This is a genomic window from Pseudoalteromonas sp. S327 (assembly GCF_005886415.1).
GTDB lineage: Bacteria > Pseudomonadota > Gammaproteobacteria > Enterobacterales > Alteromonadaceae > Pseudoalteromonas > Pseudoalteromonas atlantica.
Map to the genome: position 1 here is coordinate 1 of NZ_PNDP01000095.1, position 46,898 is coordinate 46,898.

General features: G+C 38.0%; 43 protein-coding genes. 8 read left to right on the forward strand and 35 right to left on the reverse strand.

Annotated features, from left to right (window positions below; all coding sequences use genetic code 11):
• Nucleotides 1-10: 10 nt before the first annotated feature.
• On the reverse strand, nt 11-718 hold the full coding sequence (locus CWB60_RS19955) for a GntR family transcriptional regulator (protein ID WP_064385586.1): 708 nt from the start codon (nt 716-718) through the stop codon (nt 11-13).
• Nucleotides 719-982: 264 nt separating this feature from the next.
• Here CWB60_RS19955 and rsmF point away from each other — a divergent pair, with 264 nt between their 5' ends.
• A complete protein-coding gene (rsmF, locus tag CWB60_RS19960) occupies nt 983-2,434 on the forward strand; it encodes a 16S rRNA (cytosine(1407)-C(5))-methyltransferase RsmF (protein ID WP_138577708.1) in 1,452 nt (483 codons plus the stop codon).
• A 463-nt stretch (nt 2,435-2,897) separates the two neighbouring features.
• Entirely contained in the window at nt 2,898-3,986 is a 1,089-nt protein-coding gene (locus CWB60_RS19965; RefSeq protein WP_138577710.1) for an acyltransferase family protein, read from the forward strand.
• Between the two features lie 102 nt (nt 3,987-4,088).
• Here CWB60_RS19965 and CWB60_RS19970 read toward each other — a convergent pair whose 3' ends face one another.
• From CWB60_RS19970 to galU, 18 genes are all read right to left on the reverse strand, one after another.
• Nucleotides 4,089-4,784: a VpsP family polysaccharide biosynthesis protein gene (locus CWB60_RS19970; RefSeq protein WP_138577712.1), complete on the reverse strand. Its 696-nt coding sequence runs from the start codon at nt 4,782-4,784 to the stop codon at nt 4,089-4,091.
• Nucleotides 4,777-5,505, reverse strand: coding sequence for a tyrosine-protein phosphatase (locus CWB60_RS19975; protein ID WP_138577714.1), 729 nt, complete (start codon nt 5,503-5,505; stop codon nt 4,777-4,779). Before CWB60_RS19975 ends, CWB60_RS19970 begins: the two co-directional genes overlap by 8 nt.
• Before the next feature lie 13 nt (nt 5,506-5,518).
• Complete coding sequence (locus tag CWB60_RS19980) at nt 5,519-7,732, reverse strand: GumC family protein (protein ID WP_096739742.1); 2,214 nt, start codon at nt 7,730-7,732, stop codon at nt 5,519-5,521.
• A gap of 23 nt (nt 7,733-7,755) precedes the next feature.
• Nucleotides 7,756-8,274: a polysaccharide biosynthesis/export family protein gene (locus tag CWB60_RS19985; protein WP_138577716.1), complete on the reverse strand. Its 519-nt coding sequence runs from the start codon at nt 8,272-8,274 to the stop codon at nt 7,756-7,758.
• The gene (locus CWB60_RS19990) at nt 8,271-9,488 is read right to left on the reverse strand and encodes an outer membrane beta-barrel protein (RefSeq protein ID WP_138577718.1); all 1,218 of its coding nucleotides are present in this window, start codon (nt 9,486-9,488) and stop codon (nt 8,271-8,273) included. Before CWB60_RS19990 ends, CWB60_RS19985 begins: the two co-directional genes overlap by 4 nt.
• Nucleotides 9,472-10,875 carry an undecaprenyl-phosphate glucose phosphotransferase gene (locus CWB60_RS19995; protein WP_138577720.1) on the reverse strand — a complete coding sequence of 468 codons (1,404 nt, stop codon included), beginning with the start codon at nt 10,873-10,875 and terminating at the stop codon, nt 9,472-9,474. The genes CWB60_RS19990 and CWB60_RS19995 overlap by 17 nt, the downstream gene beginning before the upstream one ends.
• Before the next feature lie 294 nt (nt 10,876-11,169).
• On the reverse strand, nt 11,170-12,162 hold the full coding sequence (locus CWB60_RS20000) for a glycosyltransferase family A protein (RefSeq protein ID WP_171036171.1): 993 nt from the start codon (nt 12,160-12,162) through the stop codon (nt 11,170-11,172).
• Between the two features lie 51 nt (nt 12,163-12,213).
• Nucleotides 12,214-13,095, reverse strand: coding sequence for a polysaccharide pyruvyl transferase family protein (locus CWB60_RS20005; protein WP_138577724.1), 882 nt, complete (start codon nt 13,093-13,095; stop codon nt 12,214-12,216).
• Between the two features lies 1 nt (nt 13,096).
• Nucleotides 13,097-14,572: an oligosaccharide flippase family protein gene (locus CWB60_RS20010; protein ID WP_138577726.1), complete on the reverse strand. Its 1,476-nt coding sequence runs from the start codon at nt 14,570-14,572 to the stop codon at nt 13,097-13,099.
• Nucleotides 14,569-15,525, reverse strand: coding sequence for a glycosyltransferase family 2 protein (locus CWB60_RS20015; protein WP_171036172.1), 957 nt, complete (start codon nt 15,523-15,525; stop codon nt 14,569-14,571). Before CWB60_RS20015 ends, CWB60_RS20010 begins: the two co-directional genes overlap by 4 nt.
• A 50-nt stretch (nt 15,526-15,575) precedes the next feature.
• Nucleotides 15,576-16,745 carry a glycosyltransferase gene (locus CWB60_RS20020; RefSeq protein ID WP_138577730.1) on the reverse strand — a complete coding sequence of 390 codons (1,170 nt, stop codon included), beginning with the start codon at nt 16,743-16,745 and terminating at the stop codon, nt 15,576-15,578.
• A 69-nt stretch (nt 16,746-16,814) separates the two neighbouring features.
• Nucleotides 16,815-17,636 carry a glycoside hydrolase family 16 protein gene (locus CWB60_RS20025; RefSeq protein WP_138577732.1) on the reverse strand — a complete coding sequence of 274 codons (822 nt, stop codon included), beginning with the start codon at nt 17,634-17,636 and terminating at the stop codon, nt 16,815-16,817.
• Nucleotides 17,633-18,544, reverse strand: coding sequence for a glycosyltransferase family 2 protein (locus CWB60_RS20030; RefSeq protein ID WP_138577734.1), 912 nt, complete (start codon nt 18,542-18,544; stop codon nt 17,633-17,635). Before CWB60_RS20030 ends, CWB60_RS20025 begins: the two co-directional genes overlap by 4 nt.
• Before the next feature lie 18 nt (nt 18,545-18,562).
• Nucleotides 18,563-19,477: a glycosyltransferase family 2 protein gene (locus CWB60_RS20035; RefSeq protein WP_004587718.1), complete on the reverse strand. Its 915-nt coding sequence runs from the start codon at nt 19,475-19,477 to the stop codon at nt 18,563-18,565.
• Nucleotides 19,478-19,528: 51 nt separating this feature from the next.
• The gene (locus CWB60_RS20040) at nt 19,529-20,422 is read right to left on the reverse strand and encodes a glycosyltransferase family 2 protein (protein WP_138577736.1); all 894 of its coding nucleotides are present in this window, start codon (nt 20,420-20,422) and stop codon (nt 19,529-19,531) included.
• A 12-nt stretch (nt 20,423-20,434) separates the two neighbouring features.
• Nucleotides 20,435-21,412, reverse strand: a complete 978-nt coding sequence (locus CWB60_RS20045) for an NAD-dependent epimerase/dehydratase family protein (protein WP_138577738.1) — start codon at nt 21,410-21,412, stop codon at nt 20,435-20,437.
• Nucleotides 21,405-22,610: an O-antigen ligase family protein gene (locus CWB60_RS20050; protein ID WP_138577740.1), complete on the reverse strand. Its 1,206-nt coding sequence runs from the start codon at nt 22,608-22,610 to the stop codon at nt 21,405-21,407. Before CWB60_RS20050 ends, CWB60_RS20045 begins: the two co-directional genes overlap by 8 nt.
• A gap of 49 nt (nt 22,611-22,659) precedes the next feature.
• On the reverse strand, nt 22,660-23,547 hold the full coding sequence (galU, locus tag CWB60_RS20055; protein WP_138577742.1) for a UTP--glucose-1-phosphate uridylyltransferase GalU: 888 nt from the start codon (nt 23,545-23,547) through the stop codon (nt 22,660-22,662).
• A 341-nt stretch (nt 23,548-23,888) separates the two neighbouring features.
• On the opposite strand from galU, the gene CWB60_RS20060 reads away from it, so the two are divergent.
• The 4 genes from CWB60_RS20060 to CWB60_RS20075 all read left to right on the forward strand — a co-directional run bounded on the left by CWB60_RS20060 (nt 23,889) and on the right by CWB60_RS20075 (nt 28,498).
• Nucleotides 23,889-24,488, forward strand: coding sequence for a transglutaminase-like cysteine peptidase (locus tag CWB60_RS20060; RefSeq protein WP_417655637.1), 600 nt, complete (start codon nt 23,889-23,891; stop codon nt 24,486-24,488).
• A 25-nt stretch (nt 24,489-24,513) separates the two neighbouring features.
• A complete protein-coding gene (locus CWB60_RS20065; protein WP_138577746.1) occupies nt 24,514-26,517 on the forward strand; it encodes a bifunctional diguanylate cyclase/phosphodiesterase in 2,004 nt (667 codons plus the stop codon).
• Nucleotides 26,518-26,539: 22 nt separating this feature from the next.
• Entirely contained in the window at nt 26,540-27,094 is a 555-nt protein-coding gene (locus CWB60_RS20070) for a hypothetical protein (protein WP_138577748.1), read from the forward strand.
• Between the two features lie 96 nt (nt 27,095-27,190).
• Complete coding sequence (locus tag CWB60_RS20075) at nt 27,191-28,498, forward strand: O-antigen ligase family protein (protein WP_138577750.1); 1,308 nt, start codon at nt 27,191-27,193, stop codon at nt 28,496-28,498.
• Between the two features lie 281 nt (nt 28,499-28,779).
• Here CWB60_RS20075 and CWB60_RS20080 read toward each other — a convergent pair whose 3' ends face one another.
• From CWB60_RS20080 to yceD, 14 genes are all read right to left on the reverse strand, one after another.
• Nucleotides 28,780-30,639, reverse strand: a complete 1,860-nt coding sequence (locus CWB60_RS20080) for an alkaline phosphatase D family protein (protein ID WP_138579954.1) — start codon at nt 30,637-30,639, stop codon at nt 28,780-28,782.
• Nucleotides 30,640-30,642: 3 nt separating this feature from the next.
• Nucleotides 30,643-31,422 carry a TatD family hydrolase gene (locus CWB60_RS20085; protein WP_029773701.1) on the reverse strand — a complete coding sequence of 260 codons (780 nt, stop codon included), beginning with the start codon at nt 31,420-31,422 and terminating at the stop codon, nt 30,643-30,645.
• A 371-nt stretch (nt 31,423-31,793) separates the two neighbouring features.
• The gene (locus CWB60_RS20090; protein ID WP_004587696.1) at nt 31,794-32,120 is read right to left on the reverse strand and encodes a PilZ domain-containing protein; all 327 of its coding nucleotides are present in this window, start codon (nt 32,118-32,120) and stop codon (nt 31,794-31,796) included.
• An 11-nt stretch (nt 32,121-32,131) separates the two neighbouring features.
• The gene (locus CWB60_RS20095; protein ID WP_138579955.1) at nt 32,132-33,046 is read right to left on the reverse strand and encodes a DNA polymerase III subunit; all 915 of its coding nucleotides are present in this window, start codon (nt 33,044-33,046) and stop codon (nt 32,132-32,134) included.
• Nucleotide 33,047: 1 nt separating this feature from the next.
• A complete protein-coding gene (gene tmk, locus CWB60_RS20100) occupies nt 33,048-33,674 on the reverse strand; it encodes a dTMP kinase (protein ID WP_138579956.1) in 627 nt (208 codons plus the stop codon).
• A gap of 7 nt (nt 33,675-33,681) precedes the next feature.
• Nucleotides 33,682-34,668 (reverse strand): endolytic transglycosylase MltG, encoded by a 987-nt coding sequence (gene mltG, locus CWB60_RS20105; RefSeq protein ID WP_138579957.1) that lies wholly within the window; start codon nt 34,666-34,668, stop codon nt 33,682-33,684.
• Nucleotides 34,662-35,465, reverse strand: coding sequence for an aminodeoxychorismate lyase (pabC, locus tag CWB60_RS20110; RefSeq protein ID WP_138579958.1), 804 nt, complete (start codon nt 35,463-35,465; stop codon nt 34,662-34,664). The genes mltG and pabC overlap by 7 nt, the downstream gene beginning before the upstream one ends.
• 73 nt (nt 35,466-35,538) lie before the next feature.
• Nucleotides 35,539-36,777 carry a beta-ketoacyl-ACP synthase II gene (fabF, locus tag CWB60_RS20115; RefSeq protein WP_004587691.1) on the reverse strand — a complete coding sequence of 413 codons (1,239 nt, stop codon included), beginning with the start codon at nt 36,775-36,777 and terminating at the stop codon, nt 35,539-35,541.
• 272 nt (nt 36,778-37,049) lie between these two features.
• Nucleotides 37,050-37,286: an acyl carrier protein gene (gene acpP, locus CWB60_RS20120; protein WP_004587690.1), complete on the reverse strand. Its 237-nt coding sequence runs from the start codon at nt 37,284-37,286 to the stop codon at nt 37,050-37,052.
• 250 nt (nt 37,287-37,536) lie between these two features.
• The gene (gene fabG / locus CWB60_RS20125; RefSeq protein WP_004587689.1) at nt 37,537-38,283 is read right to left on the reverse strand and encodes a 3-oxoacyl-ACP reductase FabG; all 747 of its coding nucleotides are present in this window, start codon (nt 38,281-38,283) and stop codon (nt 37,537-37,539) included.
• Nucleotides 38,284-38,294: 11 nt separating this feature from the next.
• Nucleotides 38,295-39,221: an ACP S-malonyltransferase gene (gene fabD / locus CWB60_RS20130; RefSeq protein ID WP_138579959.1), complete on the reverse strand. Its 927-nt coding sequence runs from the start codon at nt 39,219-39,221 to the stop codon at nt 38,295-38,297.
• Between the two features lie 53 nt (nt 39,222-39,274).
• Nucleotides 39,275-40,312, reverse strand: coding sequence for a phosphate acyltransferase PlsX (gene plsX / locus CWB60_RS20135; RefSeq protein ID WP_004587687.1), 1,038 nt, complete (start codon nt 40,310-40,312; stop codon nt 39,275-39,277).
• Nucleotides 40,313-40,323: 11 nt separating this feature from the next.
• On the reverse strand, nt 40,324-40,494 hold the full coding sequence (gene rpmF, locus CWB60_RS20140; RefSeq protein WP_004587686.1) for a 50S ribosomal protein L32: 171 nt from the start codon (nt 40,492-40,494) through the stop codon (nt 40,324-40,326).
• A 10-nt stretch (nt 40,495-40,504) separates the two neighbouring features.
• Entirely contained in the window at nt 40,505-41,029 is a 525-nt protein-coding gene (yceD, locus tag CWB60_RS20145) for a 23S rRNA accumulation protein YceD (protein ID WP_004587685.1), read from the reverse strand.
• A 131-nt stretch (nt 41,030-41,160) separates the two neighbouring features.
• On the opposite strand from yceD, the gene CWB60_RS20150 reads away from it, so the two are divergent.
• On the forward strand, nt 41,161-41,754 hold the full coding sequence (locus CWB60_RS20150; RefSeq protein WP_126006622.1) for a Maf family protein: 594 nt from the start codon (nt 41,161-41,163) through the stop codon (nt 41,752-41,754).
• On the opposite strand, the gene CWB60_RS20155 is transcribed toward CWB60_RS20150, so the two are convergent.
• Both CWB60_RS20155 and rluC read right to left on the reverse strand, forming a co-directional pair.
• The gene (locus tag CWB60_RS20155) at nt 41,751-42,410 is read right to left on the reverse strand and encodes an HAD-IA family hydrolase (RefSeq protein ID WP_138579960.1); all 660 of its coding nucleotides are present in this window, start codon (nt 42,408-42,410) and stop codon (nt 41,751-41,753) included. The genes CWB60_RS20150 and CWB60_RS20155 overlap by 4 nt on opposite strands.
• Nucleotides 42,410-43,369, reverse strand: coding sequence for a 23S rRNA pseudouridine(955/2504/2580) synthase RluC (gene rluC / locus CWB60_RS20160; protein ID WP_054982356.1), 960 nt, complete (start codon nt 43,367-43,369; stop codon nt 42,410-42,412). Before rluC ends, CWB60_RS20155 begins: the two co-directional genes overlap by 1 nt.
• A 756-nt stretch (nt 43,370-44,125) precedes the next feature.
• Between rluC and rne the strand changes: the two genes are divergently transcribed.
• Nucleotides 44,126-46,898: ribonuclease E (rne, locus tag CWB60_RS20165; protein ID WP_138628020.1), on the forward strand; the 2,773-nt coding region annotated here is incomplete at its 3' end.

The following is a 46,898-nucleotide window of genomic DNA, read 5'->3' on the forward strand; positions in this document are numbered from 1 at the left end:
CTTTTAGCTTTTAGCTTTTAGCAGAAAGTGTTGTTTTTTTATTCAACAAATCAAATTTGGTTTGAATATTTGCTTGCGATGCACTGATGTGTCGTTTCATCAGCATTTCAGCAAGTTCACCATCGTGGTTTTCTATCGCGTTAATAATGGCTAAGTGCTCGTCAAACGCTTTTGATACGCGCGGCCCTACCATGCCCATTTGTACACGGTACATACGTATTAATTGGTAAAGCTCGTTACATAACAAATGGATTAAATGGGCGTTTTTGCTGCCTTTAATAATGCGATAGTGAAAGTCTAAATCGCCCGCTTCTTGATAGTACGACTCCCCCTCTTTAACGCGCTGTGTTTGCAAATGTTGGTTAAGTAATTGCTTTAAGCCTTTAACTTCGTCAGCAGCCATATTGTCGGCAGCTAGCCTACATGCTAAGCCTTCAAGCGAGCTGCGTACTTGGTATACTTCAATTAAACGCTCTGCGGTTAGCGCCACTACTCGGCAACCTACATTGGCTTTACGCTCCACTAAGTAACAGCTTTCTAAGCGATTAAGCGCTTCTCTAAGCGTCGCACGGCTTACACCGTAGCGCTTTGCAAGCTCAGGCTCCGATATTTTGCTACCCTGCTGTATGCTGCCTTCTACTATTTCACGGCGCATATCAACAAACACTTGATCAGATGCTGTAGTAATAGGTGTATCGTTTAAAAAAGGTTGCGTCATGGCTTTATAAATAAATTGTCGACAATTGATGGGTTAACTATGTGCTTAATAAAAAAACATGTCAACCCCACCTAAGGTAAAAATGAGTAAAAAACACACTTATTGTCGACACTGTTAATCTAAAGTCGTATAAAATTGCTTTAACATTAAACTAAAAACACAATATGTCGACACACTAATAAATTATAAAGCCGCTATTTAACACTGAAATAGTGCGTTAAAAGTGCTAATATCGCGCTTTATTTTTAATGTACGAGCCAACGCGTGAACGCCAACACTTTTATTCCTGAGCATTTTATTGACGACGTAAAAACCTATTTACCTGCGCACCTCAATTTAGACGACTTTATAAACGCGTGCCGTCGCCCTCTCAGAAAATCTATTCGTGTAAATACATTAAAAATTAGCGTTGCCGAATTTAAACACCGTGCAGAGAAAAAAAACTGGCAACTTACACCAATACCTTGGTGTAGTGAGGGTTTTTGGCTAGAACGCCCAAGCGATGAAGAACAAAACTTAGCATTAGGCAATACCGACTTACATTTAAGCGGCGCCATGTACGTACAAGAGGCAAGCTCAATGCTGCCGCCTATGGCACTAAAACAAAGTATTGAAAGCTCAGATTTACAAGATAGTTACGTACTTGATATGGCATCAGCGCCTGGCTCTAAAACTTCGCAACTTGCCGCAATAATGAATAACCAAGGCGTACTTGTTGCCAACGAGCTTTCGTCATCACGCTTAAAAGTACTTAGCGCTACGCTTAAGCGTATGGGCGTTGGTAACTGTGCGCTTTCGCATTTTGATGGCGTCATATTTGGTAATTATATGTTTGAATGCTTTGATAGCATTTTGCTTGATGCACCCTGCTCTGGTGAAGGTACCGTACGTAAAGATGCCGACGCACTTAAAAACTGGTCAATAGAATCAAATATAGAAATTGCTCAAGTTCAAAAAGATTTAATCAAAAGCGCTTTTTACGCATTAAAACCAGGCGGTACATTGGTGTATTCAACCTGTACGCTTACCCCGCTCGAAAACCAACAAGTATGCGACTATCTACTGAATGAATTTGGCGACTATATTGAGCCGCAATCGCTAAGTGATTTATTTAAAGGGGCAGAAAAAGCCACAACCGCCGAGGGCTATTTACATGTGTGGCCGCAAACATTCGACAGTGAAGGCTTTTTTATCGCTAAGTATAAAAAACTCGCAAGCTGCAATAACCCAACCCAAAGCGTGAAAAAAGGTGCGTTTCCGTTTAACGAGTTTGATAAAAAACAAACCAGTTCTTTTATGAGCGAGCTTAAAAAACAGTTTGGCTTAAATGCGCTTCCAGGTAAGTTAATGCAGCGCGATAAAGAACTGTGGTTATTTCCTGATGGGTTTGAAGCCGTTCAAAACAAAATAAAATACGCACGTTTAGGTATTCAACTAGGTATTATTCATAAAAACGGCGTAAGACTAACTCACGAGTTTGCTACCGTTTTTGGTAATGAATGCAAAAGCAATACGTATGCTTTAACAAACGAGCAAGCAAACGACTACTTTAATGGTAAAGATATACGCCTAGAAGACGTTACAAAAGCCAGCGGCGAAGTAGTACTAACCTTATGTGGCTGCCCGATAGGACTAGGTAAATGGCAAAAGAATAGGATCAAAAACTCTTTGCCACGCGATCTTGTGCAAAATACCCAGTTAATAAGCTGGGCATAAAACACTCAACACAAAGGGTAACCTGTGCACAATATTATTAAGTCTTTGTTATCATTTGCGGTTAATAAACAAACAAAATTTAGAGTTTTGCAAATTAGTTAACTACAATTACAGGTACTTTCTTCTTCTCCCTAAGAATTGCGAAAGTGTATTTAGTTAGCGCAAGGCTCAACTAAGAGCCATTTGTAGCCCAGAGCTGATGACAATGGCTCTGGGCGTTTTCTCAAGAGTGGTTTACTTAGTTTAATATTAATCATAGGCCCTCTTGATTGATTCAACCTAACCTACTCCCCTCAAGAAGTTAACCCGACCTTAAGTAAACATTGTTAAGTATTGACTTATAATTTAGAAATATTTTCAATATGCTTAGAGATAAGTTTTATATAATCTTTTTAAAATTAGTTATATAGTAACTTTAAATAGGGTTTTATTCCGTAGGCGGATCACTTTAAAGGACTAAGTTTTGAAAAAAAGATTTGAAGCACTTGATTCATTTAGGGGCATTTGTGCAATCTCAGTCGTGATTTTTCACATGCACTTTGTTAACTCAATAACTGAATTGGATTTTTTTAGAGGTAGTGCAATATTTGTAGAGTTCTTTTTTATTTTAAGTGGCTTTGTTTTGGCACATAGCTACGGCGAAAAGAAAGATCTAAATTTTAACGCATTCATTAAAGCCCGTTTTTTTCGCATATATCCACTACATATATTTATGTTAGCTATATTTATCCTTCTAGAGCTTGGGAAGTTATTTGCCTATAAACTAGGAGGAATTTCATTTAATAATTTACCTTTTACAAATGACACATCAGTTGAACAAATTCTCCCTAACCTACTATTGATACACTCTTGGACTCCTTTTAGTGACCCTCTAAGCTTTAACTACCCATCATGGAGTATAAGTATAGAATTCTATAGTTATGTTTTGCTCTTTTTTACTATAGCCTTTTTTAAAACCAGTAAGTCCATTGTTTGGTTCTGTATATCAGCTATCGCTTTCAGCCTTATATATTTTAAATCGGATATATTAGTAGAGAGTGTTTTGAAAGGGTTATCTTGCTTTTTTGGTGGTACTGTAATTTATTTACTTTTCAAAAAATCTTCACATTTTAAATTCCCCCCTGCATTAGCTACAGTAATAGAACTATTACTCTTATTTCTGATAGTCCAAGTCGTGATTGTTAACTTTAAATATAAATCCTTAATTGCTCCAATACTATTCTTATTAACTGTATTATTTTTTGCATATGAAGCAGGCTTACTATCAAAATTTTTAAAACTTAATGCTTTTCAAACTATAGGCAAGCTATCTTACTCAATATATATGACCCATGCGGCAATATTATTCATTTTGACTTCGATAGGTATAATTATTCAAAAAATAACAGGGATAAATGTAGCGCCAACTATAAGCTCACAACGGTACTTAGACTTAGGAGGAGCGGAAGTTAACAATGTATTTATTTTACTTACATTGGCTGTAATTATTTATATTTCGAAAATAACTTACAATACCATAGAAAAAAAAGGCCTAGCTTTAAATAAAAAGTAATTTTTTATAATACAAAACAATAGCTTAGACACAGCTCTATATGATTTTAGAAATTAATAACTCTTGTTAAAATTGATAAGCTTATCTTGAAATTATTAGTACTCATTTACAATACATTCCAAATGTGGAACTTTTTTTCACAGATTTGAATTCACTTCCAAACTGTAGTGACATGCACAATAATGTTACTTTATTAATTTGGTTCGCAATTTCAAAAAGTTGTTCGAGCTTCTCATCATATTGCGCAGCTAAATTTAACTCATTCATATATTGAGCTTTGAAATTAGGAGGAAGTTGAGGCCAATTAATTAATGCTATCTGAATGATGCCTGATCTTACTTCAAACTTATAAGGGCCCGTTTTTTTAGCTTGATCTATATACCTTAATACTCGCTGAGAAAGCCCTTCTTGACTACTGACTACTTTTGCAAGTTCAATCCACGTTTCAGACCAAGCTTGTCTATTTTGAAGTGAAGTTAAAAGCGCGTGTTCAATATCATTGAAAGAATATGACATATCCTCACTTTTCATATCCTTTAAAGTCAATCCAAGCATTTTTACATAAGCGCTGAGGTGCCAATAATGTGCCTGAGTAGGCTCAAGCTTTAAAGCTAAGTTAATTGCATCATCAGCAAACTTTAGCTCTGCAGGAGTCATTAATGCTTTAGACTGCTTTAGAGTATTGACAGCCTTAAAATACCACACATTAGCACGCATGCTATTTACGCTCTCAATGCTAATAACAAGTATTATAATACCAAGGAGAAAAATATTAACTAACTGCTTGGTCTTAGCCATTAAACAACGTGCTCGTTAAGTGTTTTGGATTATTTACGAATAAATCTTCCGCTTTGTCCTCACCCAATAATTGTTTCACTATTTTTTTTGCATTGCTTAATATGGGTGGACGTCTTTTGATTGAGTGTGCATCGGATGCTATATACCGTACTAAGTTATTTTCGAGCATATTAATACTAATCGCTTTTGCACTTTCGCCCCAGGCCCCCTCTAAACTTGAAGCGGTTAACTGAAAGTCGCATCCTAATTGATTTAATCGTTCAATATAAAAGGGGTTTGCTTGAATCTCTCTATTGCGCTCTGGGTGAGGAATAATGACTTTAATACCTTGCTTTGCAAGCCAATTAATGAACTTATCATAACCTTGCGGTACATGTGAGTGAGGTAGTTCCAATAATATATAATTATCAGAACCAAGAGAGCCAATAAACGGTAGCTTATTTGATAAAACCAATGCCATTAGCTCAATATCAAGCCTAACCTCTGCAGCAACTGCCAGCTGCATTTTGATACCTGCTGCCAAAGCCCCTGCCTTTAATTTTGCAATATCAGTATAAAGGTGGGAAACCGAATTATCAAAACGCCCAATATGAATATGCGGTGTGGCCACCATGTGCGTTATGCCGTCATCTTGAGCCACTTTCAAAAGAGCTAAAGACTCTTGTAAATCTTTAGCGCCGTCATCTAGACCAGGCAAAATATGTGAATGGATATCAAACATACGCGATCACCTACTAAGAACTTGATTGAGCTGGCTTTTGCGAATAATCGTAATAATCGTAATACCCATGGCTGTGCTCATCTTTTCTTTTACTAATATCAACTTGGTTTAATACTATTCCAGCAACATGGGCCTTAGCTTCAAATAAACGCTCAACCCCAGCCTTAATTGGTTTGATGCGTGTAACATCAGATTTAACAACGTAAATAACAGAGTCAGAACTTTTAGCAATTACTAAAGCATCACTTACCGCTTGTGTTGGTGGAGTATCAATTATTATGTGGTCATATTTTGTTTTTAATACCTCAAGCACTTCATTAAAACGTTGGCTAGATAAAAGCTCAAGCGGATTAGCTGGAATTTGTCCGCTCGGCATAATAGCCACACCAGACTGCCCATCTACATGTACGCACTCGCTAAAATGCTCTGTACCTACTATTAAGTTACTCAAGCCGGGGTGGAATACAGGGATATCAAAGCGCTTCGCGATACTTGGTTTACGTAAATCCGCATCAATTAATAACACTTTACCCATCTGCGCTAATGACATTGCTAAATTAGCTGAGGTCGTCGTTTTACCTTCACCGGGAGTGCTTGACGTGATTGCAATTACTTTAAGTTCACGATCAAGCTGAGTTAACAGTAAGCTTGTACGAAAAGTACGAACTGATTCAGCAAAAAGTCTGTATTTTTCATCTAAATATGCATGAATAGGAAAAGTACTTTTCCTAGGTGTTTTCACATGAGGTAGTAAGCCTAACATGCGCTGAGCAATTTTATCTTCTACATCACTTTTTGTTTTTACAGTATCGTTTAACGCATCAAATACAAAACTCATTACAGCAGCAAAACAAAAGCTACCAACAAAAGATAAAATAATAATTAATTTTTTATTCGGTTTTGATGGACTGTTCGGAGCGTATGCTTTATCTGTAAAGCGAGCGGCAGCCGAGCTAAAATCGCTTGTAACTTCAGTTTCTTTCGAACGAGATAAAAACGTGTTAAATATATTGCGGTTAGTCTCTACCTCACGTTTTAATTGATTATATTTTGTTTCTTTACGAGTGATGTCTTGGTATTCAGCGCGTATTTTTATCAAATCACGCTCAAGTGCGCTTACTGTACGCGTTATACGATTGAGTTCCTTTTCAATACCAGTAACAAGCCCTTTAATTTGCTTATTGAGGTTACTCTTAACGGTAGCAAGTTCTGCTTTTGCGGAGATTATTTTAGGGTGCTTTGGCCCATACACTTCACCTAATTCACTTAGCTTTCTCTCAACAATAACAACGTCTCGTTTTACATTTTGTATGACTTGGTGCGAAGTAATTTCGGGCATACTTCCTAATAACTCTAAATTATTATTGCCATATTCACTAATTACTCGATTGATACTTTGTAAATTATTTTTTTCATTACGAGCAACTATTAATTGCTGTGATATTTGTTCTAGCTCTTGTGTTGCAAGCCCAGCTATACCTTCAATATCCACTAGCTCTTGCTGCTCACGGTAAGCTTGCAGACGTACTTCAGAGTCATCTAACTGAATACGTAATTGAGATAATCGGGTGTTCAACCAACTGGAAGCCTGCTGTGTGATTCCCATTTTAGCTCGCATTTGACTATCTATATACACTTGCCCAACAGTATTGGCCACCAGCGCTGCTAACTTAGGGTCGCTCGATTCAAAGCTGACACGTACCAATTGTGTATTTCGAATTGGAGATACTGACAAGCGTGATTTAAAAGCCCCTAATAAGCTTAGCATTTCACGTTCGGCTTGCTCATCAGACGAGTAAATAGTGGCTTCTTTTTTATTAATGGGTAAATATGGTTTTAACTCTTGTTTTATTAGTGTCTTTAATTGATTGAAAGCGCTAGGCTTAGCTATAAAGTCTGGATGGCTTTTTAACTCAAGCTTGCGGATAACTTCGCGAGCGATACTATCTGACTTTATTACTTCAAATTGTGTGAGGTAGTATTCTTTTTGATTAGAGTCGAGTCCATATATTTCTTCAAAGCTAACTGCCTTAGCTTGTTCAGCCTCAATAAGTAGCGTAGCTGTTGCAATATATTTTGGTACTAAAGTGAAAGTTATCATGATCGTGAGCAAAGTAATCACACTAGCAAAACTCATAATGCGCCATTTTGCACGCATAACTACTTTTAAATAGGAGCCTAAATCAATAATATCTTCATTATTATTTTTTTCATTTATTTCGTTCATTCATTACTGCCTTGTAAACTGCTTTAAAACAAGCGTTGTTCTATTTTAATTGTATCGCCCGCTGCAATTTGGCTGTTTAAATTTCCCTTTTGTTGCTGCTGTTTTGTTTGCTCTTTAAATATAAAAATTTTATCGACAGATGCTCGCTCAGTTAAGCCGCCAGCAAGTGCTATAGCTTGATTCACAGTCATAGCAGGTTGATAAGGGTAAGCACCAGGATTTTTAACTTCACCATGAATATAGAAGGGTCTGTACTGAATTACTTGTACATAAACATTGGGGTTAACTAGATAATTTGGGCGTAAACCTTTAGCAATTACATGTTCAACCTCTGAGGTATTAAGTCCTGAAAGCGTTACTTTTCCTAAAAACGGATAATTAACCTCCCCGCTATTGCCAAGGAGTGCTGTCACCGTTAAGTCAGGTTCGCCGAATACCTTAATTTCTACTTTATCACCAGCACCTAAGACATAATTTTTGTCACTTTGGGCAAAGCAAACATTACAAACTAGAGATAGTACTAAAAAAAAAACAAACTTCATTTATTAGCCTTTAATGCAAATGTAAAATTAATTCCTACAGTTACTCTGTCATATTCAATTAAATATTGACTAGAGTTTTTATCAACAAAGTCTACGTATGTGGAAACCATACCAAATTTATTTGCCATATAACTTATACCCAAGCGAAGATTTTTAGTTTTATCTTCTCGGCCAATGTTTCCTGTATACTGTTCATTCATATAACTAACTCTAGCAAGTGAGCTTAGTTTATTGCTCCAATCATGACTCCAGTCCACACCATATAGACTTTCTTTAATATAATCCCCTTGCACAAGAGGATCCTTTGCTGAACGACTGGTTCTTAATTGCAGCGTAGAATAACTAAGCGGTTTCCAACTGACAGAAGCCTCCCAGCTTAAACCACTAAAACTCTCACGCTCATTAGCTTCAAAGTCTTTATTCTGATAACCTAACTTGAATGTTCCTGAAGTTATTGCTGAAGCGTCCCACTGTATGCCTCCAAGAATTTTCAGGTCGTTGCTATCTCTCGTTACACCACTACTGGCTAATACGTCATAACGATAGTTTTCTTGTTTAGCCTCTATAAACATTCGAGTAGCTGCTTGAGTATTATAATAACCAGTAATACCAACTAAATATTTATCGTAGTCGCGATATTGTGAGAGCTCTCTAAAATTTTGATATTCTTTACTGAAATACCCCCCCTCAAATGCAATTAACGCTTTGGCGCTTTGCGCACCATATTCGTAACGAGCAGAAGCATTTTTCAATTGATACTTTACTAACTCATCAATATCATCACCAAGACCTTCTGTTAAACCACGACCCCTCTTTTCATATAGCCAATCTATATTACCTTTCATATCAAGACGCTGTTTACTGGTAAACTCTTTATGGATAGCTGTTCCAATATTTACTTGAGTATAATTATCGAGCGAATCTTTATTATGTAATGCGCTATGCGTGCCAATATCTAATTTATAGCTATCAGGTCCGTCTTCAATTGCAGCTTTTAAATTTGGATCAAAAGTCCAAATTAGGCGTGACTTTTCATCTTCTGGCGTACTGAAAAAGTTATTATTACTGCTGAAGCCGGTCTGAATGGTCGGTGTTATTTTGACTCCACTTTCAGTTATAATACTACCATGTGAAAAGCTAGCAATTGCTGGCAAAGCTAAAAACAGGTTGAAAAAGGTAACTACAAATAAAAGTGTTTTAATATGCATTTGCATTTTTGAACCCTTTAAAAATTGTCATAAAAATAATTTTTATATCTAACCAAAGCGACCAATGTTTAATATAGTGCAGGTCAAATTCAACACGTTTTTCCATTTTATTTAGGGTATCAGTTTCGCCTCGCCAGCCATTTATTTGTGCCCAACCTGTAATACCAGGCTTAGCTTTGTGACGTAACATATAAAACTCTACTTTTTTACGATATTCCTCATTATGCGCAACAGCGTGAGGCCGAGGCCCCACGATAGACATATCGCCTTTTAATACATTTATAAATTGGGGAAGCTCATCTAAACTAGTACGACGTAAAAAGCTGCCCAGTGGCGTGATACGAGCATCATTTTTTTTAGCTTGAGTAACCACATCACTGTTTTCTGTAACACTCATAGAGCGAAACTTCCATACCTTTATCTTTCTGCCATCGAGGCCATAGCGATCTTGTTTAAAAATAACAGGTCCTTGAGATGTTAGTTTTACTGCTAGTGCTAGAGCAATTAGCAAAGGAGAAATAAGCATCAAAATCAACACCGCAACTACTATGTCTTCAGTACGCTTGATAAACTCTCGTGCTCCTATAAAGGGAGATTCAAACACACTTAGTGTATCAAGCTCTCCAACATGTTCAATTCGCGCGTGTATCAAGTTAGAAACTAAAAAATCTGGAATAATATGTACATCAACCGTAGTGTCGCCCAACTGTAACAATATATCAGCAATTCGCTTATCTGCTTTCATTGGTAGTGCAATATATAAAACACCTATATCTCCATTGCGGGCAGCACTTACAGCATCTTGCACTTTCCCTGACACTTCGTATTTAATCGAGTTCTCAAATAAACGTTCTGGTTTTCGGTCGTCGTAAAAGCCTAAGAACCTGAATCCTAATTCATCATTTTTGTTGATCTCATTATATAGGTGAACGGCTGACTCAGTAGCCCCAACAATTGCAACGTTACGTAAATTGATCCCTAACTTTCTCCTATTTCTTTTAAATAAATATGCTGCCAGCCGCCAACCATACATAAATGTTACACTTAGAAGAAACCATAACCCGAGGCCTATTCTAGAAAGCGAGTCGGAGAATTTAAATATAAAAGAAACTAAAAGTAGAAATAAGAATGAGATAAATAAAGCCCCACAAGCACACATTACCATGGTTCTAAACTTCCCTGCACGCCATGACCTGTATGCAGATAAAATTTCAGCGAAATATAAAAAACTCAATGCTACTGTCAATGCAGTAACCATGTATATAGGAGTAAGGTCAATTCCGTAGAATAAAACAGAGAATTGAAAAGCAATAAATAATGCAAAAATGTCGAATAATCGATAAAAATTAGCATCTGAAGAGCCAGTTGGTTTAAATGTCCTTGAAGATGTCATACTATTAATCCTTATAGATATCTTGAAGTGAGAATGCTTACAAAAGCGTAAATTATGTTATATGAGTATATTCAAAGATTCAATAATACAATCCAGTTATACGTGAATTAAAATAATAAATCAGCATACATACAAAATAAAAATAAATATAAACTAAGCTAAACAAAGTTAAACAAATCTTTCATTCAAAATTCTATTTAGCTTAAAATAAACTAATATTTATAAACGTTTTACAAACAAAACTTCTTCACCTTACCCAGAGCCTGCCACCATATTATATTAAAAATCACATTTTCATTTTAATATAAAGTTAAATAACCTTAGGGGTAATAAAATTAAGGTAGCTGGACTCGTCCTAAATATTTTAATCAACAACCCTTTATTTAAACCTTTACCAGTAATTACATGCTTTACTAATAAATATGAATATTGTTCTTCAAGTCGAGAAACATTAGATTTAACAATTTTTTTCTGGTTACAATTTAAATTAAAGTGCGTATAGATTTTTCTATAAAATAAAGCTTCGTATCCGATCCTGCTTGCAGCTTCTTTCTTTGACCAGTCAAATGAATCAAAAAATATGTTCACTCCTCTACCACAATAAACACCTTTTTTAAAAGAAAATACAACCTTATTAGAGCTATTTACCAGCTGTAACCAAAGAAAATAATCCTCTCCTGCACTAAGTAATGACTCATCAAAACGGTGATCTTTGAGGTTATCAAATTTATACACTACACTTGAAGTTTGGCTTATATAATATTTTAGAAACAAGCTAAAACAATCCTCACCACTGAGTATTGCAAGCTCTTTTTCTTTATGAATATTGTATTCTTTGCAAGCTCTATCAAAATCATTAAAACAGCCAACTTCTTTAAATAAAGAATGCTCGGAGTCAAAGCGACTATGATCTGAAAAATAAAAATCAGCATTGTCTGCACACAATGCTTTGATTGCAGTCTCTATATGAAAGTCTAACCAACAATCATCTGAATCTAAAAATGAAACCACTGATATATTCTGTTCACTTAGATAATCAAGGGCTAGGTTCCTAGCCGCAGCAGGACCTTGGTTATGTTGCTCGATAACCTTTAGAGTACAGTTTTGAGGTAATATTAACTCATTAACTTCACTTAGTGCTTTAATAGGTGAACCATCATCTACGATAGTAATTATGAATTTTACACCGACAACTTTTTGCTTAAAAATTGAATTCAGCGCATTGAATAAAAGTCCATTTTCTTTTTGATAAAAAGGAATAACAACTCCTACATTTACTATATCCATTATATATTCCTTTATATTACAGCCCATATGAATTCTATTTTAATACTAATTTTATATTATTAAATCACAATACTGTGATAACTTACTCAAAGCCATATCAGCTTTTAACTCAAATATTTTATCATCACTTAACTGGCCACCCGTTTTAGCTAACTTCAACAATTTATCGCTGGCATTATCAATGTAATATTTGTCTGTAAAACTCAAAACTTTAGCGAATTGTCTACTTCGTTTACCAGCCCCTAGCTTACCGGTCATTTGAGACCATGTGTCCTTGATAGATGAACTTGGCATTTGGCTAAACTCTAAATTTATATCCAGTGATTCAGCCCAGTCGAACCATTTATTATGGTGTATCGGAAGTATTGGCTTTAGTGCAACCCAAGGTACCCTTAATGTGTCAGCTAAAATAGTCCCATGCATTGCTTCAGTAATAAGTAATTCAGTTTTGTCTATTTCACTTAAGGAAAATAAAACATCAGGGTTTGTAGGATCTATAAAATTTATGCCCGCATGTGTACAAACTTCCTGCCAATTTCCACGGGTTATGCTTTCATAATGCGGCATAAAACTAACCTTATACTTTTTACTCTGTTTAGGTAGCTGCATAAAGTGCGTTAATATTGCGGCATCGGTAATTGCTAAAGAAGGGTTTATATTTAAAGCTGCAGCAGTCCTTGGCCCTCTTACAAACGCAATATCCCAACTGCTATCATGGACGTCTGGTTTTGGGGTATAACCACCATAACCTGAGCCCATCACTATTTTTTTTGGTTTCTTAGGTAAGTAATCCCACAAAATAGAGCCAATACCTAAAAATAGCTTTGAGTCGTCTTCATCAAAAAAGCTAGGTGAAACTAGCGAATCCCACATATATTTATTTAGCTCATCACCGAAGTTAGGTACGTGACCTGAAAAATAGGTTAATTTCACTTCAAATTTCCTTATAATTTTGTTTATGTGCTAATTTTAAAATAATTTTGTTTTTTGGAAAAATACTTAAGGCGCTTGACGTCAGTTTACCTCCGTCAAAGAGGTACATTAATGTGAAATAGATAACTATAAAGAATAACCCTTCTATAACTATTTCTAAAATTGTTGTCCCTAAATAAAAGATGTTACTTAAACTTAGTGTTAGTAATATACTTATGACAGCACAGATAACAGGTGATGTAAGACTTGTAAGATATTCACTAATAGTTATATTTAATAATTTACAAGAACGCGCCATTGATGCACTGCAATAGGTTAACTTTCCAAGTATCAAAGCGGCTAAAAAGTAATTAAGCCCCCAAAATAAACTTATTGTGGTTAACGGCACTATGATTAAAGATAACTTTAGCTGTAATTTAAACCACCATTTAGCATTGTTGGTTAATAAAATAATATTTTTCTGTGGGATACCTAATATCACAATCATGTAAACGATACAAAACGCTTTAAATATTAATACAGATTCAATCCATTTCTCTGTAAATAAGACAACAAAAATATCAGTTGAATATGCAAGTAAAAAAATAAAAACAGGATATAGAAGCAAAACTGAAAAATAAACAGAGTTTAAAAAACCTTTTTTAAGGTTGCCATTCTGTGCTTGCGTTTTCGCCAATATGGGGAAGCTAACTTCTGAGACTGTACCAATAAAAACCTCATTCATTATAGTAGATAACCTTTTTGCCACACTGTAAAAACCAAGCTGTCTATTACCTAATATACTACCAATAATTAGTGACTCATAATGACTTAAAGCAAAAGTAAGGCCATTTGTTAAAGTGGTATATATAGCAAATGAATTAAGCTTAATAATACAATTAAACTTGAATATAAATTTCACTTTATCTCTGGTTGGAATGTACACTACTAAAAAGTTGAAAATGGACAGCACCACCTGTGACCAAATTAATGCCCATATACCATAATCTAAAACAAGTAATGTTATTATTATAGTAGCTGATAAAACTCCTGAAAAAAATGTTCTTAAAGCTAAATGTGCATACTTTTGTTCCTTCAAAAGCACTATATTTAATGTAGCATAAAGCCCATCAAAAATTAGTTTTAGGCAAAATATTGATAAAGCGATATTGAATATTTCTGTCTGGAAGTCGAAGAATGAAACTAAACAAAAAGCGAGTATTAGTAGCACCAATATTATTGAAACAAAAAAGTGGAGCCAAAAAATACTACTAATCGTTAAGGTATCATCTATTTGGTATTTTATTATCGATTCACGCCAGCCAACAGGCATAAAACTACTAGATATATAAATAATTGACAGTGAGAATGCGATTAGACCGAAATCTTCTGGAGCTAAAATACGTGCTGAATACGTAAATACAGCAAAATTAATTATTGGCGGAAAAAACTTACTGACAAATAGCCAAAGAATTCCATAAGATTTATTTATGCTCACTTATTTAATCTTCTTTTAACTACGCGAATGAAAAACTGAGTCCTTAAATTTTTTAAAATAAAAATAAAAGCTGAAAAGGAATTAGTAATAGATTTAATTGTTGTTTTATAGCGCTTATTTTTTATAGATGAATAAAAGCAAATCCATTGAATTTTCATATTAATACTTTTAGCGTGACGTAGTAGTAACTTTCTTTCTTGGCTCGATAAACTTTTTATTTTTGCAAGTGCGTAGTCACAATCTCTTAAATGAATTAAATCAGTTTTACTATGGTTGCCAGAGAGGGAATTTTCTCTAACAAGAGCTACATAGCCAGATGCTTCAATTAACTTCAGTTTTGCGCCCAAAATTAAGCAGCGGCAATAGAACTCATAATCTTCACCAAGACGCATATTTTCTTGGTAGCTTAAATTGTATTTTTCTAAAAACTGACGCTTTATGATTGGTTTTATAAACCCGAGCTCTTTTCTAAACTCACCTTTTTTAGTAATGTTTGATTCAATAAAATCTGATAAAGATATTATTGCCGGAAAGTCCTGCCTGTCTCCAAGCATCTTTGTTTTACGTGCTAGCGGGTCAGTTTCATTTATACGAAACTTATCATCAGCAATTAAGTCTTCGCCTTCACTATAAGCTAATAGTTTTTCATAACGACCAGTTTCAATGTAATCATCAGAATCTAACACAGTAACCCATTTTGAAGTCGCCCTAGAAAGGGCAATATTACGTGCCTTCCCGGGACCACTATTCACTTCAGTAGAAAAGATACTTACTTTAGAGAACTTAGCATTTAAACAGGTTAAAACTTGCATTGTGTTATCTGTAGAGCAATCATCAACAACTATCACTTGGTTAACAAATTTATCATTGACTACTGATTCTACTGCTCTAGTAATTGTTTTTTCTGCATTATAAGCAGCAATAATAACTGCTATAGTATCGTTCTCAGACAAAATATATCCCTATTGTTAACTTTTACACTGTTAGCCTTTACAACGTATATTCACCTTGTAGAATTTGCTTTTTTCCAAGTAACCGTTTTTTTACCTGTAATTGACTGTAATATACCAATACCCGCAGCAATATTCGCCATAGTAAAGTATTCTGCAATGACAGCTATTTTTGAAACAACAGGCACTTTAGGAAATTTTTCAAACCAAGATAATACAGCCATTATATAAAACGAGACTTGCGCTATTAAGATTACTTTAAATAAATAACCACTCTCAAAAATCGCTAAATACACATTAGAAACTAATGCCAACACCATAAATAATAAACTATACCAACGTAATACTTTATGTGAGTAAAGCTTCCATAAATTAAAAAGCGACAAAGTATTTAAACATTCTGATCGTAAATGCTTATAGCTATTATAAGAGCGATTACTAATTCTGATTTTTCTCGGGAATTCTTCTGCGGTACTTTCAGCACCTTTTTCATAAGCAACTATAGTATCATCAAACTTTAGCTTATAACCCTGATTGATAACGCCCATAGACGAGCAGAAGTCATCAAGCACATGCACTGGAAGCTCTCTTAATAAGCTTGTTCTTATAGAAAAAATAGAACCATCTGCACCCATCATTGAGCCAGATAAAGACTCTGATTTTTTAATCATTTCTTCGTATTTCCAATACAAGCCATTACTTTGTGCTGCTCCTTCAAGATCATCGTTTGTATAAATTAATTGACCTGCAACCCCACCTACTTCGTCGTCTTTATAGCACTTTGAAATTTGCAATAATGCATCTTTTTTCAAATAAACATTAGCGTCGGAAAAAACTAAAAAATCACATTCAACACCAGCTAAAGCTTTATTGATTGCGTTAGTTTTCCCCAAGCCATCACTTACTTCAAATAATTCGACTCTTCCAGGATATTTATCTACATAACTTTTGGTTATTGAAACAGTTTGATCTGTTGACGTATCTGATATTACTAGTACTTTATAGCTCGCTTTATCGTAATCTAAAGCCAAGTGGTTTTCGATTTTTTTGCTGATCACTGATTCTTCGTTATGAGCTGGTACGACAATAACGATACTCTTATCATTAGCTGTAAATGTGGTATTTACATACTCTTTTTTAACAGCACCAAAAATGTATATGATTAAAGGAAAAAAAACATATATATATAATAAAATAAATACCGAAATAAAAAATATCACCATCACTCATTACCATCCATTGCTTTGCTTTTATATAAAAGCATCAAAGTTAAAACTTTATCAATTACATTCCTACTGATAAACCCTGACATAATCTATTAAAAACTGCTGAGGAAATATAGAATCATCAATTCCATGTTTTCCTCCCCAAGAACCACCAATTGCTAAGTTAATTATTAAATACATCGGCTCATCAAAAGGCCATGATTCGGTATTATCATCTTCTTTTTCATAACTAAAAACTAGCTTATCATCAATAAAAAACTTAATAACATTAGAATATTTTTCAACAGCATATATATGATATTCAGATAAGAGATTTTTTAATGTAAACCCCTTATTTATCGCTTTTTTATTCTGGTGATTTCTTATCTTAGTATGCAGAGCTATATGCACTTTATCTTTTTGGTAACCAACATATTCCATCATGTCTATTTCGCCTTTAGCTGGCCAGCCTTTGCCTTGCTTATCGACTCCAAGTAGCCATATTGCAGGCCAAACTCCAATGCCATGGGGTAATTTAGCACGTACTTCAATTTTTGCATTCGTCCATGAATGCAAATTACGTGTAGTTAAACTAGCAGATGTATACATAGGTTTTGGAGAGTCAAATAATTCATCCCATAGACTAGTTTCTACACTCTCCAACTTCCTTGCCTCAATTATTAAAATTCCATCTTTAACTCTTGCGTTATGAAGGTTGTTTGCTACATACAACTGTTTTTCACCATTTCGTACATAGCCTTGTTCGTACCCCCACTTTTCATTAGCAGGTAGGCCATCGCTGTTAAACTCATCACTCCACACTAACTGATTGTACTCTTGTGCATAGAGTGGCCAAGAGAAAGCCTGTAAGCAAAAGAAGTAAAATAAGTAAAATAAGTGTATTTTCACGCGTAGCTCCTAACATTACCACCGGAGAAGAGCCCATAAAAAAAACCAACACCGTGGGATAAGTCACATAAACTATCTAAACATGTATGCTTCGAACTAATAAAGTATGGCAAAAATGAAAGTAAACCTTTTGCCAAATAAGCAGCCCCTTTAAAGCAGCAAGTAAAAAGTGCTCCTAAGAAAGTCTTATTACAGCTTTCAATTTTAAAGCCTGTAGCACCCATTCTAAAGCAGCGACGTAAAGCCCATTTAGTTGTTAAGCGTTCAATAACGATATGTTCTTGAACTATTGCATTATTAACCCACTTAATTTTGCCACCACATGCTGTTAACCTCAAAAAGAGCTCTTTATCTTCTCCACCGTGAATAAGCGACTCGTTGAAGCTAATATTCAGTTTTTTAAGTGTATTAACATTAATCAAGATATTATTGGTAGCAGCCCATTTCACCATCACACCATCCCTTAATTTACGCTCGTGGTACAAACGGGCTAAGTTAAAATATTTATGAGTGCCTTTGGGAAATATGGCTTTTTGGGGGCCTGCAACTACATCATAGCCCTTCGCTTTATCACACAGTAAGTTCAGCCAGTTTTTATCTGCATAAGCATCGTCATCAATAAATGCCAAGTAGTCGTACTGGTTATTTTGTGCATAATTTAGTGCATTATTCCTTGCAAACGGTATCCCTTGTTTAGTTTCTAAAACGTGTATTAGATTAATTTTTTTATTGTTAGTAAACTTACTCACGCTGCTATTAACTACTTGAGTCAATTCGGAATTATTTTCAACAATTAATATACTTAGCTCTATGCTGCTAATGTAGCTTTGTTCAAGGATACTTAAAATACATTGCTCGAAAGTCGCGCTTCTACTTCCTGTTGTTAACACGGCTACTAATACTCTCAAATTACTCTCCCTGTTTTCTTAACTTAATAAGCGTTTACGTATTGGTAACCATAGCAGCCTGCAAGCTGTTGGGTTTATAACTGCAATAGAAAGTGATTTTAAAATCTTTTTACGCTTTATTGATTTTACAAGCAAAATATAAGCTTTAGTGTTTGATAAGTTTCTATTTCTTATTTTAAGAGCTGCATTTTCACTTTTATTAAGTTCATACATCTCTACAAATTTTCTATCGCCCCACTGAAACCTTGAAATATGCCCTTCCGTTAACTGGCCAGAAATGGAGTCGCCTCTAATGGTGTATACATACCCGAAAAAGTCTAAAACTTTTGCTACTGCATTAGCCGCTAAACACGATGCTAAAAAGTAGTAATCCTCACCAATTCGAACTTCAGGCCAGTATTCCACTTTTGTTTTTACTAAAAACGATTTTAAAAAAAGAGGCTTTACGTAACCTGTGGTTTTTTTACCCATGAAATCTGCATTCCCGCTTATAAATTCTGCTAAGGATAAGTTGCCTGTTTTGAGTTCATCATTAGTGTAAAAGGGAGATAGCGCCTGCTCTCCCTCACGGCACATATAAAAATTATCTATAAGAATATCTGTAGCATCATCTTCAGAATTAAGCATTTCGCTCAATCTATTAGGTAAGAAATAATCATCAGAGTCTAAAATTGCGATCCACTTACCTTTTGCAGCTTCAAATCCAATATTACGTGCATAACCTGGCCCCCCATTGCTATTCGATTTGATTAACCTAACCCGCTCATCGCGATAATTCTCAACAACCTCACAGGTGTTATCGCTTGAAAAATCATCAACAACGATAACCTCAAGAGAAACCTTTTGTTGAAGCGCCGAATCTATTGCTTTGCTAATAAATTTTTCTGAATTCCAAGCAGCAATAACAACTGATACTTTTAAATCAGCTTTCATCTAGTAACCTATTGCAGTTATCCATTGAATACATACTCCCTTTATCACTATCTAATACTGAATTATTTCTTTTTTACCAAACAGTTTTGCAAGCACCCCAACATGAAGCGTGCCTCTAAGGAGCCAATGATATTTTTTGTTTTTACCTAGTATTGAAAGTAGGCACATTAGTATACAAAATGAAAATTTACAGCTAGCTAAAGTGCTGTATTTTATTTTATCTAGTACACTGATATTTTTAGTTATTAGACGTGCGCCGCATGTTTGTCCAAACCTGAACTTCCTTTTTAATAACCACATCAGGTTGGCACGTTCAGGCGGTACATCTTCAGTAACCAATGCATCTTTTGCGAATGCAAAGCATCCACCATTAGAATAAACATAAGAAAAAAAGCTACTATCTTCTCCGCCTGATTTACCTAAAGCAAGATCAAACCTCAACCCCTTACAAGCTTGGTGCTTTAAGTTAATCAGAGCATTTGCTGTCGAAGTTGTTTTTATTACCCCTTTAACAAAAACTGGTTGTTGAGAATGAAAATCACATATTTTCATCCAGCTAGGCGCACTGTCGTCATATATCGCTTTAACAGGTCCACATACTACCGCTACTTTTTCCTGCTGCGCTTTTTTATATAAGTTTGAGAGCCAATTAATGGAAGCCACTTCATCATCATCTATACATGCCAACCAATTACTATCTGCATTGTCTAAACACGCATTTCTTGCAATAGAGATATTTTGAGAAGGGGCATGGATATAAATTAAGCGCAACCCAAACTCTTCTGCCCACCCCTCTATTTTAGCTCTTGCTTTATCGGTCTTATCATTATCGGCTATAAGCACTTTTAGCGTTATTTCTCTTGGCAAGCATTGCTTTGAGATAGAATATAGAGTCTCTTTAAGGCTATCTCGTTTATAAGTACAAATTGCCACGCAAATATCCATAGAGAGATCCTATTAATTAAACTTTCCATCTGTAGAGGATGACCACTTGCTTAAAGCGACCTCTACACCACCATCGAACTTTTTACCTTTAGATACTAACCACCCAGGGTAAACGTCTGTTGATTTAACTAACTTCATTACCCGCTCGGGGTGAATTCCAATGTTAAACGCATTAAATAAACGCAAAGTTTTAGCCACCCCGAGCACAATAAATTTTGGTAGCATTACTGTTTTTACGTCTGAAAAGTGGTTAGCCTGAAAAATATCTATTATATCTTCAAGTGTATAACCTTGATGGTATGCTCCATTAAATGTTATTAATGTCTGTCTTTGATCTTCAGCAAAGCTAATGGCTTCAATTAAATCATCTACATAAATGCATGCTTTTATTGTATTTTTCCTGCCCGGATAAATAAAAAAACCCTTACTAAGTAAAGTCGCTAGGCGCGTAAAGTTTCCCCCTTCTCCAGGCCCAAAGACTACTGCAGGCCGCACTATCACTAACTTATTAATTGCAGAGTTTTTATTAAGCCATTCTTTATGAACTTTCTCTGCTATCATTTTCGAGTATCCGTAAGATGATGTAGGCTGTAATTCGGTTTCTTCTGTTTTTTGATCTTCGCCCGGACCATAAACTGAAATTGAGCTAGTAAAAATTATATTTTTGATACCCGCTCTTTCAGCATACTTACATACTTCAAGTGCGCCACAGATGTTTGTTTCATAGTATTCATGATGTTCATGGCCAGGTGTCGTGTGGATAGCCGCAAAGTTATAAATTTTATCGATGTTATTGAATAGCTCTAATGATGATAAGTCCCTCACATCAGCTACAATATAATTCACCCCTTTGCGTGGGGATTTTGGCTCTTTTATGTCCACAGAGATAATAGTTGTACAACCTTGTATAAGAAGCTTATCAATAAGGTGTGTGCCTATAAAACCTGAGCCACCAAATATAATTACACCTTTAGGTATTTCTTTATTCATAACGCTCATCTTCCTTTAAATAAACCCAAGATACACACATAAAAAAATGAATAACTGTGAACTGCTCAAACCAAACAGCTTCTAAAAAAGTTTGTAAAAACATATAGCTTAAAATTAATATTGCAAAAAAATGTGAACTCCCATAAGCGATGTTATGTAAATCAAATATCCTACTTATAAATAGCTTTATTAAATATAGGTAAAGAAACAAACCAACTAGGCCAAGTTCAACGCCCATATCTACATACATATTATGGAAATTAAACCCTGCTCCAGAGGGGACATGGTGGAGTGCCCATATATCTTCGGCTATATTATTTCCAACATAAAATAAACTCTGGAAACCCACTCCAAGTAATGGATTTTCCTGTATAAGTGATATCCCTCTTGCCCATAAGTGTGTGCGACCTGTTAAAGTTGGATCTTTACCAATGCTATACATAAGTTCATTAAAACTGCCATTGATAAGTGAATAGACTAAAAGGAACATACCGGTTAAAAAAACTAACAAGATACTCCAGTTCAGTTTTCCTCTAGTGAACTTATTTAAAGCTAAATTTTGGTAATAAATAATTACAATACAAATTAATATACTACCTAATACAAACACCATTGCGCCCAATGACTTAGCTTTAATTAAAACTAAAGTCGAAGTAATTAATAGCACAACCCCTAATATACGACTGGACCTATCAATCATTTTATTGAGCGATAAGGTAAGTGCTAATGTAATGCACATAGAAGTATTTGCAGCTAAATAGTTTTTACTTCCAAAAATACCAATTAAACTTATTTCACCTGTCATACCATTTAGAGCAGTGCGAGATGAAACTAAACTCATCACCATAGCAATTAACATAATAAACGCGCCAGCCCTTAAAAATAAGTTAAGCCCCAAGCGACTAGCTATGACAACTGCGAAAATTGTAGTGAGTAAAAGCTGTATATTTGCCCGCAATGCCGTTGCTGGAATATCTGACCAAATAACAGATAATAAGCATAAAGCTGGTATTAAAAACAACTCCCAATTTTTTTTACATACTCTCAGGGTAAAGTTGATGGCTGATGCAGCATAAGCAGTCCCAGCTATTAAAAAAGTTAAAGCCGCAAACGCGCCAAACATCGTATTAAATAACAATGCACCAACAGCTAGGGCCCCCCAAAATGAGGCGTATAAATGATCTTTTTTTATAAACATAAAAACTTAAAATGATGAACTCGCTATGTAGCTTTTTACTCATTACATTTTATAAGAGTGCTTTCACTTCCTTTGTAAATGCTTCTCCCAATTGGCTTGATTTCATCGCATATTCAACGTTTACCAACATATAACCTAACTTAGAACCACAGTCGTGTGACTTCCCTTTTAGATGATAAGCCTCTAATGTTTCTAAGTGACGAAGTTGAAGTAGTGCGTCTGTTAGCTGTATTTCTCCACCTGCTCCGGGTGGTGTGTATTCAAGTAAATCCCAAATTATTTCTGACACGACATAGCGCCCAGTAATCGCTAGATTACTTGGTGCTTGATCATTATTTGGTTTTTCAATCATGTTTTTTATAACTGAATTCTCGCCGGCTTTTATTTTTTTACCCGCTAAATCAACCACTCCATATTGGTGAACTTGCTCTTGCGGTACAGGCTCTACCATAACTTGGTTATGGCCTGTTTTATCAAAGCGGTCGATCATTTGGCTTAAGTTGTCAGTTTTTGGATTAGATTTATATTTATCAATAATTACATCGGGGAGCATCACTGCAAAGGGGCTATTTCCTACGATTGGGCGCGCAGCAAGCACGGCATGGCCTAACCCTAAAGGGGCAGATTGACGAACAGAAATTACCGTTACATCTTTTGGTACTATTGAGCGTACTTCCTCTAAAAGACTACGCTTCACACGTGCTTCTAGAGTGGCTTCAAGCTCAAAACTCGTATCAAAGTGATTTTCAATTGAATTTTTGGAGGCGTGGGTGACTAAAACGATTTCTTTTATACCGGCAGCAACTGCCTCATTTACCACATATTGAATGAGTGGTTTGTCTACCAAGGGGAGCATTTCCTTAGGAATAGCTTTAGTGGCTGGTAGCATACGTGTACCAAGGCCAGCAACAGGTAGAACAGCTTTTAAAACTTTCACATTAATTCCTTTTATCTTATATAGAACAAAAAAAGATCTCGCAAAGCAAAGCCCATTAACGTTCTCACATACCCTATGTGTCTTACAGTATACACGCCCAAACAATCTACTCAACCAAAAAAACATCCTTTTTAACTGTTTTTTTGTTAAATTTATGTTGCACCAAATTAAACTTTTACGCACTAAATTAGTGCTTCCAATACTTTTATACTATCTACCTTTTTAATGTTAATGCAACTATACTAAAGCTCATTTTTAAAGGAATGCTTCAAAAGGGAATAGTAGTGCGCTTCATTTTTTGTGTTTTATTCGTATCATCTTTTATTGTGCACTCCCAAGATATGCTTACGAATTTGCGTAATAACGATATAATTTCATTTGCCCAGCAACAGTATGGTAGCCAAGGACACGCACGTATTAAAAGCTGGTTAAGTTTTATAGATGAAGCTATCAACAAAAATGAATGGAAAAAAATACATCTTGTGAATGACTTTTTTAATGAAAAGATTAAATACAAGTCTGATCAAGCTCTTTGGCAGAAAGCTGATTATTGGGCAACACCACTTGAAAGCCTTGGCACTGGCATGGGTGATTGTGAAGACTATGTAATTGCGAAATACTTTACGTTACTCGCTTTAGGTATTCCTGAAGATAAAATTCGGTTAATGTATGTTCGTCATAAGGAGCTTAACCAACCCCATATGGTTTTAATTTATATTGAGCAGCCAAAGCAAATTCCTTATGTGCTAGGAAACTTCAATACAAAATTACTACCAGCAACTCAACGTACCGACTTAACGCCAATATACAGCTTTAATGGCCAAGGTTTATGGTTAGCTAAATCGAAGGGGTTAGGTAACAAAGTAAAAAACAGCCGTGGTGTATCTGCTTTGAATACAATGCTAGAGCGAATTGAACAAGGTGAGCTTGCTCCCATATAGAATAACGTTAAAGGAACTATTAGTTATGTCGTCTTTTTTTAAAAATGGCTTGAGTTTAAAAACGCAAGTTTATGGATTGATTATAGTCATTTCATTAATTTCTTTTTGTGTTCGGGTAGTTACCGATGTAGATACCACTCGCCAGTATTTGCAAACCCAAATGGGCAGCCACGCTCAAGACACCGCTACAAGTTTAGGGCTTTCTATTTCCCCCTACCTTGAAGAAGACAGCATAATGATTGCTCAAACAATGGCAACGGCCATTTTTGATTCGGGTTATTATAAGCAAATAAAATTTACTAATGCCCAGAACGAAGTGGTTTTTGAACTTGTAAACCCCAAACGTGTTGAATCGGTACCTAATTGGTTTAAAGGTGCCGTTGAGCTTAATGCACCAAGTCGGCATTCGGAGTTGAATAATGGCTGGGTCATGGCGGGCACGCTTGAAGTAACAAGCCATGTTGGGCAATCGTATCTAACCCTTTGGGAACATACTAAACGCAGCTTTTATGGGTCGTTTTTGTTATTAATAGCGTCACTGGCTGTTGCATTTTTAATACTACGCGCGGTGTTTAAACCACTAAAAGCTGTAGAAAACCAAGCCCACTTAGTTACACGTAAACGCTTTACACTCAACGATGAAATACCTGTTGCCCGCGAGCTGCGCACCGTTACAAAAGCTATTAATAATATGGTTATGAACCTGCAAAGTACGTTTGACTCACTTACTAAGCAAACACAAGCCCTTACCGAAGAAGTATATATAGACCCTTTAACTGGTTTAGGTAACCGAAAGTCATTTGATAACCATTTTAACTCGGTAGTTGATTCTATTAGCGATGAAACTCCCATTACCGCAATGATGATTACCCTGCCCTCGCTTGCAAACATCAATAAAACAGTAAGTTATCAAGACGGTGATGAGCACGTAAACGAAGTGGCAAACATACTCAAAACCAGGTTTAGCGAGCTTACTAATGCAAAAGTGTTTAGGTTAAATGGCAGTACCTTTATTGCCCTTGCGCCCTACGATAGTGATTTTTTAAATAGAACTCGCCTTGAAATTATTGATGCATTTAGCCAGCAAAAAAATAGTTTGCATGTTAGTGGCTTTGCTAACTTTGCGTTAGTAAGTGTAGAAAAAGGAATGCCTGTAGGTCGCGTATTATCAGCGTTAGACACGGGCTGTACAATTGGTGACACAAACAATAATAAAATAGATAAAGACACTTTATTTAGTGTTAATCAGTGGCGCACACTTATTCAGTCAATTTTAGCATCTGGTGAAGTGAGTTTTTCAGTGCAACCTGTAAAACGTGCTAACTCACAAAATAAGCAATGCTATTTTGAGGTATTTGCTCACTTTATTCATGAAAACGAGAAAGTGAGTAACGGGCATTTGTTTGCTATGGCAGAAAAACTCAACTTAACTGAAGAGCTTGATAAAAAAATAATTCGTAATTTTGTTAATGTTAAAGAGCAATATCCAAACGATGTATTTGCACTCAACTTGAGTAAGGCATCTTTGTATTCAACTGATTTTATTGAATGGCTAACGCTTTATTCACACACAAAGCCTGTTATAAAAACTAACTTGTTATTTGAACTACACGAGATCAGCTTACTTTATAATGTTCATATTGCCTCGCAACATATAGACATAATAAAAGACATAGGCATTAATGTATGTATTGAGCATTTTGGTACTAGCCTCACCTCCTTTAAATACTTACAAGGCTTAGATATTGAGTATGTAAAAATAGACGGTAGTTACATACAAGACTTACTAGATAACAGCCAAAGCCAATTTTTTATTCAAACAGTTAATAATATTTGTCATGGTTTTGGTATAAAGGTGGTAGCTTGTTTAATTGAAAAACCTGAAACATTACATACACTTGAAAACCTAGGGTGTGACGGTATACAAGGTAACTTAATTATACCACCGTCAAAAGTTATAGAAACTAAATGTAGTGGTATGAATAAACAGTTTACTTTTTGTACCAATACGCTAAGGTTCTGTAATTAGTAACCTCTAAAAGAGGCTCAAAATGAGATCACTTATACTTGCTAGCTTGATTGTTGGCGCTTCGAGCTTTGTAACACTTCCAGTTTATGCTCAAGCAGACAACGATGTAGTTGTGCAAACTGGTAACCTAGATACTTTAATTAGTATTTTGAACAACGCCACAGCAGAAACTCCATCGGATGAGTTGCAACAAAACTTAGTAACTGCAATTGAGCAACTTTGCCAAAATACCGGACCAATTGATTTAGATTCTCCTATCGCTAATGGAACGTGTTCTGCTGAGCAGCTTGATATAATTATGAATGCAGTTATTGCAGCCATTGGCGCAGATAGCCCGTTTATTTCTGATTTTTTAGCGGCCTTAGTTACTGCAGGCGTTAATAGCGATGCAGTAACGCTTGCTGCAATAACAGCTGGAGTTGATGCAACTATTGCGTCAGAAGCAACAGCAGCTGGTCCTACAGAGCCTACCGCCCCAGCAGCTGGCCCTGTAATTGTAACCTTGCCTACAACAACCGTTCCTCAAGGCGCAGGTGGTACCGGTGGTGACGCTGGTATTTCTGAAGTTGGCAACTAAATTATAATTAGTTTTATAATACAAACGCAGCCTAATGGCTGCGTTTTTACTTTAAACACTATTGCTTAACTATTAGCTCGTTTTTTTGAGAAAGCTGTGAATCGTTTTATATTTTTTTTGCTGTGTGCAATTGTTTTTTTGCTGCCCCTTCCTTTAGGTAGCTACCGACCCTGGGCCATTATGGCAATGGGTATTTTAATTTGTAAAACCTTTGTTTTTCACCTGATTAATAGCGCTGTAAATAACCAAACGTTGTACCCTCCTCGCTATTCTTTACCCATTATTTCTGCTTTATTATTAGTATGCGCTATGTGTACTTTGCAATTTTTTACTCTGAGTTTAGACCCCTTTCAAACAAAACAAATGCTGTTAAAAACGAGCTTTATGGTTTGCTTTTGTTGGCTTATATTTATTTATTGCAATAATAGTGAGCGTATAAAAAAGCTTATTTATACCATTATTGCAGCGGGTGTTTTTCAGGCTTTGTATGCAACTTACCTGAATCTCTCACCTGATATTCTCAGCCCTATTTTTGGATATAGGCACACGCAACGCGCCATAGGTACGTTTACTTACTCTAACTTTTTAGCTAACTATTTAGCGCTATGTTTATGTTTGGGTATTGGTGTATTAGTGAGTGAATTAAAGCGAGGTAATCATGCAAGTGACCTTACATTTAAACAAACTTTGCGCGCCTGGACAGAAATACTATTAAGCTCAAAAATAATTTTGCGTATATCGTTAATTATTATAATTATTGCGCTAATTTTAACGCGCAGTCGAATGGGTAATTCAGCCTTTTTTATAGCACTGATGGCTGTTAGCTTGTTGGCTTTGTTTGTTTACAATAAAAAACCTAAAGCGTTTAAGTTACTTATTATTAGTTTTTTTATAATTGATTTGATCATTATTGGTGCAATATTTGATGTAGAAAAAGTAAAGCAACGTATAAGCGAAACCAGTATTCAATCTGAAACACGTGATGAAGTAGTTCGTGATTCAATCCCGTTAATACTCGACAAGCCTTTATTGGGTTCAGGTGGCGGTACGTTTTATACGGCCTTCCCTGCGTATCAATCTGAGCCGTACTCTGGCTATTACGATAATGCTCATAACGACTATATTCAATTTGCTGTAGAGCTAGGCATACCCGTAACATCAGCTTTAGGGGCGCTTATTTTATATTGCTTATGGTTATGTATTCAGACAATGAGAAAACGCAAAACAGCATTATTTCAGGGCGTGGCTTTTGGGTGTGCTATCGCTATTGTAGATATGCTGTTGCATTCTTCGGTAGATTATTCGCTCCAAGCAGGCGCTAACTCAATGTTGTTTATGGCTATATTATGTTTGGCGATTTTAAGTAATAAAATAGTTGTTAAGCGAGGGCGTGATTTTAAATAGCTATTCTTAAAAATATTTGCACAAAGAGGTTTAGAGACGCTCCGCTTTAGAGTAGTGATAAATAAAATGCCAGGATTGGTTATGTCTTTTCATTTACTCCTCATTCGCTTCTCTTTGTGCAATTGAACTTAGTTATTTTTCACAAAGAGGTTTTGAGACGCTCCACTGTAGAGCAGTGATAAATAAGATGTCTGGATTGGTTGTGTCTTCTCATTTACTCCTCATTCGCTTCTCTTTGTGCAATTAAGGTTTTTACTTCACTCAACAAATTTTTCGCGGCTTTACTGCTCTTCTAAATCAAACTCGGTGGTGTGGCCGTCGCCGTGGATTAGTTGATAACGCGCTAAATCTCCTTGCTCCAGTGTAATTAAGCTAATGGCAGAGTCGCTTACTAGGTACTTTTGGCCTTCACCTTTGGTTTGGTGTTTATCTACTTCCATGTGCCAGCGTTTGGTGAAAAAGTTAAGCGGGCTTTTGGGGCCGTACAATATTGAGTCGAGCTTATCGAGTACATTAATTAGCTTACGCGGAAATTCGTTTTTAATACCGCTGGCGGTGAGCTGCCATATTCGGTTTGGGTGATCGCCAAAACGCTTTTGCACCGAAAAACAAAAAGAATAATGCACATCACCCGATAAAATAAGCGTTTCATTGGGTGTGTCTGTACGCCTAAAGGTATCAAGCAGTTTTTTGGCCGAGCCTTCGTGTGCCATCCAGTTTTCTACATCAACCATAAGCGGCTGCCCGCACATATTAAACGCCGCCTGTATTGCTTCTATTGATTTAACGCCAAACACAGGCGCTGGCGATACAATAATTACTTTGCTGTGGCTCAGTAGGCTTTCTTCAAGCTCTGTTAAGCGCTCCCAATCAAGTAAGCCTGAGGGTTCATTGAAGTTACTTTCGTTACGCCAGCGGTGTGTACGGGTATCAAGCACAACTACTTTAGGCGTGGTGGTAAGTTCATAATGCCAATAGTTAAATTCGTTCAGAGGCTTATCAAAGGCTTTAAACTGCCAACTATTGTTGGCGCTACGGCTTTGTTTAAAATCATTTATAAGCGCGCCGGTTTTATGTAGCGCGTCGTTGCCCAGCCCTTGAAATAGCCAATAACTTATCAGCCCATTATTAATGATGCGTTTACTACTTGGGTTTTGATTTATAGCTTGCTCCCACCCTGCTGTTAGGTTCCAATCATCGGTAACATCGTGATCGTCAAACATCATCAAGGTAGATACATTAGCAAATAAACGCTCTACGCTATTTAAGCCTTTTGCGTAGTCAATTAACGCCTTTTTTTCGGCGTTAAAAATGGTGTTATTTTTTTCATTGCCTTGTGAGTAATGGCTATTTTTAATATCAACGCATTGCCACGCGGCGGCACTAAAGTTAAGTAAATACAGCGCTATAAATTCTTCAAAGTGAATTAAGTGATTATGCGCTTTTACGCTAGAAAAATGAGGCTCGTCTTTTTTTAGCCAGTACCCAACGCCCAATTTTGAACGTTTTTGCCATGGCGTTTTTGGTAAGTAATGATGGCGGTTAAAAAGCTGCTCATTTATATCTGCTGGTAAATTGAGCTCAAGCGGTTGCTCTTTATAAAGTCCTAATGCATCTATTAGCTGATGAATAGCCAGTAGCATAGGGCCGGCTACATCATCGGCGTAAACTTGGTCTCCGCTAAGCAGTAAAAGCTGTGCGCCCTGCAGTTTATTACTGCGCTGGGTGTTTTGCCATTCACTTGCTGATACTAAGCTGTCTTTTGCGGGGTGATGGGCGTTGCGACACGAGCCATGTAAAATATGCGTAAGCTTATTGGCAATTGCAAACGAAGGCGCCGTTTGCCCTTCAAAGCACCAAGGAGCTAAGTCAATTTTTTGCTCGTTAATATGCAGTGTATACGCTAATAATGTGTCGAGCGGAAACTGGCTATCAACGGGTTTTATAATTATAAAATGTAGGTAAAGGTATTTACCTAATGCAATGCTTTGCTGCTCGCTGTAGCTTTGTTGGTTTTCAAGTGTGATTTGGCAGTTGCCAGGGCGTGAAGTAGCAAACTGTATACATATACCACTTTGCTCAGCTCGGCGCACTATAGGCCCCATTAGTAAAAGTGGGAGTTGCGCCGATTGAGTAGTCATGTGTTAGCCTTTTGCTGCTAATTTAAAAAGTGAATAAAAGTTATCAGTCGTTGCTTTTGCAAGCTCGTTAAAGCTAATACCTTTAAGCTCACTAATATAGTAGGCAACATCTTCTACATACGCAGGCTGATTTGTTTTTCCACGGTACGGCACAGGTGCTAAATAAGGCGAGTCTGTTTCGATGAGTAATCTATCGAGTGGGATTTGTTTTACAACTTCTTTAAGCTCTACGGCATTTTTAAAGGTAACAATGCCTGAAATAGAGATATAAAACCCCATATCAATCGCTTTTTTGGCCATATCCCAATCTTCGGTAAAACAGTGCAGTACGCCACCGCAGTTTTCTGCTTTGTGCTCACGCATTAAGTTAATGGTATCGGCTCTGGCATCACGGGTATGAATAATCAGTGGCTTTTGTAGTTCGTTTGCTACTTCAATATGGCCAACAAAACTGGCTTGTTGTACTGCGTGCGTGTCTTTTGAATAGTAGTAATCTAGGCCTGTTTCGCCAATCGCGACTACTTTTTCATGCGATGCTAAATCAATGAGTTGCTGTTTATTAAGGGCATCTTTTTGATCAAGCGGATGCACGCCACACGATGCCGATACATCGTCGTAATGTTTAATTTTTTCAAGCATGCTTGGGAATTGATCAAGCGTTACACTTACACATAAAAAGTGCTCTACTTGCTTTGCGCGGGCGTTGTCGAGTACTTGATCTAGGTTTAAATCTAGTTTGTCAAAATCAAGACGATCTAAATGGCAATGAGAATCTACAATCACTATACGGCCTGTATGGTTTTGGGTGTTAAATTATACTAACCTGCAAAAATACTTAGTTATACCAATTTGCAATAATACCTAATCATTTTGCGGAGCTAAACGTGTCGCTACCTGCGCTAAAAAACTCTCATTTACAACTGCATGTATGCAGAAGGTAGAGCAATGCAGGAGCAATTGCCGTGCACAACTAAATAGCGAATTTTTTACCTAGCTATCAACACGTTTTTCCAGCCTTAAAGTAAATCACTTAAGTAAGCGAATGGGTATTAAACGAATTGATATAAGCAAGTTAGTATTGCAAGTTAACGAGAGCTAAGCGCTCGCTAACCAGCTGCTTTATGCATATCACTATTAAGCAAATGCGTTTAAAACTACATGGTATATGTAGGATTACCAGAGTTTAACATAGTGCCTAATAGCTTTTCGATTTTAGCGTTTAAATTTGTTTTATCATCTAAAAAGCTAATGCCTATACCTGGTGGGTTAGAGCTTTGTGCGCCTTGTGGTGTTATCCAGGCAACTTTACCCGTTACCACGTCATCTTCTAGCGCATCAGGTAAAGTCACTCTAAGCGCTAAAGAGTAGCCGATTTCGTAACGCATATTGGTACGTACAAATAGGCCGCCCTTTTTTAAATAAGGCATGTAGCAGCGATAAAGTTCGTCAAGGTTATCTACATCAACTAAAAGCTCTTGCATATGTATTCCTATTAAATGTTACGCAGGGCATGCGCTAAACGCGACACTGCTAGAGGTAAATTAAGCCCGAGTACCTCTGTGCTATTTTGTAAAAATTCATTCAACGCTTGCTGAGCACTTTGGTAGTCGTCAAAACTTAAACCCATTATAAGCTGCTGTTTTAATTGCTCGCTTAAAAATAATGTAAAAATGCGTATTAGCTCAGGTTGTTTGTTTATAATATTTACAAGCGGACTAAAATTATGGCTTTGTTTAAACTCAGTTGCAAATTTATATAAAGTATCAATGTGTTGCAGCTGCTCTTGCGCTTGCCACTGTTTAATTAAAAGTGGTTGCGTATAAAATAAAGGCAGCCACACATAGTCACTAATATTTAAATCGGCTAACCAGGTTTTAGCCGCTTCAGAGCTTGCGACTTTTATGTCTGTTTTAGCACAGCGGCTTAAAATGGTGGCAGGTAACTGCGCAGTGTGGCTTGTGGTTAAAATTATAAAACGGCTATTACTGGGCTCTTCTAAGGTTTTTAATAACGCGTTTGCTGCTGCCGTGGTCATTTTTTCGCAGTTTTCAATAATGGCCACTTTATTGCCATTTTGTGCAGCGGAGTGGTTCATAAAATCGCTTATCGCGCGAATATCGTCAACACCAATGCTTTGCCCTTCAACTTGCGTTAGCCGTTTATCAGGGTGGTTACCCGCAAGTGTTAATGAGCAACTTTTGCACTGCCCGCACGGGGCTAACTTGCTACCTTCGCTTTGCATATGGGTATTAATATTTTGACATAATAAGCTATTAGCTAATTGCTCGCTTAGCTCAAACTTACCAACGCCTTTGGGCCCGCATAACAACTGTGCATGATGAAAACGCTGCGCTTTATAACTTTGCGCAAGCTGTTGCTCTACGTTATTAAGCCATGGCAATGCCATGTTATTTTAACCCTTCAAAAAAAGTGCGTAGTACATTGGTTATATCGCGGTGTACTTTATCAATACTTTGGTTGGCATCTACGGTTTTTATAGAGCTATCGTCATTTGCCAGCTCAACATAACGTATGCGCGTGCGCTGAAAAAACTCAATGGCTTCTTGCTCAATTCTATCAAGCTCTCCACGGCCTTTAGCACGCTCAAGGCCTATTACGGGGTCTATGTCTAGGTATATGGTTAAATCAGGTTTTAACCCTTTTAATACCATAGACGACAAAGACGATAAGGTATTAGCGCTAATGCCGCGCCCGCCACCTTGATACGCTTGAGATGATAAATCGTGGCGATCTGCTAATACCCACTGCCCTTTATCAAGCGCCGGATTAATTACATTATGCATAAGCTGCGAGCGAGCTGCGTACATAATAAGTAGTTCGGTTTCAAAGGCTATGTCTTCTTCATGCTCGGCTTTTACTAAAGTACGTAAAGACTCGGCAAGCGGTGTACCACCTGGCTCGCGTACGTTAATAAAGTCTATTTGTTTTTTATTTAAAAAGTCTTGGCATAACGAAATAGCCGTTGATTTACCTGCGCCTTCAAGGCCTTCAATAACAATAAATTTTGGTTTCATATAAAGTTTAATTCGTTTTATTTAATATATACGTTTTAACTGCCGCGTTGTGTTGCTTTAACGTGGTTGAAAATTGATGACTGCCATCGCCCTTCGCCACAAAATAAACATACTGTGTTTTAGGCGGATTAAGCGCTGCTAAAATAGCCGCTTTTGAGGGCATGGCAATGGGTGTTGGCGGCAGCCCTTTAATGCGATACGTATTATAGGGAGTGTAATCGCGTAAATCTTTTCGTTTAATGTCACCGTCAAAACTCTCTCCTAGGCCATATATTACGGTGGGATCGGTTTGTAGGCGCATATTTGCGTTTAATCTATTTATAAATACGGCGGCTATTAACGGGCGCTCACTGGCAAGGCCTGTTTCTTTTTCGATAATAGAGGCCATGATAAGTGCATCATATGCGTTTTTATACGGTAGGTTTTCTGCACGTTGTGGCCATGCTTGCTCAAGTGTTTGCTGCATTTTAACGGCCGCACGTTTTAATAAACTACTGGCAGTATCACCGCTGTGATAATGATACGTATCTGGAAACAGCCACCCTTCTAAATGGCCTTTTTCACCTACTATTTGCTGCGCCAGTTGCTCTGTATTTAAGTTATTAGTTAAATGCGGCGCACTACTAATGGCTGCTATCACTTCGCGTAAGTTTTGCCCTTCAATAATAGTAAAGCTAAAACTGATTTGCTCACCGTTGTTTATTTTTTTTATATTATCAATAACGCTTGTATTCGTTAGCTCGTACAAGCCGGCTTTTAAGTCGGTTAGTGTTGGGTCAAGCTTTGCAATTACTTGATAGCGCCAGCAGCTTTTTAACCAATTATTAGCTTGCCATTGTTTACATAGCTGGTTAAAGCCCATGCCTTTTTTAACTTCAAACTGGGTAGGCGTTGTTATATTTAGCGAGCTAGTTATTGTTGCTTGTAATTGCTGATACCCTACTAGCGTTGTAACTAAAGCTAACAATAATACCGATAAAATAACTTTTAACACTTAGCCTCCTTGGCTAATAATTCATTTAATAAACACATGCTTTGCTCAACATTAAATGTATGTTGTTCTATACGACTAACGGGCACAGCGCCCATTAAGCTATTACAAATAAATACAGCACTAGCTTGGGTTAATTCATTTAGGCTTACTTGCTTAAATTCAACCGCTAATTTATCACATAACGATTGCAGATAAACCCCTTTAATACCGCATTGCTCAAGGCTTGGCGTATATACCTTATTATCACGAATAGCAAAAATATTAGCTGCCGAGGCTTCAATCACATTGTTTTGATGATCGAGTACTAAAACATCGTCACATTGCTGTTTTGCCATGGCATTTTTAATCAGCACTTGTTCTAGTCGGTTAAGTGTTTTTAAACCGGCTAATAAAGGTTGGGTTGCTAATTTTATTGGGCTTAGGGCTAAACTCACCCCTGTTTTTGCTAATGCTGGGTAGCTTTGTGGAAACCCTAACACGGTAATTAAAATGGTTAAATGGGTGTGTTGCGGCAACCCATAGCCTCGCCCACCTTCTCCGCGGGTGATCACTATTTTAAGCACATTTAATTGGCAGCCAGTAATCGCCTTTGCAATATGTTGCTCAAGCTCAGTAAGGTTAATTGCAGGAAACGCTAAGCGCTCTGCGCATTCTACCAAACGTGCTTTATGGTGCTGCCAATGCTCTACTTGCCCAGCGATTACTTTGGCTGTGGTAAAAAAACCATCACCGTAGTTAAGGCCTCTATCGCGTGTATTAATCGCACTTGTATCATCGGTTGTTATTATTGTTTGCATATTGAATTGCTTGCATAAAAAAAGCCCAGTTAAACAACTGAGCTCTTATAATGTGGTTCGTTGTTAAAAAGGATTATACCTTTTTAAATAGCAACGAGCCATTAGTCCCACCAAAACCAAATGAGTTACACAATGCAAAGTCGAGTTTTGCATCACGTGCAGTGTGGGCTATGTAATCTAAGTCACAGCCTTCATCTGGGTTGTCTAGGTTAATGGTGGGCGATACTTTTTGATCGGCCAGCGATAAAATAGAAATAATAGACTCTACTGAACCCGCTGCGCCTAGTAGGTGTCCCATCATCGATTTAGACGAGCCTACCATTACATCTTGCGCTGCACTGCCAAAAATAGTTTTAACAGCTTGCGTTTCGGCTTTGTCGCCTGCATTAGTAGATGTACCGTGAGCGTTAATGTAACCAACTTGGTCTGCATTTACTTGTGCATCGTTTAATGCATTTTGCATAGCAAGTGCCGCACCTGCACCGTCTTCCGGTGGCGAGGTCATGTGATACGCATCACCGCTCATACCAAAGCCAACAAGCTCAGCATAAATTTTAGCGCCACGGGCTTTAGCGTGTTCATACTCTTCTACTACAACAACCCCTGCACCATCAGATAGTACAAAACCATCGCGGTCTTTGTCCCACGGACGCGACGCAGCTTGCGGGTCGTCGTTACGGGTAGAAAGCGCACGTGCAGCATTAAAACCACCCATACCAATCGGTGTACAGGCTTTTTCTGCGCCACCGGCAACCATCGCATCGGCATCGCCGTAAGCAATCATACGCGCTGCATGGCCAATATTGTGCAGGCCTGTAGTACACGCCGTCACAATAGAAATATTAGGACCACGTAAACCATGCATCATTGATAAATGGCCTGAGATCATATTAATAATGGTTGATGGCACATAAAATGGAGAAAGCTTACGTGGGCCACTGTTAAGTAGCTTTATGTGGTTTTCTTCAATTAGGGTCAATCCACCAATGCCTGAGCCTACAGCAACACCAATACGTGTTGCGTTTTGTTCAGTAACTTCAAGGCCTGAGTCTTGAAAGGCTTGAACACCCGCTGCAATGCCGTACTGAATAAATAAGTCCATTTTTTTAGTATCTTTCGCCGACATGTATGCAGTTGCATCAAAGTCATTTATGAGTCCAGCGAATTTAGTACCAAATTTTGATGTATCAAAGTGGGTTATATTTTGTATACCACTTTTACCATCTAATAAGCCTTGCCAGGTAGATTGCACATCATTACCTAGCGGCGTCAACATTCCTAAGCCAGTTACGACGACTCGACGTTTAGCCACGGTTTGCCTCCAATAAGGGATATTTAAACCAATTGATTAAAATAGTATTATTTTAGTAAGCTGTTTAACTCACTAAGTTTAAATCTATTGGCATTACAAAGGGAATTCATACCCAAGCGACCTCAAAGTGCGAGTCTCAAATTCAACTAAAGATGTGCTATTACAAATGAATGCAGTAGAGAGTAAAAGCGGGTGAATTTGAATCATGAACTTTGAGGTGGTTTGGATATATAGATTAAAGGCAGCGAATGCTGCCTTTAATATGCGATTAATTACTCAGCGTGAGCTGATACGTAATCGATTGCAGATTGTACTGTAGTGATCTTTTCAGCTTCTTCATCTGGGATCTCAGTATCAAACTCTTCTTCAAGAGCCATAACTAGTTCAACAGTATCAAGAGAATCTGCACCTAGGTCGTCTACGAAAGAAGCTTCGTTTTTAACTTCTTCTTCTTTAACACCTAGCTGTTCGATGATAATTTTTTTTACGCGTTCTTGGATATCGCTCATTCTTCTTTCCTTTATTAAAAACGCCAATGCGTTATTTTCAGATTGCGGCGTAGTTTACGCCGCATAATTCTCTGATTCAATGATTTGACCATAAATAATTGTCTGGTCAAACCTCTGAGTGTTTGTTTTGTCTTTTATCGCTTATTTTCACAGCGATTTCAAGTATGTTTAAAGCAAGATCATAAAAATTTCAATGTTTTTGAGGTCACTTACTTAAGTTATTTTTAGCATTTGCTTATAACAATGGCCGTTAAACCATGTACATCGCGCCATTTACATGCAAAGTCTCGCCAGATACATACGCAGCCGCGTCAGATGCTAAATAACACACTGCCGCTGCTATCTCATCAGGCTGACCTAATCGACCTGCTGGTACATTAGCAAGGGTGGCCGCTTTTTGATCTTCTGTTAGCTCATCGGTCATATCAGTTTGAATAAAACCAGGGGCTACTACATTTACTGTAATGCCGCGTGATGCAACTTCGCGTGCAAGCGATTTAGAAAAGCCAATAACACCCGCTTTAGCTGCCGCGTAGTTAGCTTGCCCTGCATTACCCATAGTGCCCACAACTGAGCCAATATTAATAATACGGCCGTTCTTTTTCTTCATCATTGGGCGTAATACCGCTTTAGATAAACGGAAGATAGAGCTTAAGTTAGTGTCGATAATATCGTCCCACTCACCGTCTTTCATACGCATTAATAAATTATCACGGGTAATACCTGCGTTATTTACAAGTACGTCAACATCGCCTAAGTCGGCTTTTATTGCTGCTAATGTAGCCTCAATCGATGCAGGATCGGTTACATTTAAAGCATAACCCTTACCGTTATCACCTAAGTAATCGCTAATTTTAGCCGCGCCTGACTCACTCGTAGCAGTACCTGCTACTTTTGCGCCTTGCGCTACTAAAGTGTTTGCAATTGCTTTACCAATACCACGGCTTGCGCCAGTAATTAGGACAACTTTGCCCTCTAATGAAAATAAATTAGTCATTTTATATTCTCTTATTTTGCAGCGTCGATAGCAGCAGCGTCATTTACTGAGCCACATACCATTGCTTTATCAATTCGTTTTGCAAGTCCAGTTAATACTTTACCTGGGCCAAATTCGTAGCTTTGCGTAATGCCTTGAGCTACTAAAGCCTGTACTGTTTCTGTCCAACGAACTGGGCTGTATAGTTGACGTACCAATGCATCTTTAATTGCATCAGCCGAGCTTTGTGCTTTTACATCAACATTATTAATTACATCACACTTAGGTGTATTAAATGTTAAAGCGGCTAAATCGTTGGCAAGTTTTTCAGCCGCTGGTTTCATTAGTTCACAATGTGAAGGCACGCTCACACTCAGTGGTAAGGCACGTTTTGCGCCGGCATCTTTACACGCTTGTGAAGCTCTATCAACAGCAGCTTTATGCCCTGCAATAACCACTTGCCCTGGTGAGTTATAATTTACCGGTGAAACAACTTCGCCTTGTGCAGACTCTTCACATGCTGTTTTTATTTGCTCATCGCCTAAACCAATAATGGCAGCCATAGAGCCTACGCCCGCAGGCACAGCTTCTTGCATGTATAAGCCACGGTTTTCAACAAGTTTTACCGCTTCACCTAGGCTAATAACCTCACTACATACCAATGCAGAGTATTCACCTAAGCTGTGACCAGCCATAACCACTTCCACATCTGGGTTTGCAGCTAACCAGTGGCGGTAAATTGCCACGCTTGCTGTTAATAAAGCAGGTTGAGTGCGGTGAGTTTGATTAAGTTCTTCTTCTGGGCCATTTAGTACAAGCGCTGCTAAATCGTAGCCAAGTGCGCTTGACGCTTCGCTAAAGGTTGCTTTTACAATGTCAGAGCTCTCTAGTAGCTCGCTTAACATGCCAACGCTTTGTGAGCCCTGACCAGGAAATAGAAGTGCAATTTTTTGTGCCATACTTTGCTCTTTTTAATTAAACAAAAATTTAGTGTAACTACGGCACCTAAACGTTATTCGGCCGCCGAGTTTTTAGAATGTGTTTTTTCGAAAATAGCGGCTATTTTATCTGGAAGTTGACGTTCAACCTCTTTTACCGCTTCATCGATTGCTGCTTGAAATGCTTTTGCTGATGCATTTCCATGGCTTTTAACGACAATACCGCGCAATCCTACCAGAGAAGCGCCGTTATACTGGTCGGGGTTCACCCGATTATAGAGTTTTTTTATGATAGGACTTAAAATAAACGCCATGCATTTGTAAATTAAGTGCTTTTCTAAGGCGCTTGTAAACTTTTTCATGATCAGTTTAGCAATGCCTTCGCAGGTTTTTAATGCGACGTTTCCGACAAACCCTTCACACACAATGACATCGGCTTTTCCCGAAAAAATATCACTGCCTTCACTGTAACCCGTGTAATTAATATAAGGGCTTTGCTGCATAAGCTGCGCTGCTTGCTTTATGCCTTCATGGCCTTTTATGTCTTCAGAGCCAATATTAAGTAAACTCACTTTAGGGTTGTCGCAGCCAAGAGCTTGGCCTGCTACTACCGAGCCCATAATGCCAAATTGATAAAGTATTTCTGAATCACAATGCACATTAGCGCCTAAATCAAGCAGATAAACTGGATTTTTTCGCTCTGTAGGAACGGCCGATATCAATGCAGGGCGTTTAACGCCAGGCAGCATTTTTAATACGTAATGAGCCATAAAAAATAAAGCGCCGGTGTTTCCCGAACTTACACAGGCTTGTGCTTCACCCGATTTAACTAAATCAAGGGCGACACGCATAGAGGAGTCTTTTTTTGAACGCACAGCTAAAGCGGGTTCGCAAGCATTAGTGACAACTTCGCTGCAATGGCGAATAATTAAACGTGGGTGTGAAAGTGAATCGAGGGATTCTAATTGATTAGTAATTACTTGCTCGTTGCCACATAAAATGAGTGTTAAATTGGCATGAGCATTTACTGCGCAAACGGCAGCGGGGATAGATGAACGGGGGCCATAATCGCCCCCCATCATATCTAACGCTATGGTTAGATTAGTCAGCATAAAGCAATCTCTTAGTTAGAAATTACTTGAACGCCTTTGTAGTAACCGTCAGCAGTTACATGGTGACGACGATGAGTCTCACCTGAAGTTTGGTCAACTGTTAAAGTTGGACCGTTGATCGCATCGTGTGAACGGCGCATGCCGCGTCTTGCACGAGACTTTTTGCTTTTTTGTACAGCCATTAGTCTTCTCCTAAGAATCTTTCTTAAGTTGTTTCAAAATATCAAATGGATTTGGTTTATCATCTTCCGCCTTTAGTACACCAAAGCTAGCAGGCTTTGATGAGTAATTGCACGAAGCTTCGTTGTGTGTAGGCACTAATGGCACTGCTAAAATTAGCTCGTCTTCGATTAACTCAAACACGTTAATTTCACCGTTTTCATCAAGCGCTACTTCATCGTAGACTTCAGGAAGATCATCTGACTCAGCATCCAAACCAACAGGCGAATACATAAAGTCTTGATCCAAATCCAACCCTAAATCATCATTACAACGCTGACAAGTTACAGTTACGTGTGTAGACAAATTGCCACTAATCACAACTAAACCTTGCTCATCGGTTTTGCACTGAATTTTTACCGCTATTTCACCTACTTCTTCCTGTACAACACCTCGTAAACGAGCAAGTTTTTCAAGCGGTACAATACCATCGTAAGTTAAACGGTGTTGCGCTGCTTTCCCAGGATGAAGAGTGATGGGAATTTTTACCTTTTGCATAGGGGCTGCATCATATAGATAGTTAATTGGTTAGTCAAAGCAAAAAAGCATTTTTACATGGTTTTTCACGTGTTTTCATTACGGATCTGATTTATCCTAACTCAAACTAATTTTAATTAGGATAATAATTTATGAAGCACCCGCTTATATTAGCGTCAAGCTCGCCATTTAGGCAGTCTTTATTGCAAAAATTTAATCTGCCATTTAGTACTTTTTCGCCTGATATTGACGAAACCGCCATACCAAACGAAACCCCAGAGCAACTTGTTAAGCGCCTAAGCGAGCGCAAAGCGCGTGCCGCTTGCGATCATTTTGTTAAAGGCCTTGCAATCGGCTCCGACCAAGTGGCCGTATTTGATGGGCAAATACTTGGTAAACCTCATAATAAAGAAAACGCCATAAAGCAGCTTTCTTTGTTTAGCGGCCAAACTGTCACGTTTTTAACAGGCCTGTGTGTTTACGATATTGCTAGCGATAAAGCAAAAACGTTAATAGAGCCTTTTGAAGTAGTATTTAGAACACTCACCAAAGAGCAAATAGAAGCCTACTGCGATGCAGAGCAGCCTTATAACTGTGCTGGTAGCTTTAAAAGTGAAGGATTAGGGATTTGCTTATTTGAAAAATTAAACGGGGACGATCCTAATAGCTTAATAGGCTTGCCTCTAATTAAACTCAGCCAGCTATTGGCTGAGTTTAATCTCGACATACTCGCCGCTCAACCTTAGCCAAGTAGTATGCGTTGCAGCTGCTGGTAATTATCAACAGTTGCAACGGGGCTAAACTCACTTAACTGCGCTGCACTGTGCACGCCCATGGTAACGCCAATTCTATCTATGTTGGCTGCCTGTGCCATGGCCATATCTATTTTGGTATCCCCAATCATGAGTGCTTCGTCGGCATTTATTGCTAATTCAGCTAATAGTTGTTCAAGCATATCGGGGGAAGGTTTAGAGCGTGCTTCATCGCTTGTGCGCGTGGCACTAAAGTAATGCCCTAACTGAGTTTGCTCTAATAAACGCATTAAACCAGCGCGTCCTTTACCGGTGGCAATCGCTAAAATAACCCCTTGTGCTTTTAACGCACTTAGTACATTTTCTACATTATCAAATACAGGGGTGGCAGTCGTATCAACACGGTATTGCTGTTTATAGCCGTTAACTAATGCGGGATGCTGCGCTACCTCGTCAGGAAATAGCACCTCAATAGCAAGTTCAAGCGACATACCAATAATATTTTTAATTGCAGTGTCGCTCGGCGGCTCAATATTAAGCGCCAGCGCACTGTGACGAATACAATTAACAATTTTGCTAATTGAGTCCATTACAGTGCCATCCCAATCAAAAATAACCAGTTTATATTTTTTTAATACAGCGGTGGTCATTACGCTTTAGCATCTCTTAATTTTAAAATACAACTTTTAAGTGCGTTATCAAGCGGCGCCTCTACGCGCATGGTAGTTTCGTTTTTAGGGTGATAAAAGCTTAAATCGTGGGCGTGTAAAAATAAGCGATTTAAGCCTATTTTGCGCATTGATAGATCAAACCCTTGGTCGCCGTATTTATCATCGCATGCAATAGGGTGGCCTTTACACTGTGTATGTACACGAATTTGGTGAGTACGCCCAGTCACAGGTGAGGCTTGCACTAACGAGCACTCGTTAAAACGCTCAAGTACTCTAAAGCGAGTATGTGAAGGTTTACCTTCGTTATTATCTACACGCACCACGCGCTCGCCCGACTTGAGGGTGTTTTTACGCAGCCCTTCAGTTACATTTTTAACCGACGAATCCCACTGCCCTGTTACCAACGCCCAGTAATTTTTTTCCATTGTTTTTTCACGCAGCTGCTCATGTAATGCGGTAAGTACCGAGCGACGCTTTGAAATTAGTAAACACCCCGATGTGTCTCTATCAAGCCTATGTACTAGCTCTAAACTGCGCTCATCTGGGCGTAATACGCGTAGTGCTTCTATTAAACCGTAGCTTAAACCACTGCCGCCATGTACAGCCATGCCCGAGGGCTTATTAATTACAATAAGGTATTTGTCTTCAAAGAGTATTGCGTCTTCTAATTGCTTCACTTTATCAAGCTTTTTAGGCACAAACTCTTCGCGCTCTGCTACTTTAATTGGCGGAATACGCACTACATCATCAAGCTGTAATTTGTAAACTGGTTTAATACGCTTTTTATTAACGCGTACCTCGCCTTTACGTAAAATTTTATAAACAGCGCTTTTAGGCACCCCTTTTAAATGGGTAATAAGAAAGTTATCAATACGCTGACCTAAATGGTCTTCGTTGATTGTGACAAAAGTTACTTGTAAGCCGGTTTTTTCTGACATTGCCTAATCACTGATTTAAGTAAAATAATTTAGTTGCTAACACGGTTATAATAGTGGGATAATCAGCAGCGCAAATATTTAGTATTTGCAAATAACAACGGTGCTTTTTAACACATTAAAACATTCGTGATGCACATTCTGGGTAGCCGATCATACAGATCCGAGTTAAGTTTTCCAAAGCTTTTATGCCTACTCAGTTAACACGTGCGATCAACTAACAGTAATGCGCGTAATATATTACTGGTTAAGTTTGAACATGAATTTACATTTAATGTAAAAATAAAAGCAATGAACAAATAATTTGTTTGATAGTGACGACGTAAAAACGTTGTTCAGCATTTGCTCACACGTAGTACCGTATAGCAGCTTATTTAGAACTAAAAATCTAGCAAATAAGCGTTTATTAACATTCGGCAGCGAACTTTGCTCGCAAGTACTTAGAAAATACTCATCGTATTTAAGTTACTTAACGAGCCCTACGCGCCTAACATAAACGTACTAAAAAGATTGATATGACAGGCCAACTTCTGGGTAAAACTTGTAAAGAGCATAAGAGCCGACAGTTTTAGCACCATAAAGAATTTAATAACGTAAGCGTACGTTATTGTTAGCCAGCATTTAAAAAATACTGCATACACATTACAGAGCGTTCCGTTACAGACCCAGTCGTGAGGCTGCACATTCTAAAAAAAGGAACAACTGAACAGGCGAACACGTTTCGTCATGTCAGCGACAAAAAATAAGTAGAGTAACAATATGAAACGTATGCTAATCAATGCAACGCAGCAAGAAGAAATGCGCGTAGCACTGGTTGACGGCCAGCGCCTATATGATTTAGATATAGAAAGCCCAGGTCACGAACAGAAAAAAGCCAATATTTATAAAGGCAAAATCACACGCATTGAACCCTCTTTAGAAGCGGCTTTCGTAGATTACGGCGCCGATCGTCATGGTTTCCTTCCTTTAAAAGAAATTGCCCGTACTTACTTCCCACAAGGTTACACTTTTCATGGACGCCCAAATATTCGCGACGTGATTAAAGAAGGCCAAGAAGTAATTGTACAAGTTGATAAAGAAGAGCGCGGCCAAAAAGGCGCGGCCCTTACTACCTTTATTAGCGTAGCGGGTAGCTACTTAGTGCTAATGCCAAACAACCCTCGTGCAGGCGGTATTTCTCGTCGTATTGAAGGCGATGAGCGTACAGACCTTAAAGAAGCACTTAGCCGATTAGAACTTCCTAAAGGTATGGGCTTAATTGTTCGTACAGCAGGTGTTGGCAAATCGTTTGAAGAATTAAACTACGATTTAAAAGCACTTTTAGTACATTGGGATGCAATTCAACAAGCAGCCGACAGTGCTAAAGCGCCGTTTTTGATTCACCAAGAAAGCAATGTGATTTTCCGCGCTATTCGCGATTATTTACGTCGTGATATTGGTGAAATATTAATTGATAAACCACGTGTATTTGAAGAAGCTAAAGCGCACATTGAGCGTTTTCGCCCTGACTTTATGAGCCGCGTAAAGCTTTATCAAGGCGACACGCCATTATTTACGCATTACCAAATTGAAAGCCAAATTGAGTCTGCGTTCCAACGTGAAGTACGTTTGCCTTCAGGTGGTTCAATTGTAATTGACCCAACAGAAGCGCTTACCTCTATTGATATCAACTCGTCTAAAGCAACAAAAGGCGGAGATATCGAAGAAACAGCACTGAATACTAACTTAGAAGCGGCTGATGAAATTGCGCGTCAATTACGTCTTCGCGACTTAGGTGGCTTAATTGTTATCGACTTTATCGATATGACACCGCCACGCCATCAGCGTGAAGTAGAAAACCGCTTAAAAGATGCCGCTCGTCCAGATCGTGCGCGTGTACAAATTGGTAAAATTTCGCGCTTTGGTTTACTTGAAATGTCGCGCCAGCGTTTGCGACCTTCACTAGGTGAAGCAAGCCAAGGCCCATGTCCGCGTTGTAGCGGCCAAGGTACTATTCGTTCTAACGAGTCTATCGCCTTGTCTATTTTGCGTTTAATTGAAGAAGAAGCAATTAAAGACAACACAGCACAAGTAAATGCACAAGTGCCTGTAGCGGTTGCCGCTTATTTATTAAACGAGCAGCGCAGAAGCGTTCATCGTATTGAAAAACATCATAAATGTGATGTGGTTATTATTCCTAATCAACATATGGAAACACCGCACTACGAAGTGATGCGTTTACGTAAAGACGAAACACTAGAAACAGTAAGTTACGAGCAAGTTGTTGCACCTGAGCCAGAATCGTTCGAAATGGCTAAACCAGCAGCTGCGCCTGTTCGTGAAGAGCCGATGCTTAAAGGTGTTGTTATGCCTTCAACGCCAGCGCCACAAGCTAAAGTAGACAAACCAACAGCGCCTGTTGCTGTACCTAAGGTTGAAGGTGGCCTATTGGCTGCTATTGGTAATTGGTTTAAGTCGTTATTTGCTGGTGAAAGCGAAGAAGAAAAGCAAGCAAAAGAAAAAGCTGAGCAAGAAAAGCAACATCAAACACGTAATAACAATCGCCGTGGTAACAGTGACAACCGTCGCCGCAATAACAATCAGCGTCGTCGTAATAACTCTCGCTCTAAACCTCGTGGTGAACGTCCTGCTGAAGAAGAAGTGAAAACTGAATCTACCGCGAACGAAAGCCAAGAGAAAAACGAGAACCGCAATAAGCGCCGTCGTAATCCTAACTCGCGTAAGCGTAACGATAACCGTAATAACGACAATCGTACCGCAGACAAAGAGCAAGTTAAAACAGACGCAAAAGCGAATGAAACTGAGGCTAAGCAAAGCACTGAGCCTAAAGAGCAGAAGCCAAAAGTTCGCCGTCAACGTCGTAATGTTCGCAAAAAAGTACGTATCCAAGATGAAAATACTGAACAAGTAAAAGCATCTGATACCACTGAGCAACCGCAGCAAAGCACTGAAACAGCTAAAGTAGAGCAGCCTAAAGAGCAAGCGCCAGCAGCAAAGCAAACTGCAAATGAGCAAAAGTCAGAGCAAACAAAACCTGCACCTGTGAAAGAGCAAGCGCCTAAGGCACAACCTGAGCAAGAAGAAAAGCCAGTAGCTGCAGCGTCAACTGACGAAGCAAACTCTGAAGATGAGCAAGGGCAAACACGTACGCGTTCACGCCGTTCTCCTCGTCACCTTCGCGCTTCGGGCCAGCGTCGCCGTCGTCCTGAACAAGGTGAAGCTACAGAAGAAAAAGCAGATGAAGCACCTGCATTTGTGCCAGTAGCAGATCAAGCTGCCGCTGAGTATGAGGCAGAGCTAAAAGCAAAAGCTGAACAGCCAACCTCAAACGATGCATCAGAAAATGTTGAGCAAGCGTTAGCTGTAGAAGACTTAGCTAAAGTTGAAGCTGCTCCTAAAGCAGAGCAACCAACAGCCAATGACGATGCAGTACAAACTGTTGACCCAGAAACAGCTGAAGAGCCAGTTGTTGTTACTGAGCAACCAATAACAACATCTGAGCCTGTGAAATCAGAGCCTGAAGTAGCTGAGC

Bases quoted from the DNA above. Each gene is read 5' to 3' on its own strand.
- CWB60_RS19955 (WP_064385586.1), bottom strand. From the start codon at position 718: ATGACGCAACCTTTTTTAAACGATACACCTATTACTACAGCATCTGAT.
- CWB60_RS19970 (WP_138577712.1), bottom strand. From the start codon at position 4,784: ATGGCTAAGACCAAGCAGTTAGTTAATATTTTTCTCCTTGGTATTATA.
- CWB60_RS19975 (WP_138577714.1), bottom strand. From the start codon at position 5,505: ATGTTTGATATCCATTCACATATTTTGCCTGGTCTAGATGACGGCGCT.
- CWB60_RS19980 (WP_096739742.1), bottom strand. From the start codon at position 7,732: ATGAACGAAATAAATGAAAAAAATAATAATGAAGATATTATTGATTTA.
- CWB60_RS19985 (WP_138577716.1), bottom strand. From the start codon at position 8,274: ATGAAGTTTGTTTTTTTTTTAGTACTATCTCTAGTTTGTAATGTTTGC.
- CWB60_RS19990 (WP_138577718.1), bottom strand. From the start codon at position 9,488: ATGCAAATGCATATTAAAACACTTTTATTTGTAGTTACCTTTTTCAAC.
- CWB60_RS19995 (WP_138577720.1), bottom strand. From the start codon at position 10,875: ATGACATCTTCAAGGACATTTAAACCAACTGGCTCTTCAGATGCTAAT.
- CWB60_RS20000 (WP_171036171.1), bottom strand. From the start codon at position 12,162: ATGGATATAGTAAATGTAGGAGTTGTTATTCCTTTTTATCAAAAAGAA.
- CWB60_RS20020 (WP_138577730.1), bottom strand. From the start codon at position 16,745: ATGGTGATATTTTTTATTTCGGTATTTATTTTATTATATATATATGTT.
- CWB60_RS20035 (WP_004587718.1), bottom strand. From the start codon at position 19,477: ATGAAAGCTGATTTAAAAGTATCAGTTGTTATTGCTGCTTGGAATTCA.
- CWB60_RS20040 (WP_138577736.1), bottom strand. From the start codon at position 20,422: ATGGATATTTGCGTGGCAATTTGTACTTATAAACGAGATAGCCTTAAA.
- CWB60_RS20045 (WP_138577738.1), bottom strand. From the start codon at position 21,412: ATGAATAAAGAAATACCTAAAGGTGTAATTATATTTGGTGGCTCAGGT.
- CWB60_RS20050 (WP_138577740.1), bottom strand. From the start codon at position 22,610: ATGTTTATAAAAAAAGATCATTTATACGCCTCATTTTGGGGGGCCCTA.
- CWB60_RS20060 (WP_417655637.1), top strand. From the start codon at position 23,889: ATGCTTACGAATTTGCGTAATAACGATATAATTTCATTTGCCCAGCAA.
- CWB60_RS20065 (WP_138577746.1), top strand. From the start codon at position 24,514: ATGTCGTCTTTTTTTAAAAATGGCTTGAGTTTAAAAACGCAAGTTTAT.
- CWB60_RS20070 (WP_138577748.1), top strand. From the start codon at position 26,540: ATGAGATCACTTATACTTGCTAGCTTGATTGTTGGCGCTTCGAGCTTT.
- CWB60_RS20080 (WP_138579954.1), bottom strand. From the start codon at position 30,639: ATGACTACTCAATCGGCGCAACTCCCACTTTTACTAATGGGGCCTATA.
- CWB60_RS20090 (WP_004587696.1), bottom strand. From the start codon at position 32,120: ATGCAAGAGCTTTTAGTTGATGTAGATAACCTTGACGAACTTTATCGC.
- CWB60_RS20095 (WP_138579955.1), bottom strand. From the start codon at position 33,046: ATGGCATTGCCATGGCTTAATAACGTAGAGCAACAGCTTGCGCAAAGT.
- tmk (WP_138579956.1), bottom strand. From the start codon at position 33,674: ATGAAACCAAAATTTATTGTTATTGAAGGCCTTGAAGGCGCAGGTAAA.
- pabC (WP_138579958.1), bottom strand. From the start codon at position 35,465: ATGCAAACAATAATAACAACCGATGATACAAGTGCGATTAATACACGC.
- acpP (WP_004587690.1), bottom strand. From the start codon at position 37,286: ATGAGCGATATCCAAGAACGCGTAAAAAAAATTATCATCGAACAGCTA.
- fabG (WP_004587689.1), bottom strand. From the start codon at position 38,283: ATGACTAATTTATTTTCATTAGAGGGCAAAGTTGTCCTAATTACTGGC.
- fabD (WP_138579959.1), bottom strand. From the start codon at position 39,221: ATGGCACAAAAAATTGCACTTCTATTTCCTGGTCAGGGCTCACAAAGC.
- plsX (WP_004587687.1), bottom strand. From the start codon at position 40,312: ATGCTGACTAATCTAACCATAGCGTTAGATATGATGGGGGGCGATTAT.
- rpmF (WP_004587686.1), bottom strand. From the start codon at position 40,494: ATGGCTGTACAAAAAAGCAAAAAGTCTCGTGCAAGACGCGGCATGCGC.
- yceD (WP_004587685.1), bottom strand. From the start codon at position 41,029: ATGCAAAAGGTAAAAATTCCCATCACTCTTCATCCTGGGAAAGCAGCG.
- CWB60_RS20150 (WP_126006622.1), top strand. From the start codon at position 41,161: ATGAAGCACCCGCTTATATTAGCGTCAAGCTCGCCATTTAGGCAGTCT.
- CWB60_RS20155 (WP_138579960.1), bottom strand. From the start codon at position 42,410: ATGACCACCGCTGTATTAAAAAAATATAAACTGGTTATTTTTGATTGG.
- rluC (WP_054982356.1), bottom strand. From the start codon at position 43,369: ATGTCAGAAAAAACCGGCTTACAAGTAACTTTTGTCACAATCAACGAA.